We start from the raw sequence: 41,887 nt of genomic DNA, 5'->3' as shown, positions 1-41,887 counted from the left end.
AGCGGGGCCCTGGCGGGGCTGGTCGGGGCCTGGGGAGCGAGCGCGGCGATGCGCAGGATGCGGGCTGGCGCCCAGCTTGAATTGTTGCCGACCCGGTCGAGAATGCAGTAGGTCACTTCGAGGCGATGGTCATCACCAGCCTCGACAATGATGGCCGACGGCACCCACACCTGCACCGCCTTGCCCACATCGCCAGCCTGGATGCTCGGCAGGTCCAGGCGCACGTCACCCCAGCGCAGGGTGATCTCGTCATCGGTCGCCATGTTCAGGTACGGCTCGATGGTCAGGGGCACGCCACGGCGGATCTGGCTGCTGTTGACGCCATGGCGACGGATGGTCTCGGGCAGGCTGACGGCGGCCAGGTTCTGGTTTTCATCAAGGCTCAGTGCCGAGGGCATGCCGCCGGGGTAGTCGGTCTTGACCTGCACCCGGGTGATGGCCGAGCGCGCCGGGCCGTGGCCGACCTGCATGACCCGGTAATGAATCCGTGCCGGGCCATTTTGCACAAAGCTCTCCGGCACTCGCAGGCTGGTGGGCATGCCGATCTTGCCGGCGGTGATGCGCCGGGAGGCGGCAAAGCAGTTGTTCCAGAACAACTCGATCAGGTCGCCCTCGTCCATGCCGCAGTAAGGCGCGATATCGACCTGCAGGTTTGTCGCAGCGAGGGCATTGATGCCTTCTCGATGGGCCTGGGGCAAGGTCGGGGCAGTGAGCAGCGCCTGGGTGGAAATACGCTTCATAAATAATCTCCTTGGTGCAGCCAGCAGCAATCGTTCCGGACATCAGGCGCGGGCAGGCGACGTAGTCCGAAAGAAACGATTTAATAAAAAACCAGAATGGATCCAATCCTCTGGGCGTTAGATAAGAGGCTTGGTTAGTTGGCGTCAAGAGGCTGGGCGGGGCAAACAGGGGGTTATGGAATATTCAGAAGGGTCTTACTGGGAGGGCGCTGCAAGTGCGTGCTTCAGGGTGACTTTTACCCAATGAATAAAGGGTGTTTCCCCAAAAACACTAAAGAGGCGAGTTGCCTTTCGGCAACTCTATAAAGCGAAGCTTCTTACAATGAATCGGCGCAAGTTAGTTGTTGATGAACTTGCTGAGAAACTGCCGGGTACGTTCTTCTTTCGGGTTGGCAAACAGCGCCTTGGCTTCGCCTTGTTCAATAATGACGCCCTTGTCGAAGAAGATCACCCGGTTGGCCACATCCCGGGCGAAACTCATTTCGTGGGTCACGATGACCATGGTGCGGTTTTCTTCCGCGAGGCTGCGAATGGTCGCCAGCACTTCGCCTACCAGCTCCGGGTCCAGGGCCGAAGTCGGCTCATCGAACAGGATCACCTCCGGCTCCATCGCCAGGGCCCGGGCAATGGCCACCCGTTGCTGCTGCCCACCGGAGAGGCGGCGTGGGTAGGCGTCTTCCTTGCCTGCCAGGCCGACCCGGGCCAATAGCTTGCGGCCCAGGGCATCTGCGGCGGCCCGGGGCATCTTCTTGACCACGATCGGGCCTTCGATGACGTTCTCCAGGGCCGTGCGGTGCGGGAACAGGTTGAAGTTCTGGAACACAAAACCCACGTGCTGGCGCAGGCGCCGCACCAGGCTTTGCTGTTGGTTGAGCGGGCGGCTGCTGTCGATCTCGATGTCACCGACCTTGATTCGGCCACTGGTGGGTTCTTCGAGGAAATTCAGGCAGCGCAGCAAGGTGGTCTTGCCGGAACCGCTGGGGCCGATGATGGCGACGACTTCGCCTTCCTTGACCTCAAGGTCGATCCCGTTAAGCACCACCTGACCCTTGAATTGTTTGGTCAGTTTTTCAACCACGATCATGCTTCAAGACTCCAGGTCATGCCGGTTGACTCGTGCTTCCAGGCGGTTTTGCACGTGTGCCAGGACGCTGGCAAGAATCCAGTAGATCAAGGCGGCGGACAGATACATGGTGAAAATTTCGAAGGTACGGGCCGAGACCAATTGCGCCTGGCGGAACAGCTCCGGCACCTGGATGGTGGCGGCCAGGGCAGTGTCCTTGACCAGGGAAATAAAGCTGTTGCCCAGCGGCGGCAAGGCCGTGCGCATGGCCTGCGGCAGGATGGCCCGGCGCAGGGTCTGCGCACGGGTCATGCCGATACTGGCCGCAGCTTCCCACTGGCCGCGCTCGATGGAACCGATGGCGGCACGCAGGATTTCACAGGCGTAAGCAGCCATGTTCAGCGAAAAGCCGATCATGGCCGCCGGGATCGGATCCAGCTCGATGCCCACTTGCGGCAAGCCGTAGTAGATCAGGAACAGCTGTACCAGCAAGGGCGTGCCGCGAAAGAACGACACGTAGACGCGGGCGGTCCAGCTCAACAACTTGAAGCGCGACAGGCGCATCAAGGCCAGGCCGAAGCCCAGCAGCAAGCCGAAAAACATCCCGCCGAGGCTAAGGATGACCGTGAAGTACGCGCCCTTGAGCAGAAAGGGCGCGGAGTCCAGCGCGAGTTGGAAACCTGCTTCCATTATTGAGTAACGTCAGCGTTGAAGTACTTCTCGGACAGCTTCTTCAAGGTACCGTCGGCGCGCAGTTCGTCCAGAGCCTTGTTCACGGCGGCCAGCAGTTCAGGCTCGCCTTTGCGCAGGGCAATACCGGCTTCCTGACGGGAGAAAGCAGCACCGGCAGCGGCGGTGTCCTTGGCTTTCTTGGCGTATTCCAGCGCGGCGAGGCGGTCGATCAGGATGGCGTCGACACGGCCGATGCGCAGGTCCTGGAACTTGGTTGGGTCATCGTTGTAGGTTTTGACGATGGCTTTCGGTTGGTTTTCCTTGAGCCATTGTTCGTAGTTGGTGCCCAGGCCCACACCGATTTTCTTGCCGGCCAGGTCGTCGGCGGTCTTGATGGTGTCGACGTTCTTCGCCAGGGTCAGCGCCTGGATCCCGGAAACGGTGTAAGGCTTGGAGAAGTCATACTTTTCCTTGCGCGCATCGGAGATGGTCACCTGGTTGACGACCGCGTCCAGGCGCTTGGATTCCAGGGCGGCGAGGATGCCATCCCACGGCGTGGCTTGCAGCTTGACCTTGACGCCCAGCTTCTTGGCCAGCGCTTCAGACAACTCGACCTCGAAACCGCTGAGCTTGCCGCTTTCGTCGACGAAGCTGAACGGCGGGTAGGTGCCTTCCAGGCCAATCTTGATTTCGCCGGCTTTCTTGATGTTGTCCAACTGCTCGCCGGCAACTGCCTGACCGAGCCACCCGGCGCCAAGCGCCAGCCCCAATGTGCCAACCAGTAACGTGCGACGGAATACGGAAATAGTCATGAAGAGCCCCTGTGTTTTTTATGTTGAGCGATGCAGGTGACGCGGTAGTCGTATCCTGCCTTAAAAGCGCCGTGTGTGGGAGCCGGGCTTGCCCGCGATTGCATCAACTCGGTGTTTTGGATCTGCCCAGTCATGCGTATCGCCATCAAGCTCGCCTACGGCGCGACTATAAAGCCGGTTTTTAAGACTTGAAAATAATATAAAATCAGATTGATATTTCTTTATGGAATATCAAAAGCTCGAATCATAGGCAAACAACGCCGGTGCGCCACCCGTGTGCAGGAAGATGATCGGCCCCTCTTCAAAGCGCTGGCGTCCAATGCCATCCAGCAACCCGGCCATGGCCTTGCCCGTGTAGACCGGGTCCAGCAGCAGGCCTTCCTGGCTGGCTACCAGCTTGATCGCCGCCAGCGTGCCGGCACTCGGCTCGCCATAACGGGGGGCGAAGTACTCGTCCCACAGGATCACCTTGAACGCGTCCGGCAGCGGCACGCCGAGCAGTTCGGCGGTACGTTCGGCCAGGCCCTGCACCTTGGGGCGCTGGGCTTCGTCGGTACGGGACACCGTGATGCCAATCACTTGCAGCTCGGGCAGCACTTCGGCCAGCGCCAGGGCCAGGCCGCTGTGGGTGCCGGCGCTGCCGGAGGCCAGGACCACGGTGGAGAACGGGATGCCGCTGTCTTCAATCTGCCCGGCCAGCTCCAGCCCGGCGCGCACGTAACCCAGGGCGCCGAGGGCGTTGGAGCCGCCGATGGGCACCAGGTACGGCTTCTTGCCGTTGCTGCGCAGGCGGTCGGCGAGGGCGTTGAGCTGGTCGTCGACGTTGTCCAGGTTCTCCACCAACTCGACCTTGGCGTCGAACAGCTCCAGCAACAGGCGGTTGCCGTTGGCCAGGTAGTTGGGGTCTTCGGTGCCCGTCGGGTTTTCCAGCAGGGCAACGCAGCCCAGGCCCAGCTTGGCGGCCAGCGCAGCGGTCTGGCGTACATGGTTGGACTGGATCGCGCCGGCGGTCACCAGGGTGTCGGCACCCTGGGCCAGCGCATCGGCGGCGAGGTATTCGAGTTTGCGCAGCTTGTTGCCGCCCATCGCCAGCGGCGTGGTGTCGTCGCGTTTGACGTAGACGTCACGCCCCAGCCAGGCCGACAGCCGCTCGAGTTTTTCCAGGGCGGTGGCGCCGCCCAGCAGTTCCAGACGGTTAAAGCGGTCGAGCTGTTGTTTGATCATGGCTACGCACGGGTGGTCAGAGATGCTGGGACTATAGGCAGGCACTTTTGCGTCGGCAACCGCCAATCGCTTATGTCGACGGGTTATTAGCATTGCACTATTGGTTCTTAAGGACGCTCAGGTTCCTTGCCGTAAAGTGATGGGCATTTCGTCAGGAGTGAAGACCGTGAGTGAGCGTTCCAGTCATTGGCAATTACAGACCATCGTCAGCCAGCTGCGCAGCGCCCGGGACCAGTGGCGCACCCGCAACGGCCGGGTCAGCGGCGAGCAGGGCGGGCGCGAGCTGCCTTCACGGGAAGCCGTGGCGCAGATTCTCGAGGCGTTGTGTGGTGCGCTGTTCCCCATGCGTCTGGGGCCGGTGGACCTGCGTGAAGAAAGTGAAGACTTCTACGTCGGCCACACCCTGGATGTGGCGCTGAATGCATTGCTCGCCCAGGCGCGCCTGGAGCTGCGATATGCCGCGCGGCAAGGTGGCCAGGATGACAGTGAAGTCGACGCCCATGCCATCCACCTGATCCAGGATTTCGCCCTGGCGTTGCCAGGCTTGCGCAGCCTGTTGGACACCGACGTGCTCGCCGCCTACCACGGCGACCCGGCGGCGCGCAGCGTGGATGAAGTGCTGTTGTGCTACCCGGGGATTTTGGCGGTGATTCACCATCGCCTGGCGCACCACTTGTATCGGGCAGGCTTGCCGTTGCTGGCGCGCATCAGCGCGGAAATCGCGCATTCGGCGACCGGGATTGATATTCACCCGGGCGCGCAGATCGGCCCGAGCTTCTTTATTGACCACGGGACGGGTGTGGTGATTGGCGAGACGGCGATCATCGGCGAGCGGGTACGGATCTACCAGGCCGTGACATTGGGCGCCAAGCGTTTCCCGGCGGATGAGGATGGGCAATTGCAGAAAGGCCATCCGCGGCATCCGATTGTCGAGGATGACGTGGTGATCTACGCCGGGGCGACGATCCTGGGGCGGATTACCATCGGCAAGGGCTCGACCATTGGCGGCAATGTGTGGCTGACGCGCAGTGTGCCGGCGGGGGCGAACCTGACCCAGGCGAATCTGCAGCATGATGATGGGACGCAGAAATAGAGCAGCGCCCTCTCTAACGATCACACAGATCCAATGTGGGAGCGGGCTTGCTCGCGAATGCGGTGTATCAGTCGCCAGAAGTGTTGGCTGACACGCCGCATTCGCGAGCAAGCCCGCTCCCACATTTTGTCTGCATTCCAAATTTGAGCCGCACTACTCAAATTCGAGCCGTATTTCCCTCAGCAATCGCTGAACGTTTCGTCATCCCCATACGTCATACCTTTCCTTGAGCTAGTGTAGGAAACACCTACCACTCGGCCCTGCGATTAGTCCTCAAACCCCTATCCATGTTTAACTTGACTGTTCGTTCAAGTTAAATCGGTGGTTCGCTGCCCGCTCACAACAGGAGGCTTACCTTTGCTGAGTCCGTTTTTTACAGCCACATCCCATACCCTTGAGGTGCGCCCTACATGAGTGCATCGTCCACACCTTCCAGCGGTCTGGTCCGCATGAACCCGCCGGTGTTTTACTTCGCCGCGAGCTTCATCCTGCTGTTCGGCCTGACCGTCATCGCGATTCCCGAACAAGCCGGCGCCTGGCTGCTGGCCGCACAAAACTGGGCGGCCAACACGGTCGGCTGGTACTACATGCTGGCGATGACCCTGTATCTGGTCTTCGTGGTGGTCACCGCGTTATCGGGCTACGGCAAGATCAAACTCGGTGCCGACCACGACGAGCCCGAATTCAGTTACCTGTCCTGGGCCGGCATGCTGTTCGCCGCCGGGATCAGCATCACGCTGTTTTTCTTCTGCGTGTCCGAACCCCTGACTCACCTGGTGCAACCGCCCCAGGGCGAGGCCCTGAACGGTGACGCGGCGCGCCAGGCCATGCAGATCCTGTTTCTGCACTGGGGCCTGCATGGCTGGGGCGTGTTCGCCTTCGTCGGCATGGCCCTGGCGTACTTCGCCTACCGGCATAACCTGCCGCTGGCGTTGCGCTCGGCGCTGTATCCGCTGATCGGCAAGCGCATCAACGGCCCCATCGGTTATGCGGTAGACGGCTTCGGCATCATCGCCACGGTGTTCGGCCTCGGCGCCGACATGGGCTTTGGCGTGTTGCACCTCAACTCCGGGCTCGATTACCTGTTCGGCGTGGCCCACACCCAGTGGATCCAGGTCGGCCTCATCACCTTGATGATGGGCGCGGCGATCCTGGTGGCGGTCTCCGGTGTCGATAAAGGCGTGCGGGTGATGTCCGACATCAACATGCTGCTGGCCTGTGCGCTGCTGCTGTTCGTGTTGTTCGCCGGCCCTACCCAACACTTGCTCAACACCCTGATCCAGAACATCGGCGACTACCTCGGCGCCTTGCCGACCAAGAGTTTCGACCTCTACGCCTACGACAAACCGAGCGACTGGCTGGGCGGCTGGACCGTGTTCTATTGGGCCTGGTGGATCGCATGGTCGCCGTTCGTGGGTCTGTTTATTGCGCGTATTTCCCGCGGCCGCACCATCCGTGAATTCGTGTTCGGCGTGCTGTTGATCCCGTTGGGTTTCACCCTGGCGTGGATGTCGATCTTCGGCAACAGCGCCATCGACCAGGTGCTCAACCACGGCCTCACGGCGCTGGGTCAGTCGGCCATTGATGACCCGTCGATGAGCCTCTACCTGCTGCTGGAAACCTACCCGTGGAGCAAGACGGTGATCGCGGTCACGGTGTTTATCAGCTTCGTGTTCTTCGTCACCTCGGCTGACTCCGGCACCGTGGTGCTCTCGACCTTGTCGGCCAAAGGCGGCAACGCCGATGAAGACGGGCCGAAGTGGCTGCGAGTGTTCTGGGGCGCGATGACCGCGTTGGTGACCAGCGCGCTGCTGTTTGCCGGCAGCATCGATTCGCTCAAGTCTGCCGTGGTCCTGACCTCGCTACCGTTCTCGATGATCCTGCTGCTGATGATGTGGGGGCTGCACAAGGCGTTCTACCTTGAGTCGCAGAAGCAGATTGCGCAGATGCATTCCCTCGCGCCGGTATCGGGCTCACGCAAGGGCACGGGCGGTTGGCGCCAGCGCCTGAGCCAGGCGGTGCATTTCCCGTCACGGGATGAGGTGTACCGTTTCCTCGAGACCACGGTGCGCCCCGCCATCGAAGAAGTGACGGCGGTGTTTGTCGAAAAAGGCCTCAACGTGGTCACCCAGCCTGACCCGGCCAATGACAGCGTCAGCCTGGAGATCGGCCACGGCGAGCAGCACCCGTTTGTGTATCAGGTACAGATGCGCGGCTATTTCACCCCGTCATTCGCACGGGGCGGCATGGGTTCCAAGCAGCTTAACAACCGCCGCTACTACCGGGCGGAAGTGCACTTGAGCGAGGGCAGTCAGGACTACGACTTGGTGGGCTACACCAAGGAGCAGATCATCAACGACATCCTCGACCAGTACGAACGGCACATGCAGTTCCTGCACCTGGTTCGTTAAGGCTCAGGCCCTGATAAACAGGGCCAGTGCCACCAACGGCGCACCGAATACCCCGCTGCCGATCACCAGCTCCGAGACCAGGGGCTGGCCGGCAGTGACCACACCTACCGCGCCGTTCACCACCGACACCACCAGCCAGATCCCGACAAAGCTGTAGGCCAGAATGTGCCGGCTGACGCCCAGCTTTTGGCCGATGAACAGCATCAGCGCGAGGAGGATCAGGCCGGCGGTGATGACGAGGGCGGTGTGCATATCTGAAGTCTCCTGATACCCGCTGATTTTCCGTGAACAGCAAACCTGTGGCGAGGGAGCTTGCTCCCGCTGGGCTGCGCAGCGGCCCCAAAAAAGATGGGAGCGCTGCGCACTCCAGCGGGAGCAAGCTCCCTCGCCACAATAGTAGTTTGCCGTTGAACGAGCGTTTGCCGGTCTTCAGACCAAACCACCATTGGCCCGCAGGATTTGCCCGTTCACCCAACCACCAGCCGGGCTCACCAGGAACGCCACCACGCGGGCGATATCTTCCGGTTGGCCCAGGCGTTCCAGGGGTGCCATCTTGGCCAGGCCCTGGATCTGCTCTTCGCTTTTGCCATGCAGGAACAGTTCGGTCGCCACCGGGCCCGGGGCAACGGCGTTGACGGTGATGCGCCGGCCGCGCATTTCCTTGGCGAACACCTGGGTCAGGGATTCCACCGCCGCCTTGCTGGCGATGTACACCGCATAACCGGGGAAGTTGAGGCCGACGGTGCTGCTGGAGAAATTGACGATGCGCCCGCCGTCGTTCAGGCGGGTGGCGGCTTCACGCAGGGCGTTGAAGGTGCCGCGGGTATGGATGTCGAAGTTCTGGTTGTAGAGCTCATCGCTGTGTTGGGCCAGCGGCAGCACCTTGAGGATCCCGGCGTTGTTGATCAGCACATCAACCTTGCCCAGCTGGGCTTCGGTCTCGTCGAACAGGCGCTTGACGTCGGCGGCGCTGGCCACGTCGCCCTGGATCGCTATGGCTTGGTGGCCGGCCTGGCGCAACTCCACTACCAGCCTTGACGCTTCGATGGCGCTGTTGGCGTAGTTGATGGCGACGGCATAACCGTCGGCAGCCAGTTGTCTGGCAACCACGGCGCCGATGCCGCGAGAGGCGCCGGTAACGATAGCAACTTGGGTAGTCATGATCGGGTTTCCTTGGGGGAGTGGTTGGGTGTGGAAGCAGATTCACATGTTTACCCAGGCCGATAAATGCGCCAGAGTTGCCTTGACTGTTCAAGAATCGCCAACAATGGAGACGCGCCGTGGACCAGGTCAAAGCGATGAAAGTGTTCGTGAGGATTTACGAACGCAGCAGCTTCACGCTGGCGGCCGATGACCTGAACCTGCCGCGCGCCACCCTGACCCACACCCTCAACCAGTTCGAAGCCTGGCTGGGCACGCGGTTGCTTGAGCGCAGCACCCGCCGCGTCCGCCCCACGCTGGATGGCGAGGCCTACTACCTGCGCTGTGTGCAACTGTTGGCGGAGCTGGAAGAGGCGGAACTGGCCTTCCGTTCGGTGGCCCCCAAGGGCCGCCTGCGGGTGGATTTGCACGGCACCCTGGCCAAGTACTTCGTGATCCCGGCGCTGCCGCAATTCATGGCGCGCTACCCGGAAATCGAGCTGTCCATCAGCGAGGCGGACCGCTTCGTCGACCTGATCGCCGAAGGCGTGGATTGTGTGCTGCGGGCGGGCACCCTGGGGGATTCGGCGTTGATCGGTCGCCGGGTTGCGACGCTGCGCCAGGTGACCTGCGCGAGCCCGGCCTACCTGCGCAAATACGGCGAGCCGAAGCGCCTCGCCGACCTGGGCGAGCACCGTGCGGTGAACTATGTTTCACGCACCACCGCGAAGCTGTTCCCCTTCGAATTCATGGTCGACGGCCAGGTGCAGGAAGTGACGATCGAGGGGGCGCTGTCGGTGTTCGGCGCAGAGATTTATGCCGCCAGCGCAGTCGCCGGACTGGGCATTATCCAGTGCCCGCACTACCGCATCGCCGAGCTGATCGACCAGGGCGTGATGCAGGAAATCCTCATTGATACACCACCGCCGCCCATGCCGGTTTCGGTGCTCTACCCGCAAAACCGACACATGTCGCCGAGGGTGCGAGTGTTCGTCGATTGGCTCGCCGAAATCTTCGCCACTGCCCGCTAACCCGCGTCTTTACTGGGTTTCTTAAATTTAATTTCATCCGGGTAAAGGGTGTTTTGACTCCGAACTGTCACATGGCCATCGCCTAATTGTGTGAAGCGTTTGACGCTTTCATTTCAGAACAGTGACGGAGACCGGTACCAATGAAGACGTTATTAAGCCCCATGGTGGGTGCCGCCATGGCGAGCTTTATGCTGTCCGCCCACGCCGATTTTATCGATGACAGCCACGCCGACGTGACCCTGCTCAACCGCTACCTCAACCAGCAGGGGCGGGATGTGGTGAACAGCAATAACAAGGCCCACAGCATCCGTGATTGGGGCCAGGGTTTTGAGTTCAATTTCAAGTCCGGCTACACCGATGGGCCGGTGGGCTTTGGCCTGGACCTGCAGGCGTTCTACGGTTTGAAACTGGACTCCGGCGGCGACCTCAATGACAAGGATCACCAGGGCCGCTACCCCGGCAGCATGTTCCCGCTGGATAACGGCAAGTCGGCCGACCAGTTCGGCGTGCTCAGCCCGACCTTCAAGATGCGCTTCGCCCAGGATGAATTGCGCGTCGGTACGCTGTACGGCAACAACCCGGTGCTGGCCAACACCGACGGCCGCCTGTACCAGCAGACCAACACCGGCGTGCAGTTGGTTTCCAAGGACTTGACCGACTTCACCTTTACCGCCGGTGACATCCTCAAGACCAAGATCCGCAACGAAACCGGCGACCAGGGCATGATCACCGCCGGCGGTACCAAAGAGAGCGATCGCTTCCTCTACGGCGGCGCGGACTACAAAGGTTTGCCGGACACCACCGTCAGCCTGTGGTACTCCAACCTTGAGGATTACTACCAGCAGTTCTTCCTCGGTGCCAAGCGCCATGACGCCTTGCCTGTCGGCGCGATCGACACCGACGTGCGCCTGTACCGCAGCCTGGGTGTGGGTGAAAACGCCGCGGGCGACAAAGACTATTCGGCTGCGGGTCTCTACGGCGATGGCACCTCCAAGGGCCGCATCAACCAGTCCACCGTCAGCCTGTTGGAAAGCTACAGCCTGGACGGCCACACCGTCGGCCTGGGCATCCAGAAAAACAGCGGCGACAGCGACTTCCCGTACCTGGATTCCGGCCTGAACAGCGGTGCCAGCAACCAGGGCCCGGGCTCGGGCGCCGACACCCCGGCACTCACCAACATGCAACTGAACAAATTCCAGCATGCCGGCGAGCGCACCTGGCTGGCGCAGTACAAATATGACTTCGGCAAACTCGGCCTTAACGGCCTGACCTTCGCCACGTCCTACGCACACGGCGATGACATCCGCACCACCCAAGGCACTACCAGTGAATGGGAACGTAACGTCACCGTGGCTTACCAGGTGCCCACCGGCACCCTCAAAGGCCTCGGCGTAACCTGGCGAAATGCCCACGCCAGCCCGGATATCACCGGTGCCACGGTGCAAGATGAAAACCGCTTCTATGTAAGCTACGTCGTTCCACTCTGGTAGGACTTTGCTGTAAAAGGGATAGGCAGACTTAAGCGATTCAGCTGCTTAAAAGGCCCGGGAATATGCTTATTCCCGGGCCTTATTTGCCCCAAGTCCAAGAGAGGATTCGATGACTTACATTGCTGCCGAAAACCGCTATGAATCTATTCCTTACCGCCGCGTAGGTCGCAGCGGACTGGTGCTGCCGGCACTGTCCCTGGGGCTGTGGCACAACTTTGGCGACAGCACCCCGATCGATACCCAGCGCGCCTTGCTGCGCACCGCGTTCGACCTGGGTATCAACCACTTCGACCTGGCCAACAACTACGGCCCTCCATACGGCAGCGCCGAGATCAACTTCGGTCGTTTGCTGCGGGAAGACTTCAAGCATTACCGCGATGAACTGATCATCTCCAGCAAGGCGGGCTGGGACATGTGGCCGGGCCCTTATGGCCAGGGTGGCGGTTCGCGCAAGTACGTGCTGGCGAGCCTCGACCAGAGCCTGCAACGCCTGGGCGTCGACTACGTGGACATCTTCTACTCCCACCGTTTTGATGCCGACACCCCGCTGGAAGAAACCGCCAGCGCACTGGCCACCGCCGTGCAACAGGGCAAGGCGTTGTACATCGGGATCTCGTCCTACTCCGGCGTGAAAACCCGGGAAATTGCGGCGCTGCTCCAGGAGTGGAAAGTCCCGCTGCTGATCCACCAGCCGGCCTACAACCTGCTCAACCGTTGGGTGGAAAAAGACCTGCTGGACGTCACCGAAGAACTCGGTGCCGGGGTGATCGCGTTCACGCCATTGGCCCAGGGCCTGCTGACCGACAAATACCTCAACGGCGTACCGGCGGATGCGCGGGTCAATCGTCCGGGGGGTGGTTCGTTGCAGGCCAAGCACTTGTCCGAGGCCAACATCGCCCACGCCCGCGCGCTGAATGAAATTGCCAAGCGCCGTGGCCAGAGCCTGGCGCAGATGGCGTTGGCGTGGACGTTGCGTGATCCACGGGTCACCAGCGCCCTGATCGGCGCGAGCCGGCCGGAGCAGATCATTGAAAACGTCGGTGCGTTGCAGAACCTGAGCTTCAGCGCGCAGGAACTGGCGGAGATTGATCGGTTTGCCCAGGAAGGCGGGATTAACCTGTGGGAGAAGCCGTCTACGGCTGAATAAGCGGTAGAGCCCGATTCCGGCATCAACCTCTACCCAATGTGGGAGCGGGCTTGCTCGCGAAAGCGGAGTGTCAGTCACTGNNCCGCTCCCACATTTGATTTGTGGTGTGCCTGCTAGAACGGCACATCTCCAAGAATCGTCGCCCGATGCATCACCCGCCGCTGCGGCCGGTAATCATCCACCGCGTAATGCTGGGTCACGCGGTTATCCCAGAACGCCACGTCATTTTCCTGCCAACGCCAGCGAATGGTGAATTCCGGCCGTGTTGCATGGGCAAACAGCAGCTTCAACACCACGTCGCTTTCCGCCGGCTCCAGTTCGTTGATCTTGCTGGTGAACCCCTCGCTGACGAACAGCGACTTACGCCCGCTCACCGGGTGGGTACGAATCACCGGATGAGACAGCGGCGGGTTCTTGCGCCGGGCTTCTTCCCAGCGCGCCAAATCTTCCGGCGTGTTGCCGTAACGCTCCAGCGGGAAGGAGCGGGTGAAGTCATGGGTTGCCGTCAAACCGTCCAACAGTTTCTTGAACGGCTCGGACAGCGCCTCATACGCGGCAATCCCGCTGGCCCACAACGTATCGCCACCAAACTCCGGCAGCAGCTTGGCGCTCAGTACCGCACCGAGGGCCGGGGTGGGCAGGAAGGTCACGTCGGTGTGCCAGATGGCGTTGTCGCGCACGTCGGTCACGGCGGTGTCGAGGATCAGCACTTCTGGCTGCTCCGGCACGTTGGGGTAGATCGGGTGAATGTGCAGGTCGCCGAAATTCGCCGCGAACCGCGCCTGTTGCTGCGGGTTGATTGGCTGGTTACGGAAGAACAGCACCGAATGCTTGAGCAGCGCCTGTTCGATGGCGTCGCGGTCTTCAATGTTCAACGGTTGGGTGATGTCGACGCCACTGATCTGGGCGCCAAGGGCGGTGCTGAGAGGTGTTACGGTCAGGCTGCTCATGGGATTCTCGTCGAAAATTTTTCAGTGTGCCTGGCCATGCCACGGCACCAGTTTGCGCTGCAGGGCACGCAAGCCCATTTCCATGGCGAAGGCGATCAGCGCGATCACCAGAATCCCCAGCACCACCACGTCGGTGACCAGGAATTGCGCGGCGGACTGCACCATGAAGCCCAGGCCGCTGGTGGCCGCGATCAATTCTGCGGCTACCAGGGTCGACCAACCCACGCCCAGGCCAATTCGCACGCCGGTGAGGATGTCGGGCAGGGCGCTCGGCAGGATCACATGGCGAATCAGTTGTGCCCGGGTAGCGCCCAACGACTGCGCAGCGCGCAGTTTGGCCGGGTCGACGGTACGTACGCCGGTGGCGGTCGCGATGGCGATCGGCGCAAAAATCGCCAGGTAGATCAGCAGTACTTTGGACAGCTCGCCGATGCCGCACCAGATCACGATCAGCGGCAGGTAGGCCAGTGGTGGAATCGGCCGGTAGAACTCGATCAGCGGGTCGAGAATGCCCCGGGCGATGCGGTTGGAACCGATGGCAATCCCCACCGGCACGGCGGTCAGCACGGCAAAGCCGAGGCCCAGGCCGATGCGCTTGAGGCTCGCGCCCAGATGCTGCCACAGGGTGGAGTCCATGTAGCCGGTGGTCGCCAGCAGCCAGCCTTTTTGCAGCACGGCCGAAGGCGGTGGCAGGAACAGCGGCTCGATCAGCCCGCTGGCGGTCACGGCCCACCAGATGGCAACCAGGGTCACCAGGGTGAGCACGCTGATCCAGCGGGTGCTCAGGCTGCGGCGCACGGGCACGACGGGTTTGCTCACCGGCTTGGCGGCCGTGGCCGGTAATTCGTAACTGCTCATGCGGACACCTGCCTTTGCGAGAACACCTTGCCCAGCACGTGTTCGCGGGTTTCGATAAAGCGCGGGTCGGACTTGATCGCGCGTGCCGACTCACCGGCGGCGTAGCGCTGGCCGAAGTCCAGGCTCAGGCGCTCGACGATCTGGCCGGGGTTGGGCGCCAGCAGAATCAAATCCGTGGCGAGGAACACCGCTTCTTCGATGTCGTGGGTAATCAGGAATACCGGTTTGGCCGTGCGCCGCCAGACTTGCAGCAACAGCTCCTGCATCTGTTCGCGGGTGAAGGCATCAAGGGCGCCGAAGGGTTCGTCCATCAGCAGTACGCGGGGGTCGGCAGCCAATGCACGGGCCAGGCCGACACGTTGCTTCTGGCCACCGGAGAGTTGCCAGATACGACGGCTGTCGAAACCGGCGAGGTCCACCAGGGCGAGCATTTCCCGGGCGCGGATTTCCCGCTGGTCCTTGGGCACGCCTGCCAACTCCAGGCCGAAGCCGACGTTGGCCAGCACGTCCTGCCAGGGCAGCAGGGCGTCGTCCTGGAACACCACGCCGCGTTCGGCGCTCGGCCCCTTTACCGGCACACCGTCAAGGGTGATGCGCCCGGCGCTGGGTTCGACAAAGCCGGCAATCAGGTTCAACAGCGAAGTCTTGCCACTGCCGGAAGGGCCGAGGGCCACCAGCAATTGCTGGGGCCCAAGGCTCAGGGAAATATCTGCCAGTACTGGCTCCGGGCTGCCTGGGTACTGTGCGCTGATGCGCTCCAGTTGTAGCAAGGCCATCGCGGTTAACTCCTGGTATCAGTTAGTGATGAACTTCGGGCTGACGTACGGGGCGTAGTCCGGCAGTACGGCGTCGACCTTGCCTTGTTCCTTGAGGAACGCGGCGGTATCGGTGACAGCCTTGGTGGTCGGTGCGCCGAGCAGGGTGACCTGGTCAGCCGCCAGCGGGTAGACGTTGCCTTGCAGCAGCAGCGGAATGTCGCTGGCCTTGGCCCCGGAGAGCTTCACCAGTTTGTCGACGTTGCCTTTGTCAGCCAGCCAGGCTTGTGGGTCTTTGCGGTAAGCGGCGTAGGCATCCAGGGTGACCTTGGCAAAAGCCGTGACGATTTCCGGGTGCTTCTCGGCGAAATCCTTACGCACGATCCAGGCATCGAAGGTCGGCGCGCCGAACTTGGCCAGTTCGCCGGACGTGATCAGTACCTTGCCGTTTTCCTTGGCTACGCCAAGCGCTGGGTCCCACACGTAGGTGGCGTCGATATCACCACGTTTCCAGGCGGCGATGATGGCCGGCGGGGCGAGGTTGAGGATGGTCACTTTGGACGGGTCGATGTTCCAGTGCTTCAACGCGGCCAGCAGGCTGTAGTGGCCGGTGGAAACGAACGGCACGGCGACTTTCTTGCCGATCAGGTCCTGCGGGCTGTTGATCCCGGAACCGTTGCGGGCCACCAGGGCCTCGGCCCCGCCGATCTGGGTGGCGATCAGGAAGGTTTCCACCGGAACCTTGCGGGTCACGGCAGCGGTCAGCGGGCTGGAACCGAGGTAGCCGATCTGCACGTCACCGGAAGCGATGGCGGCGATGATGTCGGCACCGTTGTCGAATTTGCGCCAGTCGATCTTGGCGTTGGTGGCTTTTTCGTAAGCGCCGTCGGCTTGGGCGACTTTCGCCGGGTCAACGGTGGTCTGGTAAGCGATGGTCACGTCCGCGGCCTGGGCAAACAGGCTGGCACCGGCCAGGGACAACGCCGCCAAGAGGCGAAGGGGGAAGTGCAGTTTCAAGGGGGAAGTCCTCATCAGGCGGCCGGAGGTCGGCGTGTGAGAAGACTAAATGATCTAAGAATCCGAAAATAAATAACTTTTTCGAATTAGCTTATGAGGAGAAACTCGCGCGCCAGGCTAGAAGGCGCATAGGCCAAATGTGGGAGCGGGCTTGCTCGCGAAAGCGGTGAATCAGTCACCGAATACATCGACTGATACAACGCTTTCGCGAGCAAGCCCGCTCCCACAGGGGTCTGTGTCAGGCTTTTAGTTGCTGATGGCGAGGATGCTCGCCTGGTACGACCCGACAAACACGTCAAAATCACCCACTTCGTTCTGCTCAAGCTCCGCCTGCTGCGCCAGCGAACTGCGCGCCAGCTCCTCAAAACGTGCCTGTTCCTCTGCCTTCAACGGCTCGCTGCGGAAGTACTCCGCATGCACCTGGCTCTGATGCAGCGAGAACTGCGCAAAGCTCTCTTTACGCTCGCTCATCGCCGCCAGCACCTGGGCCGACGGGGTCAGGGACGAATCCTTGACCTTCGCCAGCTGCGCGTCCAGCGCCTGGCTGTGTTCATTGATGCCCTGGCTCTGGTCCAGCATCGCCGCCAGCGGAGCAATCTGCTCCAGCAGCTCTGCCGCCCATTCCTTCATGTCCACCGATTCGCCACGGCGCTGCAATTGCAGGCCCGGACGGCGGCCTTCCTTGACCACGCTGAGGAAGTTGGAGGTGGCGTTGCCGCACTCATTGTCGGCGAACAGCGGGCTGTCATTCAGCGCGCAATACAGCAGGAACGCATCGAGGAAGCGCGACTCTTGCAAGTCGATGCCCATCGGCAGGAACGGGTTGATGTCCAGGCAACGCACTTCGATGTACTGGATGCCACGGGCCATCAGCGCCTGGATCGGCCGTTCGCCGGTGTAGGTCACGCGCTTGGGCCGGATGTTGGAGTAGTACTCGTTTTCGATCTGCAGGATGTTGGTGTTGAGCTGAACCCACTCACCGTCCTTATGGGTGCCGACTTCGACGTACGGTGCGTAGGGCGTTGCCACAGCTTCGCGCAGGCTGTCGGTGTAGCTCGCCAGGTCGTTGTAGCACGGCGTCAGGCCGGCCTGGGCGTTGCTCTGGTAACCCAGGTCGCTCATGCGCAGGCTGGTGGCGTACGGCAGGTACAGGGTGTCGGCGTCCAGCACTTCGAGCTGGTGCGAACGACCGCGCAGGAAACCCGCGTCCAGGGCCGGCGAGGCGCCGAACAGGTACATCAGCAGCCAGCTGTAGCGGCGGAAGTTACGGATCAGCGCGATATAGGCCGTGGACTGGTAATCCCGGTCGGTGCCCACAAAGCCTTCGGCTTCCTTGAGCAACGGCCAGAGGTCTTCCGGCAGGGAAAAGTTGTAGTGGATCCCGGCGATGCACTGCATGGTCTTGCCGTACCGCAGGGCCAGGCCCTTGCGATACACGTACTTGAGCTGTCCGATGTTGGAGGTGCCGTAGTAGGCAATCGGAATATCTTCCTCGGCCGGCAACGGGCACGGCATCGATGGACTCCACAGGTACTCGCTGCCGAGCTTGCTGTAGGCAAAACGGTGGATCTTGTCGAGGCTGCTCAGGGTATCGGCCGGGTTGGGCAACGCCGGCGTGATGAACTCAAGCAGCGACTCGGAATAGTCGGTGGTGATCTGTTCGTGGGTCAGTGCAGCGCCCAGGGCCTCGGGATGCGGCGTTTGTGCCAGTCGGCCTTCACCGGTGACGCGCAGGCATTCGCGCTCGATGCCGTGCAGGCATTGCTCGAGCAAAGAGAGGTGTTCGTGCTTGCCGAGCAGGGCCAGGCGGCGGTTGAGAAGTTCGCTCAAGTTGGATTCCTTCACGCGTCAGTCGCCCCAATATGGGGGTGGTCAGGACGGTCTACAAGGGTGAAGTGGAAACTGGCGTTATCGCCTGGTTTTTGAGCCGGATTGACCCACTCTGAAAGAGCCGCCCTCGTCCCTGAATCTGGCTATCGCGCACGAGGAAAAGTTCGGCGCAACTTTCGAAGCGCCGAAATTAACTCAAATCGATGACAGGGAGCTATAGGACAGCGAAGGTGCCTTGTGCTTTTGCGACCAGTTTTTCGTCCTGGTACACGTCCGCCTCGACCACCAGCGTGCGCCGACCCGGGTGAATCACTCGGGCGGTGCACAGCACATCGCCGTCGGAAACGGCGCGGATGTAGTTGATCTTGCATTCGATGGTCGCGCTCTGCTGGTCGAAACCATGGGAGCTGGAACACGCCAGCCCCATGGCAATGTCCACCAGGCTGAAGATCGCCCCGCCATGGAGCTTGCCAGCGCGGTTGCGCAACTGCGGTTCCAGGGTCAAGGCCACCTCGGCAACACCGGTTTCCAGGCGCTGCAGGCGGCAGCCAATGAGTTCGCTGAAAGCGCTGTGGGTCAAGCCGGCCGGCAGTTCCATTAACGTTTCTTCAGTTGTTTGGCGTTGGCGAACAGCGAAGCCATGGCGTTGTTGGCCGGGGCTGGCGCAGCGGTTTCCTTGCGGGGGGCGGCGCCTTGGGACTGGCGTGGCGCCGAGCCCGGGCGTGCGCCGCGGGCACCGTCGATTTTCTCGCCCGGGGTGTCGCTCATGCGCATCGACAGGCCGACGCGTTTGCGCGGGATGTCGACTTCCATGACCTTGACCTTGACCACATCACCGGCTTTCACCGCTTCACGCGGGTCCTTGATGAACTTCTCCGAAAGCGCAGAGATGTGCACCAAACCGTCCTGATGCACGCCGATATCCACAAACGCGCCGAAGTTGGTCACGTTGGTCACCACGCCTTCGAGGATCATCCCCAGTTGCAGGTCCTTGAGGTCTTCGACGCCTTCCTGGAATTCGGCGGTCTTGAACTCGGGACGCGGGTCGCGGCCAGGTTTTTCCAGCTCTTGCAGGATGTCGGTGATGGTCGGCACGCCGAAGGTTTCGTCGGTGTACTTCTTCGGGTCGAGGCGCTTGAGGAATGCGGCGTCGCCGATCAGCGAGCGGATGTCGCGGTCGGTTTCAGCGGCGATGCGTTGTACCAGCGGGTAGGCTTCCGGGTGGACAGCCGAGGAATCCAGCGGGTTGTCACCGTTCATGACGCGCAGGAAGCCGGCGGCTTGCTCGAAGGTTTTTTCGCCAAGGCGTGCGACTTTTTTCAGCGCTGCACGGGTCTTGAACGCACCGTTTTCGTCGCGGTGGGTCACGATGTTCTGCGCCAGGGTGGCGTTGAGGCCGGAGATGCGGGCCAGCAGCGCAACCGAGGCGGTGTTCACGTCCACGCCGACCTTGTTCACGCAGTCTTCCACTACCGCATCCAGGCCGCGAGCCAGTTTCAGTTGCGATACGTCGTGCTGGTACTGGCCGACGCCGATGGATTTCGGATCGATCTTCACCAGCTCGGCCAGTGGGTCCTGCAGGCGGCGAGCGATGGACACTGCGCCACGGATCGACACGTCGAGGTCCGGGAATTCCTTGGAAGCCAGTTCAGACGCGGAGTACACCGAAGCGCCGGCCTCGGAGACCATCACCTTGGTCATCTGCATGCCTGGGTATTTTTTGATCAGCTCGGCGGCCAGCTTGTCGGTTTCACGGCTGGCGGTGCCGTTGCCGATGGCAATCAGGTCCACCGAGTGCTTGGCGCACAGGGCGGCCAGGATGGCGATGGTCTGGTCCCACTTGTTGTGCGGCACGTGGGGGTAAACCGTGGCGTGATCCAGCAGCTTGCCGGTGGCGTCGACCACGGCAACCTTGCAGCCGGTGCGCAGGCCCGGGTCGAGGCCCAGGGTCGCGCGTGGGCCGGCGGGTGCGGCCAGCAGCAGGTCGTGCAGGTTGTGGGCGAATACGCTGATGGCTTCGGTTTCGGCGCCGTCGCGCAACTCGCCCAGCAGGTCGGTTTCGAGGTGGGTGTAGAGCTTGACCTTCCAGGTCCAGCGCACGACTTCACTGAGCCACTTGTCCGCAGGACGATTCTGATTCTGGATGCCGAATTGTTGACCGATCATGCCTTCGCACGGGTGCATGGTGCCTGGCAGCTCGTCGCCGACTTTCAGCGCGGAGCTCAGGATGCCTTCGTTGCGGCCGCGGAAAATCGCCAGTGCACGGTGGGACGGCATGCTTTTCAGCGGCTCGTCGTGTTCGAAGTAATCGCGGAACTTGGCGCCTTCCTCCTCCTTGCCGGCGATTACGCGGGCACTGAGGGTGGCTTCCTGCTTCAGGTAGTTGCGCAGTTTTTCCAGCAGGTTGGCGTCTTCGGCGAAGCGCTCCATGAGGATGTACTTGGCGCCTTCGAGGGCGGCCTTGACGTCGGCCACGCCTTTTTCGGCATCGACAAAGCGTGCAGCTTCGGCTTCCGGGGCCAGGGACGGGTCGTTGAACAGACCGTCGGCCAGCTCGCCGAGGCCGGCTTCCAGGGCGATCTGGCCCTTGGTGCGGCGCTTCTGCTTGTACGGCAGGTACAAGTCTTCGAGGCGGGTCTTGGTGTCGGCGAGCTTGATGTCGCGTTCCAGCTGCGGGGTCAGCTTGCCTTGCTCTTCGATGCTGGCGAGGATGCTGATACGCCGTTCGTCGAGTTCTCGCAGGTAGCGCAGGCGCTCTTCCAGATGCCGCAACTGGATATCATCGAGGCTGCCGGTGACTTCTTTACGGTAACGGGCGATGAAGGGCACTGTGGAGCCTTCATCCAGTAGAGCGACGGCCGCTTCGACCTGTTGTGGGCGTACGCCGAGTTCCTCGGCGATGCGGCTGTTGATGCTGTCCATAAAACCACCTGAAATTCTGAAAGCAGGCTCGCAGGCCCGGAAAACAAGGCTCGCGAGGCTGGTTGAGCGGCCCGTCTGGCGCCGCTGCCTGGGTCAAGAGGCAGCCTATTGACCCTCGAAATCGAAAAAATCACTACAAGCGGGTGAAAAAAATCCCCTGGCAGTAAACGGTAACGAACTGACGTTGCCCTGCACAAAGGCGCCGCATTATAACCAGCGTTCTGCCCTTGGGGGGATTGCCGCCAAGGTTGTAGGGCGCGGGTTCGCTGGCGGTAGAGGAAAAATCTGCTAACAATGCACACGGTGCGTATAACGGCAGCTACGCCATAATGCGCGCCGAGATAAGAGGAGCATCTAATGAGCAGCACTGCACAAACTGCTGAAGGCGAAAAAATTCTCATCGTTGATGACGATCCGGGGCTGAGCAGCCTGCTGGAGCGTTTCTTCAACTCCAAGGGCTACCGTGCCCGCGCGGTGCCAAACACCGAACAGATGGACCGCCTGTTGGGACGTGAAGTCTTCAACCTGGTGGTGCTGGACCTGATGCTGCCCGGCGAAGACGGCCTGACCGCCTGCAAACGCCTGCGCGGCGCCAACAATCAGATCCCGATCATCATGCTGACCGCCAAGGGCGATGAGCTGAGCCGCATCAAGGGCCTGGAACTGGGCGCCGACGATTACCTGGCCAAGCCGTTCAACCCGGACGAGCTGATGGCACGGGTCAAGGCCGTACTGCGTCGCCAGGCCGCCCCGGTACCGGGCGCTCCAGGCAGCGAAGACGAAAGCGTGACCTTCGGCGACTACGAGTTGTCGCTGGCCACCCGTGAGCTCAAGCGTGGCGATGAAGTGCACATGCTGACCACCGGCGAATTCGCCGTGCTCAAGGCACTGGTGATGAACGCTCGCCAGCCGCTGACCCGCGACAAGCTGATGAACCTGGCCCGTGGCCGTGAGTGGGACGCCCTCGAGCGCTCCATCGACGTACAGATCTCCCGTCTGCGCCGGATGATCGAGCCCGATCCATCCAAGCCGCGTTATATCCAGACGGTGTGGGGTGTGGGTTACGTGTTTGTGCCGGATGGCACTGCAACCAAGTGACCGATGATTTGCAGAGGCGGGCGTGCCGGTGATGACTCGATAAGAGTCAGCCGGTTGCCCGGCGTTTGCAATTCTGCGAGCTTGGCTCGCTCCTGCAAGGTGTCCAGCTGTCTTTTATGAAAACCCCGTTGTGGTTCCCGCAGAGTTTCTTCTCACGCACCCTTTGGCTGGTGCTCATCGTCGTACTGTTTTCCAAGGCCCTGACACTGGTTTATCTGTTGATGAACGAAGACGTGCTGGTGGACCGGCAGTACAGCCACGGTGTCGCGCTGACCTTGCGCGCCTACTGGGCCGCAGACCCCGAGAACCGCGAGAAGATCGCCAAGGCCGCTACCCTGGTCCGGGTCGCGGGCGCGGGCGTGCCCGAGGGCGAGCAACATTGGCCCTACAGCGAAATCTACCAGCGCCAGATGCAGGCCGAACTGGGTGAAGACACCGAGGTGCGGCTGCGCATGCATGTGTCGCCGGCGCTGTGGGTGCGAGCGCCGAGCCTGGGGGAGGACTGGCTGAAAGTGCCGCTGTATCCGCATCCGTTGCGGGGGCAGAAGATCTGGAACGTGCTGGGCTGGTTCCTGGCGATTGGCTTGCTTTCCACCGCGTCTGCCTGGATTTTCGTGCGCCAGCTCAACCAGCCGCTCAAGCGCCTGGTGTTTGCCGCACGCCAGCTGGGCCAGGGCCGCAGTGTGCGCCTGCCCATCAGCGATACGCCGAGTGAAATGACCGAGGTGTACAGCGCGTTCAACCAGATGGCCGAGGATGTCGAACAGGCGGGGCGCGAGCGCGAGCTGATGCTGGCGGGGGTGTCCCATGACCTGCGCACGCCGCTGACGCGTCTGCGGCTTTCCCTGGAACTGATGGGTAACCACACCGACCTTACCGACGACATGGTTCGAGACATCGAGGACATGGACGCGATTCTCGACCAGTTCCTGGCGTTTATCCGCGATGGCCGGGACGAGGTGGTGGAAGAGGTCGACCTGACGGACCTGGTTCGCGAGGTGGTTGCGCCTTACAACCAGAATGGCGAGCAGGTGCGCATGCGCCTGGAGCCGATCCAGCCGTTCGCGTTGCGTCGGGTTTCGATGAAGCGCCTGCTGAATAACCTGATTGGTAACGCGCTGCATCACGCCGGTTCCGATGTGGAAGTAGCAGCCTACGTTTCCGGGGATACCAGCGCGCCTTACGTGGTGCTGAGTGTCATGGACCGTGGGGCCGGTATCGATCCGGCGGAACTGGAAGGTATCTTCAACCCGTTCACCCGAGGCGACCGTGCTCGGGGTGGCAAAGGCACGGGCCTGGGGCTGGCGATTGTGCGGCGGATTGCTTCGATGCATGGCGGCAATGTCGAATTGCGCAACCGGCCGGATGGCGGCCTGGAAGCGCGAGTGCGCTTGCCGTTGGGGCTGATGTTGCCCAGGGACGCGGTCTAAATGTGGGAGCGGGCTTGCTCGCGAAGGCGGTGGGTCAGTCCATAGAAATGTCGACTGATCCACCGCCTTCGCGAGCAAGCCCGCTCCCACACTGGTTTTGCGGTGCTTTATAGGTCGGGTGTATTCAGCCCTTGCCTTTGGTGCGCGTCATATTCGGCCCACCACTCTTCTCCAGATGCTGAATGATGATCCCCGCCACATCCTTGCCGGTGGTGGTCTCAATTCCTTCCAGGCCCGGTGACGAGTTCACCTCCATCACCAGCGGCCCGTGGTTGGAGCGCAATATATCCACACCCGCCACGCTCAACCCCATGACCTTGGCTGCCCGCAGTGCGGTCATGCGTTCTTCCGGGGTGATCTTGATCAGGCTGGCACTGCCGCCACGGTGCAGGTTGGACCGAAACTCACCCGGCTTGGCCTGGCGCTTCATCGCGGCAATCACCTTGTCGCCCACCACGAAGCAGCGGATATCCGCACCGCCGGCTTCCTTGATGTACTCCTGCACCATGATGTTCTGCTTGAGGCCCATGAACGCCTCGATCACCGACTCGGCCGCAGTCGCGGTTTCACACAGCACCACGCCGATGCCCTGGGTGCCTTCCAGCACCTTGATCACCAGCGGCGCGCCGTTGACCATCTCGATCAGGTCGGGAATGTCATCCGGGGAGTGCGCAAAGCCGGTGACCGGCAAGCCAATGCCACGGCGCGACAGCAACTGCAGCGAGCGCAGCTTGTCCCGCGAACGGGCGATAGCCACCGATTCATTGAGGGGAGACACCCCCATCATTTCAAACTGGCGCAGTACCGCGCAGCCATAGAACGTCACCGAAGCACCGATACGCGGGATCACCGCATCGAAGCCTTCCAGCGGTTTGCCCCGGTAGTGGATCTGCGGCTTATGACTGGCAATGTTCATATAGGCGCGCAACGTATCGATCACCACCATCTCATGGCCACGTTCGGTGCCGGCCTCGACCAGGCGACGGGTGGAATACAGACGCGGGTTACGCGACAGCACAGCGATCTTCATGCAGCACCTGTGGCAGAGGTAGTAGAGACCGGGAACACCGGCTTGTCTTGAACGTATTTGACGCCGGGACTGACCACCAGTTGGCCGTCAATCAGGGCCTTGGAGCCCAGCAACAGGCGGTAACGCATGGCCTTGCGGCAGGCGAGGGTGAATTCCACCCGCCATACCCGATCGCCCAGGGCCAGGGTGGTGCTGATCACATACCGCACCTGGGCCTGGCCGTTGGAGCTTTTAATGGTTTTCATCGCCACCAGCGGTGCTTCGCAGCGCCGGTGACGCAGTTGCACCACGCTGCCCAGGTGCGCGGTGAAGCGCACCCACTTTGCACCGTCGCGCTCAAATGGCTCGATCTCGGTGGCATGCAGGCTTGAGGTACTGGCGCCGGTGTCGATCTTGGCGCGCAGGCCTGCCACTCCCAAGTCGGGAAGTGCCACCCACTCACGCAGACCCACAACGGTCAAATGGTCAAATGTCTTCAATATGAATAACCGGCAATTAATTCGCCCAGGCGGCGGGTGATACCTCGGCCAGGGCTTTGAATGCAGGCTTGGCGAACCAGTAGCCCTGCATCAGAAATATTCCACAGTCGGCGAGAAAGTCCCGCTCGCCGGCGCTTTCGATGCCCTCGGCGATGACAGTAACGCCCAACTGCTCACAGATTGTGACAATCCCCCGGACGATCACCTGACGGACACGATCACGGTCGACATCGCGGATCAGCGCCATGTCGAGTTTGATCAGGTCAGGTTGGAAATCGGCCAGCAGATTCAGCCCCGAATAGCCCGCCCCGAAATCGTCGATGGCGGTCTTGAAGCCGAATTCGCGGTATTCACGCAGAATATTCGTCAAATGGCGATAGTTATCTACATGCTCGCTTTCCAGGGTCTCGAAAATCAGCCGATCCAACGGAAAATTATGCGCCCGGGCCGCCTCCAGGGTGCTGCGGATGCACAGTTCTGGTCGATAGACCGCATTGGGCATGAAGTTGATTGAAAGGTGCGTCTGCATGTTGAGTGTCGAAGCGGTGGCGATCGCGCGGGTGCGGCATTGCTGGTCGAAACGGTAGCGATTGCTGTCGTTGACCTGATCCAGCACCGACATCGCGCCCTCACCATTCACGCCGCGCACCAAGGCTTCATGGGCAAAGATCGACTGGTTACGCAGGTCCACGATAGGCTGATACGCAAAGGCGAACTCAAAGCCCAGCGGCTCACTTTGCTGGCAGCCCGCACAGGCTTGTTTGGGCGAGGTCAGTGAAATGGGAAAGTCGGTCACACGTTAACCTCGCGAAAACAGGATGCTACCTGGCGTATCTTAGGTGAGCTCAAGGGTTTATGCGTTGAAGGGTTTCAACGGTAAAGTTGCGACATTTTTCAGAGCGAGGAATTCAAGTGGCTCAGAAGCAGGAAGAGGAAGAAAAAGTCCGTTTGGACAAGTGGTTGTGGGCGGCGCGTTTCTTCAAGACCCGTGCCTTGGCCAAGGCGGCGATCGAGAGTGGCAAGGTGCATTGGCGCGGCGAGCGTTGCAAGCCCGGCAAGGAGCCACGCATCGGCGATGAGTTTCAGATCCGTGCCGGGTTTGATGAGCGAACCGTCGTAGTCCAGGCCCTTTCAATTGTGCGAAGGGGCGCTCCCGAGGCGCAGGCGTTGTATACCGAGACCGAAGCCAGCATCGCCAAGCGCGAAAACGCGGCGGCCATGCGCAAGGCCGGCTCCCTGGGCATGACCACCGACGGCAAGCCAAGCAAGAAACAGCGGCGCGACCTGTTCAAGTTTCGCGGCAGTGGCAATGATGATTAATCGGCAGACCGCAGGAGCCAGGCCGGCTCCTGCTATTCCAATTCAAACGCTGCGAATCACGCTCAAGCGATTAACCAGCGGTACTCGCCGAAACAACTCAAACACCGGGCCCGTCACTCGCACCAGCCCCCGCGAAACCTTCGCTGCAAAGGGCGTGTAGTAACCCCAGCCCAACGCCAACAGCGCCAGCAACACCCCACCGATATAATCGTCCTGCCCCCAATGCGCACCGGCTACCAGCCGCGGCATCATGAACAGCAGCGCCAAGCCCCAGATCACCAGCACCTGCCCGATCCGCTTGGCAAACACGGTCATGAACATCCCCCAGATCAACAATACCGATGCATGATCCCCCGGGAAGCTCTGGCTGGAGCGGTCCTTCAACTCCCATGTCTTCTCCAGGCCCGGGAAATAGTCGCTCATCTGAATCGCGCCGCTGATCACCATCGACGGGCTATGGTGTTGCCAGCCCATCTGCGCCGCCAGCTTGGAAAACAGCATGCGGATAAACAGCAACAGCAGCAAAATGCCCAGGAAGCCGAAAAACGCCTGGCGCACTTCAATCGCCTTGAACACCCAGTCGCCACGGATCAACAGCGTCAGCAGAATCACCCCGACCACCGCGTCAAACGGCCGCAAACTGGCCACCGCCCACACATGCAGCCACGCGGAGCTGCTTGCCAGCGGGTCATTGAGCAGATGAAACAGCCACTCGTCGAAAACCGTGCAGAGCGCCTGGCCCGCCGGCCAGAGCCAGAAACACAACAGCCCCACAGCGAGTAAATTGCACAGGGCCAATCGCCCGAGGTCCCACCTGGCTTGGAACAAACCCGGATTGTTCATAAACTGTTTCCTCTTTGCTTTAAAGCGCTTCGTTTTCCCGCAGAAGGCCGCACCAAAACGGTGCTAAAGCGTGTAATTCTATAAACCTTGTCATCTTTTTGTCATCAATTCAGATACCCAGACCTATGACTGATCTACCGGATACCGACTTCACCCAACGCTTCATCTTCGACGACAGCGACGCCCGCGGCGAACTGGTCGCCCTGGAGCGCAGCTATGCCGAAGTCCTCGCCAAGCACCCCTATCCGGAGCCGGTCGCGCAATTGCTCGGCGAACTGATGGCGGCTGCCTCGCTGCTGGTGGGCACCCTGAAGTTCGATGGCTTGCTGATCCTGCAGGCCCGTTCCGAAGGCCCGATCCCGCTGCTGATGATCGAATGCTCCAGCGAGCGCGAAATCCGTGGGCTGGCCCGCTACGACGCCGACCGCATCGCCGCCGATGCGACCCTGGCTGACCTGATGCCAGACGGCGTGCTGGCCCTGACCGTCGACCCAACGGTAGGCCAGCGTTACCAGGGCATCGTCGACCTCGACGGCGAAACCCTGTCCGACTGCTTCACCAATTATTTCGTGATGTCCCAGCAAGTGGGCACCCGCTTCTGGCTCAACGCCGACGGCAAGCGCGCCCGTGGCCTGCTGCTGCAACAACTGCCGGCCGACCGCATCAAGGACGAAGAAGACCGCGCCGACAGCTGGGCCCACATCACCGCCCTGGCCGGCACCCTGAAAGCCGAAGAGTTGCTGGGCCTGGATAACGAAACCATCCTGCACCGCCTCTACCACGAAGAGGCCGTGCGCCTGTTCGACGTGCAGTCCCTGCGCTTCCACTGCAGTTGCTCCCGCGAGCGCTCGGCCACTGCCCTGGTCAGCCTGGGCCTTGAAGATGCGCAGGACCTGGTGGTGGAACACGGTGGCAACATCGAGATCGACTGCCAGTTCTGCAACCAGCGCTACCTGTTCGACGCTGCCGATATTGCTCAATTATTCGCCGGCGCGGGCGTAGATACCCCTTCAGGCACCCGCCACTAAAACGTTTAAGCACAGGTAAATCACCTGACAAACGCCGGATTTCCGCCGTTCTGACCGGAGGGCCCTACTCTTTTTGGGCTTTTCTGGCATAATCCGGCCCACTTTTTTCGCGGTAGTAGTGCGCAACTTTCTACTACAAAACGTTTGGAGCACTCGGCCACTGGCCGACGGGGAACCTCATGACGCAAGCCAATAACGCCGTATACACCGATCTGAGTGTTGACGATCTGGTCAAAGAAGCCCTGCAGCGCGGTGAAGGCGTGCTTGCCGATACCGGTGCGCTGGTCGTAGAAACCGGTCACCGTACCGGCCGTTCGCCAGTCGACCGCTTCATCGTTGAAGAGCCTTCCACCCAGGCTGCCATTGCCTGGGGCCCGATCAACCGCAAGTTCCCGGCCGACAAGTTCGATGCCCTGTGGGCTCGCGTCGAGGCATTCAACAACGCGCAAGAGCATTTCGTTTCCCACGTTCACGTAGGGGCTGCAGAAGACCACTACCTGGCCGTGAAAATGACCACCCAGACTGCCTGGCAGAACCTGTTCGGTCGTTGCCTGTTCATCAACCCGGCCCAGTACAACCCGGCCGGTCGTGAAGAGTGGCAAGTGCTCAACGTGGCCAACTTCGAATGCGTGCCAGAGCGTGACGGCACCAACTCCGACGGTTGCGTGATCCTCAACTTCGCCCAGAAAAAAGTCCTGATCGCCGGCATGCGTTACGCCGGTGAGATGAAAAAAGCCATGTTCTCGGTGCAGAACTTCCTGCTGCCGGCCTCCGACGTGCTGCCGATGCACTGCGCCGCCAACATCGGCGAAGCCGGCGACGTGACCCTGTTCTTCGGTCTGTCGGGCACCGGTAAAACCACCCTGTCCGCCGACGAAAGCCGCTACCTGATCGGCGACGACGAACACGGCTGGGGCGAAGGTGTGGTGTTCAACATCGAAGGCGGTTGCTATGCCAAGTGCATCGACCTGTCCGAGAAGAACGAGCCGGTGATCTGGAAAGCCATCAAGCACGGCACCGTGCTCGAAAACGTGGTGATCGACGATGCCAAGCACGCCGACTACACCAACGTCAGCCTGACCCAGAACAGCCGCGCCGCCTACCCGCTGGAGCACGTGGCCAAGCGTTCCGAGAAAAACCTCGGTGGCGAGCCAAACGCTGTGATCTTCCTGACCTGCGACCTGACCGGCGTACTGCCGCCCGTGTCGATCCTCAGCGAAGAACAAGCGGCGTACCACTTCCTGTCCGGCTACACCGCTCTGGTGGGCTCGACCGAAATGGGTTCGGGCGGCGGCATCAAGTCGACCTTCTCCACCTGCTTCGGCGCGCCATTCTTCCCACGCCCGGCTGGTGAATACGCAGAACTGCTGATCAAGCGCGTGCGCGGCTTCGGCTCCAAGGTCTACCTGGTCAACACCGGCTGGACCGGCGGCGGCTACGGCGTTGGCAAGCGCTTCAACATCCCGACCACCCGTGGCGTGATTGCAGCGATCCAGAGCGGTGCGTTGATTGGTGCCGAGACCGAGCACCTGGATACCATCAACCTGGACGTGCCATTGGCCGTACCGGGCGTCGAGACTGGCCTGTTGAACCCACGTAACACTTGGGCTGACAAGGCTGCCTACGATGAAGCGGCGAAAGCGCTGGCGGGTCTGTTCATCGAGAACTTCAAGAAGTTTGAAGTGAGCGATGCGATCAAGGCTGCGGGTCCGAAGTTGTAAGATTCGGCCGTTATGAAAAAGCCGCCCCTAGTGGGCGGCTTTTTTGTGGGCGAAGGATCAGTCGACGAGGTGCAGAACCACGGCTCCCACTAACACCAGCACCACACCGGTCACTTGCACCGCTGACAGCCGCTCCTTGAAAAACACAAACCCCAGAATCGCGGCGATCCCACCGGACAGGGTGCTGATCACCGTCACCACGGAAACCGACCCCGCCATTGCACCCACGAGAACGCCGAGAACCCACCCAGGTTCATCAGGCTCGCGCTGGTCAGCGTTGCGCAGTTTTTCAGCGGTGGGATTTTCAGGCCGTCTTTGATCTTAAGCACCATCAACACCAGGACGCACAGGCCAACCAAATACCCAAGCCAAAGCATCGTGACCGGGCCAAGCGTCGGCAGGGTGTAGCGGCCCTGCACCCAAAAGCTTGTGCCGTAGAGCAACGCTGCGAGCATCGCGTAGGCGATTGAGCGGCTGGAACTGTTGTGAGGGACGCCATTGTCCTTGTGAATGCTGGACAGGATCACGCCAATTACGCAGAGAGCGATGCAGCCGAGCTGGATCAGGCTGATGTGTTCGCCGCTGGCCCATGACAGCAAAGTAGTCACGACACCGTAGGACGTCACCAGCGGCGCGACAATCGCCGCTTTGCCCAGCGAGAAGGCCTTGGACAGCGCAAGGGCGCCGGAGACGGTCAGCAGGGCTGCTGCGGCTCCCAGGAGCCACACACTCAAAGGCGCCGCGAGGGATTTGACGAGGAAGGCCGGGAATATGACCAGCAGCAGGGTCATGATCAGGAAGCCCAGCGCCTGGCCGAAGTACACCGCGCGTTTGACGCCGACAGCTCGGGCGTTGAGGCCCACGAGGAAGTCCGTGCCGCCCCAGAGCAGGGCGGCCAGCAGGCCCATTAGTACGTCCATGTAAGGTCCTTGGTTGTAGGTGCGAGCTTGCTCGCGAAGGTCGTTAACGATAATGCGGGCTTTCAGGGGGAACGCGGCGCTCTCAGGTTTTTCGCGAGCAAGCTCGCTCCTACAGGTTTTCCAGGGTTTGCGTGTCCCAGCGTTGGGCCTTGATAGCCAGGTAAAGCATGCCGATGGTCAGCGGGATTTTGTCGCCGCGGCCTTTGGCTCTGTGCTTCAGGAAGACATCGAAGACGGGAGGTTGGAAATAACGATAAGCGTCGTAGTCGTTCAAGTCGACAGCGAAGTCTTGCTCCAGAGCTTCCATCAATTGATTGGCTTCGGTGCCGTCGCAGCCCAGTTCGAGGTTGATGGCGGTTTCAAGGCGCAACGTCTTATGTTCGGGCAGGCCAATTTCTTCATGCAGCAGTTGCAGGAGCTGCTGCATCGCGATGTCTTCGGGGAAGTTGGGGGCCAGGTTCATGGTGGTTACGCGAGAGTGGGTGGAGGCGACCGACTTTATCGATGGCACCGCGATCCTTCAAACGAAACTGGTCAAATGTGGGAGGCGGGCTTGCCCGCGATGGCGGTGTTTCAGTGGTAAAGGTGTTGTCTGACACTCCGCTATCGCAGGCAAGCCAGCTCCCACATTTGATCGTTCCCACGCTCCGCGTGGGAATGCATCCCGTGACGCTCCGCGTCACCAGTGTTCATGGCTTGGGTCGTGCGCGGATGACGGGACGCGGAGCGTCCCTGGCGGCATTCCCACGCGGAGCGTAGGGAACGATCGGGGCTAGCGCGGGGTGCTGATACACCGCTCGAAAATCGCCTCCAACCCCCGATAATCACACGCCACCGCATCGATGTTCGCCGGTATCCACGCTGCGTTCTTCACCAGCCACCAGTTCACTGAAAACCCGGCATTCACGATGATCTGCTCGAACAGAATCCGCTGCGCCCGGCCATTCCCTTCGCGAAACGGGTGGATCACGTTGAGGTCGCCATAGGCCTCGGCAATTTGCGTCACCAACTCTGCCTGCGTCACCCCGACAAACCAGTTGGCCTGCGCCATGTGCTGGATGATCTTGCTCGCCTCAGGCGGGATACGCTCCGGTGTGCAGAACAGCGTGTCGCCTTTCTGGATGTTGACCGTACGCAGTTCCCCGGCCCATTCGTAAATGTCTGCGAACAGGGTGCGGTGGATGTGTTGCAGGCGTTCCAGGTCGTAGGGCGGGGGATACAGCGGAAGGCTGCCGACAGCGATTTCAGACAGTTCCCGCTCGGCCTGGTGCAGGCGTTCTTCGTCGAACAAATCGAGGCGGTTACGCAGGACGCTGCTACCGGGGTAGCAGTACGGGTCCTGGCCCACGCCATATTTGTCGAGCATCAGCGTGGGGTGTTGCGGTACTTGGCGAGGACGGCTTCGCGGGTCGGCAGGGGTTTGTCGACGTCGGCGGGCTGGGTGTCGAACCCTTCCAGGCGCAGGCTGGCGAGGTAGTTGGAACGACGGATCTTGTCGTAGTGATCCTGCTTTTGCTCAAACGTCAGTTCGGCCATGACAGCGTCCTCTCGGTGCGAAGGTTGATTGTAGCGCAATGAGTTTCGAGATGCGTCCCGCGTAAGGTTGGAACGATTCTTACGGGTGCCTACTCCACTTCCCAGGCTGTGTATCATCCAGACTCTTTTTTCCTTGCGACCTTTCTCGATTCGCTGAATGCGCTGGTCTATGTTTTGGGCTCGTTCAGCGGTCAATGGAGTGACAGCTTATGCACAACACCCTCCAACAGGTCTTTGGTTATCCACAGTTTCGTTTGGGCCAGGAGGCGGTGGTCAGTGCCGTGCTGGCCGGCCGTTCCGCGGCGGCGATTTTTCCCACCGGTTCCGGCAAGTCCCTGTGTTATCAACTTTCCGCCGTGTTGCTGCCGCACCTGACGCTGGTGGTGTCGCCGTTGCTGGCGCTGATGCAGGACCAGTTGGGTTTCCTGCAGCGCCACGGTATCTCGGCGGGCAGCATCGACTCGGCCCAGAGCCGCGATGATGCCAATGACGTCATGGCCCGGGCGCGTTCGGGCGAGCTGAAGATCCTGATGGTTTCCGTGGAGCGCTTGAAGAACGAGCGCTTTCGCAACTTCCTGCAAAGCGTGCCGATCTCGCTGCTGGTGGTGGATGAGGCTCACTGCATTTCCGAATGGGGCCATAACTTTCGCCCGGACTACCTGAAGCTGCCGGATTACCAACGCCAGTTCCGCATCCCCCAGGCGCTGCTGCTGACCGCCACGGCGACGCCCAAGGTGATCGCCGACATGCAGGCCAAGTTCGCCATTGCACCTGACGATGTGATCACCACCGGCTTCTACCGCTCCAACCTCAACCTGCTGGTTGAGCCCGTCAGTGGCCAGGACAAGCGACGACGCCTGGTGACGTGGATGCAGGAGCGAGCCAATCAGCCAAGCATCGTCTACGTCACGCTGCAAAAAACCGCAGAGCAGATTGCCGAGCATTTGAATCGCAATGGAATCCAGGCCGAGGCTTATCACGCGGGCCTGGCTCACGATAAGCGGGAAGCCATTCAGAAGCGATTCATGGGCGGGCAGTCCAACTGCATCGTCGCCACCATTGCCTTCGGCATGGGCATCGACAAAAGCGATATCCGCAACGTGGTGCACTTCGACCTGCCCAAATCCATCGAGAACTACAGCCAGGAAATCGGCCGCGCCGGGCGTGACGGGCAGCCGTCTGAGTGTCTGGTTCTGGCCAACCGCGACAGCCTGAATATCCTGGAAAACTTTGTGTACGGCGATACGCCGGAACGGGAAGGTATTCGCCGAGTCCTGGAGGAAATACAGGCGGTCCGTGCCGATGGACAGTGGGAGTTTATGCTCCGGTCACTGTCGGACCACAGCAACATCCGTGAACTACCGCTGAAGACCTTGCTCGTGCAGCTTGAACTCAAGGGTGTGATCGCGCCGCGCTACGCGTTTTATGCCGAATACCGCTTCAAGTATTTGATTGAACCAGAGGCATTGCTGGCGCGTTTTGCCGGCGAGCGGCAGCAGTTTGTCGCAGCGATTATCCAGGTCTGCAAACGGGCGAAAACCTGGGCGACGGTGGACTTCGACGCGCTGTATCAACAGCACCAGGCCGAGCGCAGCCGGGTGGTGAAGGCCCTGGATTACTTTCAGGAACAAGGCCTGATCGAGATGGAAAGCCGGCAGATGACCGAGGTTTACGCCCTGCTGAATCCCGACTTCGATCCACAGGCGCTGAGCACGGAGTTATACACAGGCTTCAAGCAGCATGAGGTGACGGAGGTGGCGCGAATTCACGCCATGCTGGATCTGTTCGCGACACAGGAGTGCCTGGGTTACCGCCTGGCGCACTATTTCGGCGATGAAAACGCGCCCCGGCAGTGCGGGCACTGCTCGGTGTGCCACGGTAACGTCGCCCACTTGCCGGCGCCGCCGAGCTTGCCGCCGCTTGTGGATAAAAACTTTCTCGCGCTGTGCGGTGAATTTATCCACAGCCACCATGAGTACAGCGGCGACTTGCCAAGCGCGGAGCGGCTGACACGGTTTTTATGCGGTCTCAGCGTACCGTTGTTTACCAAGCTGAAGGCACGAGGGATTCCAGGTTTCGCGGTACTGGAGGAGTATCCCTATGCAGAGGTTCGTGAATGGGCGGAGGCAGGGTTGGAGGCACTCTGATTTCCGGTCTGGAGGGTCGCGCTTTCCCTTCCAGTGGCAGACGCCGCCGACAGCCGGACCGTGCCCGCAGGTGAGAAGGTTTGACGCTTCACTTCTTCTGCAAAGGAATTGCCCATGGCTTTTGGTTTTTCTCGTGGTGTTGTCCCCGGCGTCTTGCTGTTCGCCGGGTTGCTGGTCGCACAAGGCACGCTGGCCTCGGTCATCCCGTTGAGCGTGAATGACTGTCGGCAGATGCAGCTTCGCAACACCATCACCGCCGCCAATCCATTGCCCTGCGCACGCCTGGCGCGGGTGACGTTCAGCTATGTGGACTTTGGCGGAGTGCTGCATAACAACGGGCAGCTCGTGGTGCTGGATGCCATCGCACCCCATGTGGAGGAGATCTTCAGGCAGTTGCTGCAACGTCGGTTCCCGGTGCATCAGGCGGTCAGGCTGGAAACCTATCGAGGCAACGACAAGGTCTCGATGGCCCGCAACAATACCAGTGGTTTTAATGGGCGCCAGGTCAGTGGCGCTTCGGGGTGGTCGCTGCACGCCTATGGCGCCGCAATTGACCTTAACCCTCTGCAAAACCCATTCGTTTTGTTCGGGCGTAACCCGCGAGGTGAATTCACCGGCCAGGCCACTGTTGAGCCCAGGGCAAGTACCGCGACTGCCGTTAACCGCCTGGATGCCCGCCCCGGCAAGCCGGCGCGCCCTGGCCGGGCAGAAGAGGTGATTGACCTGTTCGCCGAACACGGCTTTTTGACCTGGGGTGGTTATTGGGATTTTCCGCTGGATTACCAACACTTCCAGATCGGCCGGCGTTCGTTCGTGGAGTATCTGGCGTGGGTCACGCCGCAGCAGGCCAGCGCTGCAGTCGAGACCTATATCACCGCCTATCGCCAGTGCCTGCAGCAATCGGCCGAGACGGATCAAGCGCTCAAGCGTATGGCGTGCGTCCAGCAAACGATTGAGCAAAGCCCAACCTAGGCTTGCGGGTAGTGCTTGAACCCAGTATCAAGAGAGCCTCCTCCTGCCCGGGTTTTACCGATGACCAACGCCATGCCACAACGCGCCGATTACCGCCACTTCCAGCCGATCATCACGCGCTGGCACGACAACGATGTATATGGCCATGTGAATAACGTCACCTACTACAGCTTCTTCGACACCGCGGTGAATACCTACCTGATCGAGCAGGGCGGGTTGGATATTCATGACGGCGAAGTGGTTGGGTTTGTGGTGAGTTCGGCGTGCGACTACTTCGCCTCGATTGCCTTTCCGGACCGCATCGAGATCGGCCTGCGGGTGGGCAAGTTGGGCAACAGTTCGGTGCAGTATGAGTTGGCGGTGTTCAAGGCGGGAGAAGAAGATGCCTGTGCTGCGGGGAGGTTTGTGCATGTGTTTGTGGATCGGGCGTCGAACCAGCCGGTGACGATCCCGGGGATGTTGCGCGAGGCGTTACAGCGATTGGTGATCTGAATACGATCTGCGAAGCAATGAAAATCCAATGTGGGAGCGGCGGTGCGACGATTCGACTTGCTCGCGAAGGCGTTGTATCAGCCAATACATCCGGCGACTGATCCACCGCCTTCGCGAGCAAGTCGAATCGTCGCACCGCCGCTCCCACATTAAACCCGCGTTGTTCTTTCGATTCGCGTGTTACCGGTGGTGGCGATAGTGATGCTTGTTTTTGCGATGCCCATAAGCATGGCCGCGCCCGCGATGGTCGTCGCGGTCATAGCGGCGGTTATCGCGCCCACGGTAACGACGATCATCGTCATCGCTCTTGTTGCCCATGTAGTTGCCCAGTGCACCACCGGCGCCACCGCCGGCTGCTGCGCCGATCAGGCTGCCGGTGCTGCCGCCGACACTGCGACCCACCACGTTGCCGCCGGCCGCGCCCAATGCGCCGCCAATGGCTGCTTCACCGCGGCTGCGCTTGTCTGCGCCCACCGCACTGCCGCCTGCGCCGCCAAGAGCCGCACCGATGGCTGAACCAGTGTTACCGCCCAACTGCTGACCTACGACAGAACCTAGAACCCCGCCCAATGCGCCGCCCACACCGGCTTCGGTGGTGCCACCGGCCATGGCTGCGCCACTGACCAGGCCAAGGGACAACAAGAGAATCGAGGAGAACTTCATAGAGGAATCTCAAGAGGATGACGGCGCGATCCTGAGGTTGTATCGAGACGGTGACAATCGAAACCCGACCAGTGGTATGGGTTGTATACAATTCTCTAAGTTGCTGTTTTGTATGGGGAACTTAAGTGAGTTTTGCGAGTCTTTAGTTACTTCGGAACGGCCGCTTTTATGCAAAAGCGGCCTTTTTTGTGCCCGTAAAAAACTCGGGTGCTGTCTGTGGCGAGGTGTCGCTTAGGCCGACTTCGCCATGATCAAGCCGGTCGCACTCGCTGCTTCCAGGCGGATCGCCACAAACTTCGACGTTGGCGTATGGCTGCCATCCCCCGTGCTTTCCAGCGGCACCAGCGGATTCACTTCCGGGTAATAAGCCGCAGCCTGCCCCGCCGGAATATCAAATGCCAGCAAGGTAAAGCCCTTCACCCGACGCTCACGGCCGTCGTCCCAGATCGACACGATGTCAGCCTTCTGCCCCGGCTTGAAGCCCAGGCGGATGATGTCGGCTTCGTTGACGAACAACACATCCCGCTGGCCCTTGACCCCGCGATAGCGGTCGTCCAGGCCATAGATGGTGGTGTTGTACTGATCGTGGGAGCGCATCGACTGCATGATCAGGTCCGGCAATTGCCCGGTGTTGCGGGTGCGTTCGTGCACCAGGTCCTTGGGCAGGATGTTCGGGCGGAAGTTGGCGCGGCCCGACGGGGTGTTCCAGCGACGGGCGCCAGCCGAGTTGCCCAGGTAGAAACCGCCCGGGTTTTTCAGGCGCTCGTTGAAGTCCTTGAAGCCCGGAATGGTGTCGGCGATCAGGTCGCGAATACGGTCGTAATCGGCCACCAGCCAGTTCCAGTCCACCGGCTTGCTGCCCAGGGTGGCGGCGGCAATGCCCGCCAGAATCGCAGGCTCGGATTTCATCTGTTTCGACAGCGGCTGCAGCTGGCCGTTGGAGGCGTGGACCATGCTGAACGAGTCTTCAACGGTCACGGCTTGCGGGCCTTCGGCCTGGATGTCGATGTCGGTGCGGCCCAGGCATGGCAGGATCAGCGCGTCCTTGCCATGCATCAGGTGGCTGCGGTTGAGCTTGGTGCTGATCTGTACGGTCAGGTCGCAATTGCGCAGTGCTTCAAAGGTGCGTGGGCTGTCCGGCGTGGCTTGGGCGAAGTTGCCGCCCAGGCCGATAAAGACCTTGGAGCGGCCTTCGAGCATGGCGTGAATCGCTTCCACCACGTTGTGGCCGTTATCGCGCGGCACCTGGAACTGGAAACGACGCTCCAGGGCATCGAGGAACGCCACCGGTGGCCGTTCATTGATGCCCATGGTGCGGTCGCCCTGCACGTTACTGTGGCCACGCACCGGGCACAGGCCCGCGCCCGGGCGGCCGATGTTGCCGCGCAGCAGCATCAGGTTGGCGATTTCCTGGATGGTCGGCACCGAGTGGCGATGCTGGGTGATGCCCATCGCCCAGCACATGATCACGTTCTTGCCTTTGGCGTACATGCGCGCCGCTTGCTCGATCTCTACCAGGGTCAGGCCGGACTGCTCGACGATTTCATCCCATGAGGTGTCGTCGATCTTGCCCAGGTAATCCAGCACGTTGGCGGTGTGTTCGTTGAGGAAGTCGTGGTCGAACACGGCCTCCTTGCCTTCGGCCTGGGCCTGACGTTCCCACAGCAGCAGGAACTTGGCCATGCCCCGCAGGATGGCCATATCGCCTCCCAGCGCCGGGCGGAAGTAGGCGGTGTTGGTTGGCTTGTCGCCGTTGGTGAGCATTTCCAGCGGGTGTTGCGGGTGCTGGAAGCGTTCCAGGCCACGCTCTTTCAGCGGGTTGATGCACACCACCTGGGCGCCGCGTTTTACCGCTTCGCGCAGTGGCTCCAGCATGCGTGGGTGGTTGGTGCCGGGGTTCTGGCCCCAGACGAAAATCGCGTCCGCATGCTCGAAGTCATCGAAGGTCACGGTGCCTTTGCCCACGCCCACGCTTTGCGCCAGGGCGACGCCGCTGGCTTCGTGGCACATGTTCGAGCAGTCCGGGAAGTTGTTGGTGCCGTAGGCGCGCACAAACAGTTGATACAGGTAAGCCGCTTCGTTGCTGGCCCGGCCCGAGGTATAGAACTCGGCCATGTCCGGGTTTGGCAGCGCATTGAGGTGCTTGCCGATCAAGTCGAAAGCCGATTCCCAGCTGATGGGTTTGTAACGGTCGGTTTCGGCGTCGTAGCTCATCGGCTCGGTCAGGCGGCCCTGGTACTCCAGCCAGTAGTCGCTCTGCTCCAGCAGCGCGCTGACGCTGTGCTTGGCGAAGAATGCCGCGTCGACCCGGCGCTTGGTGGCTTCCCAGTTGACCGCCTTGGCACCGTTCTCGCAGAACTTGACCATGCCGCTTTCCGGCGAGTCGCCCCAGGCGCAGCCCGGGCAGTCGAAGCCGCCGTTCTGGTTGGTCTTGAGCATCATGCGGATGTTTTTCAGCGCGTTGTCGCTGGTCAGCCAGGCTTGCGCCACGCTGATCAGTGCGCCCCAACCACCCGCCGGGCCTTTATAGGGCTTGTAGCGCGGGGTGGGTTTGTCGTCGGCTTGATGATGATTACTCACGCTTGATTCTCCATCGCAGGGCTATAGACCCGCGGCGCACTTTTCTGCGGCAGGTGGATGAGATTGAGGTTGTGCCGGCGAGCCCATTGCAGGGCCAGGCCGGTGGGCGACGACAGGCTGACCAGGGTCTGGATGCCCGCACGCAGGACTTTCTGGATCAGTTCGAGGCTGCAGCGACTGGTAACAATCGCCAGGCCGCCGTCGGTCGGAATCTTTTGGCGGATCAGCGCACCGATCAGCTTGTCGAGGGCGTTATGCCGGCCGATGTCTTCACGGCCCAGCAGCAATTCGCCCTGGTTGTTCATGAACACCGCCGCATGCACCGCGCCGCTGTACTGGCCCAGCGGTTGGAACGCGCTGATGCGCTGGCGCAGGCCATCCAGCCATTCGGCAGGCGGCAACGGCGCGCCGGGCAACACCTTGAGGTTGGGCAGCGCCTGCTCCACGGCTTCTACGCCGCACAGCCCACAGCCACTGGTGCCGGCGAGTTGCCGGCGCTGCTGCTTCATATTCCAGAACGCGCGGCTGGAAATCTGCACCTGAGCGTATTGGGTCGAGCCCGAACCGCTGATTTTCAGGTCATAAATGTCGCTAACGTCTTCGATAATGCCGCTACCGATGCTGAATCCGACGATAAAGTCTTCAAGGTCGGTCGGCGTCACCAGCATCACCGCCTGGCTGATGTCGTTATAGGCAATCGCCAACGCAACTTCCTCGGCAAGCGCGGTGCTGGCCGATTCGGTGTGTTCGAGATTACAAAACTGGTAGCTCTGGCTGGCGGCGGGCGCGGGCGTTTCGAGGGCGGGCGCCGCGCAGACTGGGCGCTGGGCGTTCATTGGGCATTACCACCGGGAGTATTCAGCTGTAAGACTAGGCGCGACAAAGGGTCGCGTCTAATCGTCAGTACTGATCTACCGATAGATGCCGTCGATCAAGTCTCGATCAGCGATTTCTGATACAGCGCAAAACACGCTTCCGCCAAGGCCGAACGGGGTGCACTGCGGCGCATGATCAACCCCAGGCGAGCCAAAGTGTGAGCGTCTTCAATGGGTTGCAGACGCAGGTGCTCGGTGAGGGCGTCGAGGCCGCCGTCCAGTGGCATCACCGCGCAACACAGGCCGCCGTGCACCGCTTGTAACAATTGATGGACGGCATCGGTCTGCAACAGCGGCTGCGGGTTGAGGCCACGGCTGTGGAAGTTATGGTCGATGGACTGGCGAAAGTGCATGCCGCTGGTGAGCATGCCCAAGGGCAGTTCGATCAGCGCCTCCCAACTCAGGGGCTTGTCGCCGAAGCTGAAGAACCGTTGGTCGTACAGCAGGCCCATGCGGGTTTCGCCCAGGGCCAGGGAGTCGAAACGCTCGGCGTCCAGGCGCTCGAGGTACGACACACCGAGGTCCAGGCGGTTGCTGGCAAGTTGTTCAAGGATTTGCTCGGAGCTTAACGCGGACAACTCAAAGCGCAGGCTGGGGTGTTCCTTGTGCAGCTTCTGCATCAACGCCAGCGGATCGAAGCTCGACAACGGCACCACCCCCAGGCGCAACGTGCCTACCAGGTTGCCGCGACACGCAGCGGCCTCGGCCTGCAAGCCGTCATAGGCCGCCAGCACCGTGCGTGCCCAGGCCAGCACGCGTTCGCCGGGGGCGGTAAAGCCTTCGAAGCGCTGCCCGCGATTGACCAGCGGCAACTGCAGCTCTTCCTCCAGGCTGCGCAGGCGCATCGACAGGGTCGGCTGGGTGATATGGCAGCGCGCCGCCGCCTGGCCGAAGTGACGGGTTTCGTCGAGGGCGATGAGGAATTTCAGCTGTTTGATGTCCATCTTCGCTCCGGGCTTATTCCAATGCGGTGGGATTCTAGCGTGTTTGGGTCTTTGGTCAGGCTGGAACCCAATTCTGTAGGACTGGTCTAGTCTTTGGCATCTGGAAATTAAATCCCAAGGAGAGCGCACCATGAGTCTTTTAAGCTTTGTTAAGGAAGCAGGCGAGAAGTTGATTGACCTGTTGACACCGGGTAATGCCAACGCGAGCGAGCAGTTAAAAGAGCACGTGGCCAAGGTTGGATTGGGTAACCCCAATGTGCAAACCACCGTCGACGGTGACAAGGTGACCGTGACAGGTGAAGTCGCCAGCCAGGAAGAGAAAGAGAAGATATTGCTGGCGCTGGGCAACATCGCCGGCGTTGCGAGTGTTGATGACCAGATCACTGTTTCCGGTCCTGCTGTCGCGGCGGCCCGCTTTGTCGTGGTGAAAAAGGGCGACACCCTGAGTGCGATTTCGCTGGCGGTGTATGGCAACGCCAACCAGTACAACAAAATCTTCGAAGCCAACAAGCCGCTGCTGTCCCATCCGGACAAAATCTACCCAGGGCAGACGCTGCGTATTCCTGAGTAATCCGCGGACCCAATGTGGGAGCGGGCTTGCTCGCGAATGCGGTGTGTCAGTCAATATATTCAGTGGCTGACACACCGTATTCG

39 protein-coding genes and 2 pseudogenes are annotated in these 41,887 nt (G+C 61.1%); 15 read left to right on the top strand and 26 right to left on the bottom strand.

Going from position 1 to position 41,887, the window contains the following annotated elements:
* The 5 genes from HX873_RS00550 to HX873_RS00530 form a co-directional block, all read right to left on the bottom strand.
* Window positions 1-740 (bottom strand): hypothetical protein (locus tag HX873_RS00550; RefSeq protein ID WP_177122239.1); only part of this gene is annotated, 740 nt, incomplete at its 3' end.
* A gap of 337 nt (window positions 741-1,077) precedes the next feature.
* Window positions 1,078-1,824: an L-cystine ABC transporter ATP-binding protein TcyN gene (tcyN, locus tag HX873_RS00545; RefSeq protein WP_087692733.1), complete on the bottom strand. Its 747-nt coding sequence runs from the start codon at window positions 1,822-1,824 to the stop codon at window positions 1,078-1,080.
* A gap of 3 nt (window positions 1,825-1,827) precedes the next feature.
* Window positions 1,828-2,493 carry a cystine ABC transporter permease gene (gene tcyL, locus HX873_RS00540; protein ID WP_003211857.1) on the bottom strand — a complete coding sequence of 222 codons (666 nt, stop codon included), beginning with the start codon at window positions 2,491-2,493 and terminating at the stop codon, window positions 1,828-1,830.
* Window positions 2,493-3,287, bottom strand: a complete 795-nt coding sequence (gene tcyJ / locus HX873_RS00535) for a cystine ABC transporter substrate-binding protein (RefSeq protein WP_003211859.1) — start codon at window positions 3,285-3,287, stop codon at window positions 2,493-2,495. The genes tcyL and tcyJ overlap by 1 nt, the downstream gene beginning before the upstream one ends.
* Window positions 3,288-3,518: 231 nt before the next feature.
* Window positions 3,519-4,511: a D-cysteine desulfhydrase gene (locus HX873_RS00530; protein WP_008435811.1), complete on the bottom strand. Its 993-nt coding sequence runs from the start codon at window positions 4,509-4,511 to the stop codon at window positions 3,519-3,521.
* A gap of 166 nt (window positions 4,512-4,677) precedes the next feature.
* On the opposite strand from HX873_RS00530, the gene epsC reads away from it, so the two are divergent.
* Both epsC and betT read left to right on the top strand, forming a co-directional pair.
* Window positions 4,678-5,604, top strand: coding sequence for a serine O-acetyltransferase EpsC (epsC, locus tag HX873_RS00525; RefSeq protein WP_003211862.1), 927 nt, complete (start codon window positions 4,678-4,680; stop codon window positions 5,602-5,604).
* 449 nt (window positions 5,605-6,053) lie between these two features.
* Window positions 6,054-8,015 (top strand): choline transporter BetT, encoded by a 1,962-nt coding sequence (gene betT / locus HX873_RS00520; protein ID WP_003211865.1) that lies wholly within the window; start codon window positions 6,054-6,056, stop codon window positions 8,013-8,015.
* A gap of 3 nt (window positions 8,016-8,018) precedes the next feature.
* Here betT and HX873_RS00515 read toward each other — a convergent pair whose 3' ends face one another.
* Window positions 8,019-8,267 (bottom strand): hypothetical protein, encoded by a 249-nt coding sequence (locus HX873_RS00515; RefSeq protein ID WP_003211868.1) that lies wholly within the window; start codon window positions 8,265-8,267, stop codon window positions 8,019-8,021.
* Between the two features lie 177 nt (window positions 8,268-8,444).
* The gene (locus HX873_RS00510) at window positions 8,445-9,176 is read right to left on the bottom strand and encodes an SDR family oxidoreductase (protein ID WP_177122238.1); all 732 of its coding nucleotides are present in this window, start codon (window positions 9,174-9,176) and stop codon (window positions 8,445-8,447) included.
* A 119-nt stretch (window positions 9,177-9,295) separates the two neighbouring features.
* On the opposite strand from HX873_RS00510, the gene HX873_RS00505 reads away from it, so the two are divergent.
* The 3 genes from HX873_RS00505 to mgrA all read left to right on the top strand — a co-directional run bounded on the left by HX873_RS00505 (window position 9,296) and on the right by mgrA (window position 12,823).
* Window positions 9,296-10,186: a LysR family transcriptional regulator gene (locus HX873_RS00505; RefSeq protein WP_177122237.1), complete on the top strand. Its 891-nt coding sequence runs from the start codon at window positions 9,296-9,298 to the stop codon at window positions 10,184-10,186.
* A gap of 161 nt (window positions 10,187-10,347) precedes the next feature.
* Complete coding sequence (locus HX873_RS00500; protein WP_080673292.1) at window positions 10,348-11,676, top strand: OprD family outer membrane porin; 1,329 nt, start codon at window positions 10,348-10,350, stop codon at window positions 11,674-11,676.
* Window positions 11,677-11,785: 109 nt separating this feature from the next.
* Window positions 11,786-12,823 carry an L-glyceraldehyde 3-phosphate reductase gene (mgrA, locus tag HX873_RS00495; protein WP_003211877.1) on the top strand — a complete coding sequence of 346 codons (1,038 nt, stop codon included), beginning with the start codon at window positions 11,786-11,788 and terminating at the stop codon, window positions 12,821-12,823.
* A gap of 113 nt (window positions 12,824-12,936) precedes the next feature.
* Here the strand turns inward: mgrA and tauD are convergent, their stop codons facing one another.
* The 7 genes from tauD to HX873_RS00460 form a co-directional block, all read right to left on the bottom strand.
* Window positions 12,937-13,773, bottom strand: coding sequence for a taurine dioxygenase (tauD, locus tag HX873_RS00490; RefSeq protein ID WP_003213162.1), 837 nt, complete (start codon window positions 13,771-13,773; stop codon window positions 12,937-12,939).
* A 21-nt stretch (window positions 13,774-13,794) separates the two neighbouring features.
* Complete coding sequence (gene tauC / locus HX873_RS00485; RefSeq protein ID WP_134325545.1) at window positions 13,795-14,631, bottom strand: taurine ABC transporter permease TauC; 837 nt, start codon at window positions 14,629-14,631, stop codon at window positions 13,795-13,797.
* Window positions 14,628-15,407, bottom strand: coding sequence for a taurine ABC transporter ATP-binding subunit (tauB, locus tag HX873_RS00480; protein WP_023659332.1), 780 nt, complete (start codon window positions 15,405-15,407; stop codon window positions 14,628-14,630). The genes tauC and tauB overlap by 4 nt, the downstream gene beginning before the upstream one ends.
* 18 nt (window positions 15,408-15,425) lie before the next feature.
* Window positions 15,426-16,403 carry a taurine ABC transporter substrate-binding protein gene (gene tauA / locus HX873_RS00475; RefSeq protein WP_003213167.1) on the bottom strand — a complete coding sequence of 326 codons (978 nt, stop codon included), beginning with the start codon at window positions 16,401-16,403 and terminating at the stop codon, window positions 15,426-15,428.
* A gap of 246 nt (window positions 16,404-16,649) precedes the next feature.
* The gene (gshA, locus tag HX873_RS00470; RefSeq protein ID WP_008435798.1) at window positions 16,650-18,233 is read right to left on the bottom strand and encodes a glutamate--cysteine ligase; all 1,584 of its coding nucleotides are present in this window, start codon (window positions 18,231-18,233) and stop codon (window positions 16,650-16,652) included.
* A 214-nt stretch (window positions 18,234-18,447) separates the two neighbouring features.
* Complete coding sequence (locus HX873_RS00465; RefSeq protein WP_003213170.1) at window positions 18,448-18,831, bottom strand: PaaI family thioesterase; 384 nt, start codon at window positions 18,829-18,831, stop codon at window positions 18,448-18,450.
* Window positions 18,831-21,155: a Tex family protein gene (locus HX873_RS00460; protein WP_177122236.1), complete on the bottom strand. Its 2,325-nt coding sequence runs from the start codon at window positions 21,153-21,155 to the stop codon at window positions 18,831-18,833. The genes HX873_RS00465 and HX873_RS00460 overlap by 1 nt, the downstream gene beginning before the upstream one ends.
* A 357-nt stretch (window positions 21,156-21,512) precedes the next feature.
* Between HX873_RS00460 and ompR the strand changes: the two genes are divergently transcribed.
* Window positions 21,513-22,253: a two-component system response regulator OmpR gene (ompR, locus tag HX873_RS00455; RefSeq protein ID WP_003213175.1), complete on the top strand. Its 741-nt coding sequence runs from the start codon at window positions 21,513-21,515 to the stop codon at window positions 22,251-22,253.
* 116 nt (window positions 22,254-22,369) lie between these two features.
* The gene (locus HX873_RS00450; protein ID WP_003213176.1) at window positions 22,370-23,683 is read left to right on the top strand and encodes an ATP-binding protein; all 1,314 of its coding nucleotides are present in this window, start codon (window positions 22,370-22,372) and stop codon (window positions 23,681-23,683) included.
* 124 nt (window positions 23,684-23,807) lie between these two features.
* Here the strand turns inward: HX873_RS00450 and rimK are convergent, their stop codons facing one another.
* Genes rimK through HX873_RS00435 form a run of 3 tightly spaced genes read right to left on the bottom strand, consistent with a single transcriptional unit; the run spans window position 23,808 to window position 25,988 of the window.
* Window positions 23,808-24,713 carry a 30S ribosomal protein S6--L-glutamate ligase gene (gene rimK, locus HX873_RS00445; protein ID WP_003213178.1) on the bottom strand — a complete coding sequence of 302 codons (906 nt, stop codon included), beginning with the start codon at window positions 24,711-24,713 and terminating at the stop codon, window positions 23,808-23,810.
* Window positions 24,710-25,174 carry an ATP-dependent zinc protease gene (locus tag HX873_RS00440; protein WP_371132397.1) on the bottom strand — a complete coding sequence of 155 codons (465 nt, stop codon included), beginning with the start codon at window positions 25,172-25,174 and terminating at the stop codon, window positions 24,710-24,712. The genes rimK and HX873_RS00440 overlap by 4 nt, the downstream gene beginning before the upstream one ends.
* A 34-nt stretch (window positions 25,175-25,208) precedes the next feature.
* On the bottom strand, window positions 25,209-25,988 hold the full coding sequence (locus HX873_RS00435; protein WP_134325546.1) for an EAL domain-containing protein: 780 nt from the start codon (window positions 25,986-25,988) through the stop codon (window positions 25,209-25,211).
* 116 nt (window positions 25,989-26,104) lie between these two features.
* Between HX873_RS00435 and HX873_RS00430 the strand changes: the two genes are divergently transcribed.
* Window positions 26,105-26,512 (top strand): RNA-binding S4 domain-containing protein, encoded by a 408-nt coding sequence (locus HX873_RS00430; RefSeq protein WP_003213184.1) that lies wholly within the window; start codon window positions 26,105-26,107, stop codon window positions 26,510-26,512.
* A gap of 42 nt (window positions 26,513-26,554) precedes the next feature.
* Here the strand turns inward: HX873_RS00430 and HX873_RS00425 are convergent, their stop codons facing one another.
* On the bottom strand, window positions 26,555-27,355 hold the full coding sequence (locus tag HX873_RS00425; protein ID WP_134325547.1) for a phosphatase PAP2 family protein: 801 nt from the start codon (window positions 27,353-27,355) through the stop codon (window positions 26,555-26,557).
* 125 nt (window positions 27,356-27,480) lie between these two features.
* Here HX873_RS00425 and hslO point away from each other — a divergent pair, with 125 nt between their 5' ends.
* On the top strand, window positions 27,481-28,383 hold the full coding sequence (gene hslO / locus HX873_RS00420; RefSeq protein WP_102367891.1) for an Hsp33 family molecular chaperone HslO: 903 nt from the start codon (window positions 27,481-27,483) through the stop codon (window positions 28,381-28,383).
* Between the two features lie 179 nt (window positions 28,384-28,562).
* Window positions 28,563-30,104, top strand: coding sequence for a phosphoenolpyruvate carboxykinase (locus tag HX873_RS00415; RefSeq protein WP_003213191.1), 1,542 nt, complete (start codon window positions 28,563-28,565; stop codon window positions 30,102-30,104).
* Between the two features lie 57 nt (window positions 30,105-30,161).
* On the opposite strand, the pseudogene HX873_RS00410 reads toward HX873_RS00415, so the two are convergent.
* Window positions 30,162-31,024: pseudogene (locus HX873_RS00410) on the bottom strand (EamA family transporter).
* Between the two features lie 9 nt (window positions 31,025-31,033).
* On the opposite strand from HX873_RS00410, the pseudogene HX873_RS31975 reads away from it, so the two are divergent.
* A pseudogene (locus HX873_RS31975) lies at window positions 31,034-31,156 on the top strand (outer membrane lipoprotein carrier protein LolA); the annotation flags it as partial.
* Here HX873_RS31975 and HX873_RS00405 read toward each other — a convergent pair.
* The 3 genes from HX873_RS00405 to HX873_RS00395 form a co-directional block, all read right to left on the bottom strand.
* Complete coding sequence (locus HX873_RS00405) at window positions 31,134-31,487, bottom strand: DUF1493 family protein (RefSeq protein ID WP_134325549.1); 354 nt, start codon at window positions 31,485-31,487, stop codon at window positions 31,134-31,136. The pseudogene HX873_RS31975 and the gene HX873_RS00405 sit on opposite strands and share 23 nt — an antisense overlap.
* Before the next feature lie 309 nt (window positions 31,488-31,796).
* A complete protein-coding gene (locus HX873_RS00400) occupies window positions 31,797-32,390 on the bottom strand; it encodes a putative adenosine monophosphate-protein transferase Fic (protein ID WP_003213199.1) in 594 nt (197 codons plus the stop codon).
* The gene (locus tag HX873_RS00395) at window positions 32,390-32,560 is read right to left on the bottom strand and encodes a YhfG family protein (RefSeq protein WP_003213201.1); all 171 of its coding nucleotides are present in this window, start codon (window positions 32,558-32,560) and stop codon (window positions 32,390-32,392) included. The genes HX873_RS00400 and HX873_RS00395 overlap by 1 nt, the downstream gene beginning before the upstream one ends.
* Before the next feature lie 209 nt (window positions 32,561-32,769).
* On the opposite strand from HX873_RS00395, the gene HX873_RS00390 reads away from it, so the two are divergent.
* The 3 genes from HX873_RS00390 (at window position 32,770) to HX873_RS00380 (ending at window position 36,171) form a co-directional block, all read left to right on the top strand.
* Window positions 32,770-34,707, top strand: a complete 1,938-nt coding sequence (locus tag HX873_RS00390; RefSeq protein ID WP_177122235.1) for an ATP-dependent DNA helicase RecQ — start codon at window positions 32,770-32,772, stop codon at window positions 34,705-34,707.
* A 114-nt stretch (window positions 34,708-34,821) separates the two neighbouring features.
* Window positions 34,822-35,679 carry a M15 family metallopeptidase gene (locus tag HX873_RS00385; RefSeq protein WP_177122234.1) on the top strand — a complete coding sequence of 286 codons (858 nt, stop codon included), beginning with the start codon at window positions 34,822-34,824 and terminating at the stop codon, window positions 35,677-35,679.
* A gap of 60 nt (window positions 35,680-35,739) precedes the next feature.
* On the top strand, window positions 35,740-36,171 hold the full coding sequence (locus tag HX873_RS00380; protein ID WP_003213207.1) for a thioesterase family protein: 432 nt from the start codon (window positions 35,740-35,742) through the stop codon (window positions 36,169-36,171).
* Window positions 36,172-36,351: 180 nt separating this feature from the next.
* Here the strand turns inward: HX873_RS00380 and HX873_RS00375 are convergent, their stop codons facing one another.
* The 4 genes from HX873_RS00375 to HX873_RS00360 form a co-directional block, all read right to left on the bottom strand.
* On the bottom strand, window positions 36,352-36,834 hold the full coding sequence (locus tag HX873_RS00375) for a glycine zipper domain-containing protein (protein ID WP_008435777.1): 483 nt from the start codon (window positions 36,832-36,834) through the stop codon (window positions 36,352-36,354).
* A 231-nt stretch (window positions 36,835-37,065) separates the two neighbouring features.
* Complete coding sequence (locus HX873_RS00370) at window positions 37,066-39,414, bottom strand: FdhF/YdeP family oxidoreductase (RefSeq protein ID WP_003213210.1); 2,349 nt, start codon at window positions 39,412-39,414, stop codon at window positions 37,066-37,068.
* Window positions 39,411-40,250 carry a formate dehydrogenase accessory sulfurtransferase FdhD gene (fdhD, locus tag HX873_RS00365; RefSeq protein ID WP_008435774.1) on the bottom strand — a complete coding sequence of 280 codons (840 nt, stop codon included), beginning with the start codon at window positions 40,248-40,250 and terminating at the stop codon, window positions 39,411-39,413. The genes HX873_RS00370 and fdhD overlap by 4 nt, the downstream gene beginning before the upstream one ends.
* Before the next feature lie 95 nt (window positions 40,251-40,345).
* Complete coding sequence (locus HX873_RS00360; RefSeq protein WP_003213213.1) at window positions 40,346-41,233, bottom strand: LysR family transcriptional regulator; 888 nt, start codon at window positions 41,231-41,233, stop codon at window positions 40,346-40,348.
* 130 nt (window positions 41,234-41,363) lie between these two features.
* On the opposite strand from HX873_RS00360, the gene lysM reads away from it, so the two are divergent.
* Window positions 41,364-41,804, top strand: coding sequence for a peptidoglycan-binding protein LysM (gene lysM, locus HX873_RS00355; protein ID WP_003213215.1), 441 nt, complete (start codon window positions 41,364-41,366; stop codon window positions 41,802-41,804).
* Window positions 41,805-41,887 lie beyond the last annotated feature (83 nt).

The sequence above is a fragment of the Pseudomonas sp. P7758 genome, from assembly GCF_013386485.1.
Classification (GTDB): Bacteria; Pseudomonadota; Gammaproteobacteria; order Pseudomonadales; family Pseudomonadaceae; genus Aquipseudomonas.
The sequence above is the reverse complement of the archived record's forward strand: the minus strand, read 5'-3'. Positions and strand labels throughout refer to the sequence as shown.

Bases quoted from the DNA above. Each gene is read 5' to 3' on its own strand.
- HX873_RS00380 (WP_003213207.1), top strand. From the start codon at position 35,740: ATGACCAACGCCATGCCACAACGCGCCGATTACCGCCACTTCCAGCCG.
- HX873_RS00465 (WP_003213170.1), bottom strand. From the start codon at position 18,831: ATGGAACTGCCGGCCGGCTTGACCCACAGCGCTTTCAGCGAACTCATT.
- HX873_RS00360 (WP_003213213.1), bottom strand. From the start codon at position 41,233: ATGGACATCAAACAGCTGAAATTCCTCATCGCCCTCGACGAAACCCGT.
- tcyJ (WP_003211859.1), bottom strand. From the start codon at position 3,287: ATGACTATTTCCGTATTCCGTCGCACGTTACTGGTTGGCACATTGGGG.
- HX873_RS00405 (WP_134325549.1), bottom strand. From the start codon at position 31,487: ATGAACCTGGCCCCCAACTTCCCCGAAGACATCGCGATGCAGCAGCTC.
- betT (WP_003211865.1), top strand. From the start codon at position 6,054: ATGAACCCGCCGGTGTTTTACTTCGCCGCGAGCTTCATCCTGCTGTTC.
- HX873_RS00390 (WP_177122235.1), top strand. From the start codon at position 32,770: ATGCACAACACCCTCCAACAGGTCTTTGGTTATCCACAGTTTCGTTTG.
- fdhD (WP_008435774.1), bottom strand. From the start codon at position 40,250: ATGAACGCCCAGCGCCCAGTCTGCGCGGCGCCCGCCCTCGAAACGCCC.
- tauB (WP_023659332.1), bottom strand. From the start codon at position 15,407: ATGGCCTTGCTACAACTGGAGCGCATCAGCGCACAGTACCCAGGCAGC.
- tcyL (WP_003211857.1), bottom strand. From the start codon at position 2,493: ATGGAAGCAGGTTTCCAACTCGCGCTGGACTCCGCGCCCTTTCTGCTC.
- HX873_RS00425 (WP_134325547.1), bottom strand. From the start codon at position 27,355: ATGAACAATCCGGGTTTGTTCCAAGCCAGGTGGGACCTCGGGCGATTG.
- HX873_RS00375 (WP_008435777.1), bottom strand. From the start codon at position 36,834: ATGAAGTTCTCCTCGATTCTCTTGTTGTCCCTTGGCCTGGTCAGTGGC.
- lysM (WP_003213215.1), top strand. From the start codon at position 41,364: ATGAGTCTTTTAAGCTTTGTTAAGGAAGCAGGCGAGAAGTTGATTGAC.
- HX873_RS00530 (WP_008435811.1), bottom strand. From the start codon at position 4,511: ATGATCAAACAACAGCTCGACCGCTTTAACCGTCTGGAACTGCTGGGC.
- tauD (WP_003213162.1), bottom strand. From the start codon at position 13,773: ATGAGCAGCCTGACCGTAACACCTCTCAGCACCGCCCTTGGCGCCCAG.
- HX873_RS00510 (WP_177122238.1), bottom strand. From the start codon at position 9,176: ATGACTACCCAAGTTGCTATCGTTACCGGCGCCTCTCGCGGCATCGGC.
- HX873_RS00460 (WP_177122236.1), bottom strand. From the start codon at position 21,155: ATGGACAGCATCAACAGCCGCATCGCCGAGGAACTCGGCGTACGCCCA.
- HX873_RS00500 (WP_080673292.1), top strand. From the start codon at position 10,348: ATGGTGGGTGCCGCCATGGCGAGCTTTATGCTGTCCGCCCACGCCGAT.
- HX873_RS00400 (WP_003213199.1), bottom strand. From the start codon at position 32,390: ATGCTCGACAAATATGGCGTGGGCCAGGACCCGTACTGCTACCCCGGT.
- hslO (WP_102367891.1), top strand. From the start codon at position 27,481: ATGACTGATCTACCGGATACCGACTTCACCCAACGCTTCATCTTCGAC.
- HX873_RS00395 (WP_003213201.1), bottom strand. From the start codon at position 32,560: ATGGCCGAACTGACGTTTGAGCAAAAGCAGGATCACTACGACAAGATC.
- rimK (WP_003213178.1), bottom strand. From the start codon at position 24,713: ATGAAGATCGCTGTGCTGTCGCGTAACCCGCGTCTGTATTCCACCCGT.
- HX873_RS00385 (WP_177122234.1), top strand. From the start codon at position 34,822: ATGGCTTTTGGTTTTTCTCGTGGTGTTGTCCCCGGCGTCTTGCTGTTC.
- tauC (WP_134325545.1), bottom strand. From the start codon at position 14,631: ATGAGCAGTTACGAATTACCGGCCACGGCCGCCAAGCCGGTGAGCAAA.
- mgrA (WP_003211877.1), top strand. From the start codon at position 11,786: ATGACTTACATTGCTGCCGAAAACCGCTATGAATCTATTCCTTACCGC.
- HX873_RS00415 (WP_003213191.1), top strand. From the start codon at position 28,563: ATGACGCAAGCCAATAACGCCGTATACACCGATCTGAGTGTTGACGAT.
- ompR (WP_003213175.1), top strand. From the start codon at position 21,513: ATGAGCAGCACTGCACAAACTGCTGAAGGCGAAAAAATTCTCATCGTT.
- HX873_RS00515 (WP_003211868.1), bottom strand. From the start codon at position 8,267: ATGCACACCGCCCTCGTCATCACCGCCGGCCTGATCCTCCTCGCGCTG.
- HX873_RS00450 (WP_003213176.1), top strand. From the start codon at position 22,370: ATGAAAACCCCGTTGTGGTTCCCGCAGAGTTTCTTCTCACGCACCCTT.
- tcyN (WP_087692733.1), bottom strand. From the start codon at position 1,824: ATGATCGTGGTTGAAAAACTGACCAAACAATTCAAGGGTCAGGTGGTG.